General features: G+C 53.1%; 45 protein-coding genes, 1 tRNA gene, 1 other RNA gene and 3 pseudogenes (1 of these 50 only partly in view). 13 read left to right on the forward strand and 37 right to left on the reverse strand.

Annotation, left to right across the window (positions count from 1 at the left end; genetic code table 11):
- Positions 1-5: 5 nt before the first annotated feature.
- Entirely contained in the window at positions 6-1946 is a 1941-nt protein-coding gene (locus BQ7483_RS01785) for a heavy metal translocating P-type ATPase (RefSeq protein WP_072544624.1), read from the forward strand.
- 14 nt (positions 1947-1960) lie between these two features.
- On the forward strand, positions 1961-2404 hold the full coding sequence (locus tag BQ7483_RS01790) for a Fur family transcriptional regulator (RefSeq protein WP_072544625.1): 444 nt from the start codon (positions 1961-1963) through the stop codon (positions 2402-2404).
- A gap of 42 nt (positions 2405-2446) precedes the next feature.
- On the opposite strand, the gene fucP is transcribed toward BQ7483_RS01790, so the two are convergent.
- The 6 genes from fucP to ssrA form a co-directional block, all read right to left on the reverse strand.
- Positions 2447-3757 carry an L-fucose:H+ symporter permease gene (gene fucP, locus BQ7483_RS01795; RefSeq protein WP_022021224.1) on the reverse strand — a complete coding sequence of 437 codons (1311 nt, stop codon included), beginning with the start codon at positions 3755-3757 and terminating at the stop codon, positions 2447-2449.
- A 126-nt stretch (positions 3758-3883) separates the two neighbouring features.
- Positions 3884-5320: a rhamnulokinase gene (locus tag BQ7483_RS01800; protein ID WP_072544626.1), complete on the reverse strand. Its 1437-nt coding sequence runs from the start codon at positions 5318-5320 to the stop codon at positions 3884-3886.
- Positions 5321-5338: 18 nt separating this feature from the next.
- Positions 5339-5977 carry a class II aldolase/adducin family protein gene (locus BQ7483_RS01805; protein ID WP_072544627.1) on the reverse strand — a complete coding sequence of 213 codons (639 nt, stop codon included), beginning with the start codon at positions 5975-5977 and terminating at the stop codon, positions 5339-5341.
- Positions 5978-5994: 17 nt separating this feature from the next.
- A complete protein-coding gene (fucI, locus tag BQ7483_RS01810) occupies positions 5995-7770 on the reverse strand; it encodes an L-fucose isomerase (RefSeq protein ID WP_072544628.1) in 1776 nt (591 codons plus the stop codon).
- An 89-nt stretch (positions 7771-7859) separates the two neighbouring features.
- Positions 7860-8843, reverse strand: coding sequence for a GntR family transcriptional regulator (locus BQ7483_RS01815; RefSeq protein WP_072544629.1), 984 nt, complete (start codon positions 8841-8843; stop codon positions 7860-7862).
- A gap of 187 nt (positions 8844-9030) precedes the next feature.
- Positions 9031-9428: a transfer-messenger RNA gene (ssrA, locus tag BQ7483_RS01820) on the reverse strand.
- Between the two features lie 768 nt (positions 9429-10196).
- On the opposite strand from ssrA, the gene BQ7483_RS01830 reads away from it, so the two are divergent.
- Together BQ7483_RS01830 and BQ7483_RS01835 are read left to right on the forward strand one after the other, a co-directional pair.
- Positions 10197-13052 (forward strand): beta-glucosidase, encoded by a 2856-nt coding sequence (locus BQ7483_RS01830; RefSeq protein ID WP_072544631.1) that lies wholly within the window; start codon positions 10197-10199, stop codon positions 13050-13052.
- Positions 13053-13219: 167 nt separating this feature from the next.
- Positions 13220-14272 carry a DUF4831 family protein gene (locus tag BQ7483_RS01835; protein ID WP_022021232.1) on the forward strand — a complete coding sequence of 351 codons (1053 nt, stop codon included), beginning with the start codon at positions 13220-13222 and terminating at the stop codon, positions 14270-14272.
- Here the strand turns inward: BQ7483_RS01835 and BQ7483_RS01840 are convergent.
- From BQ7483_RS01840 to BQ7483_RS01910, 15 genes are all read right to left on the reverse strand, one after another.
- Entirely contained in the window at positions 14269-14625 is a 357-nt protein-coding gene (locus tag BQ7483_RS01840) for a PqqD family protein (protein WP_072544632.1), read from the reverse strand. The genes BQ7483_RS01835 and BQ7483_RS01840 overlap by 4 nt on opposite strands.
- Positions 14626-14637: 12 nt before the next feature.
- Positions 14638-16302 carry an MFS transporter gene (locus tag BQ7483_RS01845; RefSeq protein ID WP_022021234.1) on the reverse strand — a complete coding sequence of 555 codons (1665 nt, stop codon included), beginning with the start codon at positions 16300-16302 and terminating at the stop codon, positions 14638-14640.
- 100 nt (positions 16303-16402) lie between these two features.
- Positions 16403-16765 (reverse strand): preprotein translocase subunit SecG, encoded by a 363-nt coding sequence (gene secG, locus BQ7483_RS01850; RefSeq protein WP_022021235.1) that lies wholly within the window; start codon positions 16763-16765, stop codon positions 16403-16405.
- A 7-nt stretch (positions 16766-16772) separates the two neighbouring features.
- Entirely contained in the window at positions 16773-17639 is an 867-nt protein-coding gene (locus tag BQ7483_RS01855; RefSeq protein ID WP_022021236.1) for a hypothetical protein, read from the reverse strand.
- 3 nt (positions 17640-17642) lie between these two features.
- A complete protein-coding gene (locus BQ7483_RS01860; RefSeq protein WP_022021237.1) occupies positions 17643-18167 on the reverse strand; it encodes an LptE family protein in 525 nt (174 codons plus the stop codon).
- Positions 18154-19425 carry a sigma-54 interaction domain-containing protein gene (locus BQ7483_RS01865; RefSeq protein ID WP_072544678.1) on the reverse strand — a complete coding sequence of 424 codons (1272 nt, stop codon included), beginning with the start codon at positions 19423-19425 and terminating at the stop codon, positions 18154-18156. Before BQ7483_RS01865 ends, BQ7483_RS01860 begins: the two co-directional genes overlap by 14 nt.
- Before the next feature lie 4 nt (positions 19426-19429).
- Positions 19430-20527 carry a 4-hydroxythreonine-4-phosphate dehydrogenase PdxA gene (gene pdxA, locus BQ7483_RS01870; RefSeq protein WP_022021239.1) on the reverse strand — a complete coding sequence of 366 codons (1098 nt, stop codon included), beginning with the start codon at positions 20525-20527 and terminating at the stop codon, positions 19430-19432.
- Complete coding sequence (locus tag BQ7483_RS01875; RefSeq protein WP_022021240.1) at positions 20517-21596, reverse strand: DUF4837 family protein; 1080 nt, start codon at positions 21594-21596, stop codon at positions 20517-20519. Before BQ7483_RS01875 ends, pdxA begins: the two co-directional genes overlap by 11 nt.
- A gap of 75 nt (positions 21597-21671) precedes the next feature.
- Positions 21672-22706 (reverse strand): dual-specificity RNA methyltransferase RlmN, encoded by a 1035-nt coding sequence (gene rlmN, locus BQ7483_RS01880; protein WP_072544633.1) that lies wholly within the window; start codon positions 22704-22706, stop codon positions 21672-21674.
- A 167-nt stretch (positions 22707-22873) separates the two neighbouring features.
- Positions 22874-25015: a peptidylprolyl isomerase gene (locus BQ7483_RS01885; RefSeq protein WP_072544634.1), complete on the reverse strand. Its 2142-nt coding sequence runs from the start codon at positions 25013-25015 to the stop codon at positions 22874-22876.
- A gap of 124 nt (positions 25016-25139) precedes the next feature.
- A complete protein-coding gene (locus BQ7483_RS01890) occupies positions 25140-26396 on the reverse strand; it encodes a hemolysin family protein (protein ID WP_072544635.1) in 1257 nt (418 codons plus the stop codon).
- A 9-nt stretch (positions 26397-26405) separates the two neighbouring features.
- Positions 26406-27002, reverse strand: a complete 597-nt coding sequence (lptC, locus tag BQ7483_RS01895; RefSeq protein WP_262493907.1) for an LPS export ABC transporter periplasmic protein LptC — start codon at positions 27000-27002, stop codon at positions 26406-26408.
- Positions 27003-27042: 40 nt separating this feature from the next.
- Positions 27043-28365 carry a hypothetical protein gene (locus BQ7483_RS01900; RefSeq protein ID WP_072544636.1) on the reverse strand — a complete coding sequence of 441 codons (1323 nt, stop codon included), beginning with the start codon at positions 28363-28365 and terminating at the stop codon, positions 27043-27045.
- A 61-nt stretch (positions 28366-28426) separates the two neighbouring features.
- Positions 28427-29689, reverse strand: coding sequence for a BamG family beta-barrel-assembly machinery protein (locus BQ7483_RS01905; RefSeq protein ID WP_072544637.1), 1263 nt, complete (start codon positions 29687-29689; stop codon positions 28427-28429).
- Positions 29676-30407, reverse strand: coding sequence for a type III pantothenate kinase (locus BQ7483_RS01910; protein WP_072544638.1), 732 nt, complete (start codon positions 30405-30407; stop codon positions 29676-29678). Before BQ7483_RS01910 ends, BQ7483_RS01905 begins: the two co-directional genes overlap by 14 nt.
- 391 nt (positions 30408-30798) lie before the next feature.
- Here BQ7483_RS01910 and sppA point away from each other — a divergent pair, with 391 nt between their 5' ends.
- From sppA to BQ7483_RS01940, 5 genes are all read left to right on the forward strand, one after another.
- Complete coding sequence (gene sppA / locus BQ7483_RS01920; RefSeq protein WP_072544640.1) at positions 30799-32571, forward strand: signal peptide peptidase SppA; 1773 nt, start codon at positions 30799-30801, stop codon at positions 32569-32571.
- Positions 32572-32589: 18 nt separating this feature from the next.
- Positions 32590-33702, forward strand: a complete 1113-nt coding sequence (lpxK, locus tag BQ7483_RS01925) for a tetraacyldisaccharide 4'-kinase (protein ID WP_072544641.1) — start codon at positions 32590-32592, stop codon at positions 33700-33702.
- On the forward strand, positions 33659-34468 hold the full coding sequence (locus BQ7483_RS01930) for a purine-nucleoside phosphorylase (protein WP_022021250.1): 810 nt from the start codon (positions 33659-33661) through the stop codon (positions 34466-34468). Before lpxK ends, BQ7483_RS01930 begins: the two co-directional genes overlap by 44 nt.
- 32 nt (positions 34469-34500) lie before the next feature.
- Positions 34501-35586, forward strand: coding sequence for a thiamine-phosphate kinase (gene thiL / locus BQ7483_RS01935; protein ID WP_072544642.1), 1086 nt, complete (start codon positions 34501-34503; stop codon positions 35584-35586).
- A 131-nt stretch (positions 35587-35717) separates the two neighbouring features.
- Positions 35718-35790, forward strand: a tRNA-Phe gene (locus BQ7483_RS01940).
- Between the two features lie 67 nt (positions 35791-35857).
- Here the strand turns inward: BQ7483_RS01940 and BQ7483_RS01945 are convergent.
- From BQ7483_RS01945 to BQ7483_RS01970, 6 genes and pseudogenes are all read right to left on the reverse strand, one after another.
- Positions 35858-36274, reverse strand: coding sequence for an EamA family transporter (locus tag BQ7483_RS01945; RefSeq protein ID WP_072544643.1), 417 nt, complete (start codon positions 36272-36274; stop codon positions 35858-35860).
- A 123-nt stretch (positions 36275-36397) separates the two neighbouring features.
- Entirely contained in the window at positions 36398-40597 is a 4200-nt protein-coding gene (locus BQ7483_RS01950; protein ID WP_072544644.1) for an acyl-CoA dehydratase activase, read from the reverse strand.
- Between the two features lie 117 nt (positions 40598-40714).
- A pseudogene (locus tag BQ7483_RS01955) lies at positions 40715-41347 on the reverse strand (HAD-IA family hydrolase); the annotation flags it as partial.
- 17 nt (positions 41348-41364) lie between these two features.
- Positions 41365-42534 (reverse strand): MalY/PatB family protein, encoded by a 1170-nt coding sequence (locus BQ7483_RS01960; RefSeq protein WP_072544645.1) that lies wholly within the window; start codon positions 42532-42534, stop codon positions 41365-41367.
- Between the two features lie 242 nt (positions 42535-42776).
- On the reverse strand, positions 42777-43391 hold the full coding sequence (locus BQ7483_RS01965) for a CPBP family intramembrane glutamic endopeptidase (protein WP_072544646.1): 615 nt from the start codon (positions 43389-43391) through the stop codon (positions 42777-42779).
- Positions 43388-44281 (reverse strand): prenyltransferase, encoded by an 894-nt coding sequence (locus BQ7483_RS01970; protein ID WP_072544647.1) that lies wholly within the window; start codon positions 44279-44281, stop codon positions 43388-43390. The genes BQ7483_RS01965 and BQ7483_RS01970 overlap by 4 nt, the downstream gene beginning before the upstream one ends.
- Positions 44282-44415: 134 nt before the next feature.
- Between BQ7483_RS01970 and BQ7483_RS18295 the strand changes: the two are divergent.
- The 4 genes and pseudogenes from BQ7483_RS18295 to BQ7483_RS01990 form a co-directional block, all read left to right on the forward strand.
- Positions 44416-44529, forward strand: a pseudogene (locus tag BQ7483_RS18295) (HAD hydrolase family protein); the annotation flags it as partial.
- A 223-nt stretch (positions 44530-44752) separates the two neighbouring features.
- Positions 44753-45433: pseudogene (locus BQ7483_RS01980) on the forward strand (Cof-type HAD-IIB family hydrolase); the annotation flags it as partial.
- 60 nt (positions 45434-45493) lie between these two features.
- Positions 45494-47242 carry an ATP-dependent DNA helicase gene (locus tag BQ7483_RS01985; RefSeq protein ID WP_072544649.1) on the forward strand — a complete coding sequence of 583 codons (1749 nt, stop codon included), beginning with the start codon at positions 45494-45496 and terminating at the stop codon, positions 47240-47242.
- Between the two features lie 55 nt (positions 47243-47297).
- Complete coding sequence (locus BQ7483_RS01990; RefSeq protein WP_072544650.1) at positions 47298-47912, forward strand: L-threonylcarbamoyladenylate synthase; 615 nt, start codon at positions 47298-47300, stop codon at positions 47910-47912.
- A gap of 104 nt (positions 47913-48016) precedes the next feature.
- On the opposite strand, the gene nagB is transcribed toward BQ7483_RS01990, so the two are convergent.
- From nagB to BQ7483_RS02045, 10 genes are all read right to left on the reverse strand, one after another.
- A complete protein-coding gene (nagB, locus tag BQ7483_RS01995) occupies positions 48017-48829 on the reverse strand; it encodes a glucosamine-6-phosphate deaminase (protein WP_022021261.1) in 813 nt (270 codons plus the stop codon).
- 110 nt (positions 48830-48939) lie between these two features.
- Entirely contained in the window at positions 48940-50139 is a 1200-nt protein-coding gene (locus BQ7483_RS02000; RefSeq protein WP_072544651.1) for an FprA family A-type flavoprotein, read from the reverse strand.
- Between the two features lie 62 nt (positions 50140-50201).
- On the reverse strand, positions 50202-51131 hold the full coding sequence (locus tag BQ7483_RS02005) for a tRNA modification radical SAM protein MnmL/YtqA (protein ID WP_072544652.1): 930 nt from the start codon (positions 51129-51131) through the stop codon (positions 50202-50204).
- 93 nt (positions 51132-51224) lie between these two features.
- Complete coding sequence (locus BQ7483_RS02010; RefSeq protein WP_139247501.1) at positions 51225-52229, reverse strand: TolB-like 6-bladed beta-propeller domain-containing protein; 1005 nt, start codon at positions 52227-52229, stop codon at positions 51225-51227.
- Between the two features lie 124 nt (positions 52230-52353).
- Complete coding sequence (locus BQ7483_RS02015; protein ID WP_022021265.1) at positions 52354-52641, reverse strand: NVEALA domain-containing protein; 288 nt, start codon at positions 52639-52641, stop codon at positions 52354-52356.
- Between the two features lie 126 nt (positions 52642-52767).
- Positions 52768-54021 carry a 6-bladed beta-propeller gene (locus BQ7483_RS02020; RefSeq protein ID WP_083535622.1) on the reverse strand — a complete coding sequence of 418 codons (1254 nt, stop codon included), beginning with the start codon at positions 54019-54021 and terminating at the stop codon, positions 52768-52770.
- Between the two features lie 52 nt (positions 54022-54073).
- A complete protein-coding gene (locus tag BQ7483_RS02025; protein ID WP_072544654.1) occupies positions 54074-54979 on the reverse strand; it encodes an IS982 family transposase in 906 nt (301 codons plus the stop codon).
- Positions 54980-55370: 391 nt separating this feature from the next.
- Positions 55371-56519, reverse strand: a complete 1149-nt coding sequence (locus BQ7483_RS02035; protein ID WP_139247502.1) for a 6-bladed beta-propeller — start codon at positions 56517-56519, stop codon at positions 55371-55373.
- 157 nt (positions 56520-56676) lie between these two features.
- Positions 56677-56901, reverse strand: a complete 225-nt coding sequence (locus BQ7483_RS02040) for an NVEALA domain-containing protein (protein ID WP_022020511.1) — start codon at positions 56899-56901, stop codon at positions 56677-56679.
- Positions 56902-57036: 135 nt separating this feature from the next.
- A protein-coding gene (locus BQ7483_RS02045; protein ID WP_022020512.1) for a helix-turn-helix domain-containing protein crosses the window boundary here: on the reverse strand, positions 57037-57671 show its 3' portion. 430 nt of this gene lie beyond the right edge of the window; the window shows 635 of its 1065 coding nt (coding positions 431-1065); the start codon falls outside the window, past its right edge — the gene reads right to left on this strand; it ends in the stop codon at positions 57037-57039.

Consider the following 57671-nt stretch of genomic DNA (forward strand, 5'->3'; position numbering starts at 1 on the left):
CGAATATGAGTTGCCACTGTTGTTCACACGAGTCTGCACACGCCGCCTGCTGCAGACAGAAAAGTTTCATGGAAGAGTATGGACGGATGCTGCTGTCGGCCTTGCTGCTGGCCGCCGGCATGACGCTCCACGCCACGGACGCCGCCTTCTTCGGCCATCGGGGCGTGGCCGCCCTGTGGTACCTGGCCGCCTACCTGCCCGTGGCCCTGCCCGTGCTGAAGGAGGCTTGGGAGGGACTGGCCCGGCGGGAATACTTCAACGAGTTCACGCTGATGTTTATCGCCACCGTCGGCGCCTTTGCCATCGGCGAATATCCCGAAGGCGTGGCGGTGATGCTGTTCTACTCGCTGGGAGAGCACTTCCAGGACAAGGCGGTGAGCAAAGCCCGACGGAACATCAGCGCCCTGCTCGACATCCGGCCCGAAAGGGCAGCCGTGGTCCGCAACGGACAGGTCGTGGAGGTGCCGCCGCAGGACGTCCATCCGGGCGAGGTCATCGAAGTGAAGGCCGGCGGACGGGTGCCGCTCGACGGAACGCTGTGCAACGAAAGCGCTACCTTCAACACGGCAGCCCTGACGGGCGAAAGCCTGCCCCGCGACATCAACAAGGACGGCGAAGTGCTGGCAGGCATGATTTCGACAGGACGGACGGTACAGATCCGCGTCACCCGCCCCTTTACCGACAGTGCCCTGTCGCGCATCCTGCGCATGGTACAGGACGCTTCGGAACGGAAAGCGCCCGCCGAGCTCTTCATCCGCAAGTTTGCCCGCATCTATACGCCCGCCGTCACCGGACTGGCCGTCCTCATCGTGCTGCTGCCCTGGCTCTGGTCGCTGTACAGCGCGACGTTCACCTACCTCTTCAGCGACTGGCTCTACCGCGCACTGGTCTTTCTGGTGGTGTCGTGTCCCTGTGCGCTGGTCATCAGCATCCCGCTGAGCTACTTCGGCGGCATCGGAGCGGCCTCCCGGCGGGGCATCCTGTTCAAGGGAAGCAACTACCTGGACGCCATCACCCGGGTCAACACGGTCGTCTTCGACAAGACCGGCACCCTGACCCGCGGCGAATTTGACGTACAGGCCTGCGTGCCCCAACCGGGCATTGACGAAGAGCGCCTCATCCGCCTGGCCGCCTCGGCCGAGCAGAACAGCACCCACCCGCTGGCGGCAGGCCTGAAACGCTATGCACAGGCCCGGCACATAGCACTGCAACCGGTATCGGACGTCGAAGAGCTGGCCGGATGCGGCGTGCAGGCCACCGTCGACGGACAGACGGTACTAGTGGGCAACACCCGCCTGCTGGACCGCAAGGGCATCGCCTACCCGGCAGACCTGCACCAGGCTGCGGGCACAACGGTAGCCTGCGCCGTGGAAGGGAAGTACATCGGCCATCTGCTGCTGGCCGACACCCTGAAAGCGGATGCCCGGCAGGCCATCGACAACCTGAAAGCCTTAAATATCAAAAATATTCAGATACTTTCGGGCGACAAACAGACGATTGTCACTAACTTTGCAAAGCAGCTGGGCATCGACCAAGCCTACGGAGACCTGCTGCCCGAAGGAAAGGTGCAGCACATGGAGCAGTTGCGGAAGGACGACACCTGCCGGACGGCCTTTGCCGGCGACGGCATCAACGACGCCCCCGCCCTGGCCCTGAGCCACGTGGGCATCGCCATGGGACAATGGGGAAGCGACGCCGCCATCGAGACGGCCGACGTCGTGATACAGAACGACCAGCCCTCGCGCATCGCCACCGCCATCCGGGCCGGAAGGCTGACCAGACGCATCGTCTGGCAGAACATCACCCTGGCTCTGGGCGTGAAGGCAGTGGTACTGGTACTGGGAGCCCTGGGAGCGGCCACGCTGTGGGAAGCCGTGTTTGCCGACGTAGGCGTAGCCCTGCTGGCCGTGCTGAACGCCATGCGGATACAAAAACTGATGAAATGAAAAAACAAACCGATATGGAAGACTCCACTTGTCTGGACCTGCTGGCCCAGCGTGAAATACAACCGACAGCCATCCGGCTGCTGGTACTGAAAGCCATGATGCAGGCCAAGCAGTCGGTTTCGCTGGCCGACCTGGAAGACCGACTCGACACGGTAGACCGGTCGAGCATCTTCCGCACCCTCACCCTCTTTCTGTCGCACCACCTCATCCACAGCATCGACGACGGGACGGGGTCGTTCAAGTATGCCGTATGCAGCTCGTCGTGCTCGTGCGAGGTGAACGACCTGCACACCCACTTCCACTGCGAGAAGTGCAACCGCACCTTCTGCTTCACCAACATACCCACCCCGATGGTGACGCTGCCCGAAGGATTCAGCCTGCACAGCATCAACTATGTGCTGAAAGGCATCTGTCCGGACTGTGCAGCCCGGGAGAAGGCCCGCAAGGACCGCTCCTGAAAACGGCGCACGTCCAGACAGACGAACCAGCCACCCCGCCGCTTACCAACGGTTCTTCACCGTACGGCGGCCGTAATACACAATCACTACAAAGCAGATGAAAGGCAGGATGAAGGACAGGTTGACCGCTGGGAAACCGGCCACTTCCTTCATGTCGATAATCAGGGCCTGCAAGGGAGGCAGCACGGAACCGCCCAGAATGGCCATAATCAGACCGGCAGCTCCGAACTTAGCATCTTCGCCCAGCCCCTTCAGCGCGATGCCGTAGATGGTGGGGAACATCAGGGACATGCAGGCCGAAACAGCTACCAGCGAATACAGGCCGTAGATGTTCTGCAGGAAGATGGTGCCCAACGTGAAGAGGCCGCCCAGCACCGCCAGAATCATCAGCAAACGCCCGGCATTGAGATAGCGGAGCATGAAGGTGCAGACAAAGCGGCTGATGCAGAAGATAACCATCGCCACAATGTTGTACTGCTGGGAAAGGACTTCCGCCGCCTTCTCCTCCATGCCCTGCGACATGAAGAGGCGCGTACCATACTGGATGATGAACGTCCAGCACATGATTTGCGCGCCCACGTAGAAGAACTGGGCAATGACTCCCTCGCGGTAACGGGGCTTGGTAAAGATGCGCTTCAAGGTTGGGATGAAGTTGATGTAATGGTTCTCTTCACCGTTCTTGGGCATCCTGACCAGACGGATGACAATCAGCATGAGCAGGATGACCAGGCCAATGGCCAGATAAGGGGCTATCAGCACACTGAGGTCGGCCTCCTTGATGGCCTCAAACTCCTGCTCGTTGAGCAGGGCGCGGTCGGCCGTATCCAGGGGATGGAGACGCGCCTGAATGAAATTCATGGCCACGAACATGCCCAGCAGGGAGCCCATCGGGTTGAACGACTGGGCCAGGTTCAGACGACGCGTGGCCGTCTCCTCGGTACCCATGGAGAGAATGTAGGGGTTACAACTGGTTTCCAGGAAGGAAAGGCCGCAGGTCAGAATGAAATAGGCTATCAGGAAGGGATAATACTCGCCCGTCATCTTGGCCGGAAAGAAGAGGAAGGCACCGAACGCATACAGTCCCAGCCCCAACAGGACACCGGCCTTGTAGGAAAAGCGGCGGATAAACATGGCCGCCGGGAAAGCCATGGCGAAATAACCGCCGTAAAAGGCTACCTGCACCAACGCCCCGTCGGTGGCGCTCATACGGAAAATCTTGGAAAATGCCTTGACCATCGGATTGGTAATGTCGTTGGCAAACCCCCAAAGGGCAAAACAGGAGGTTATCAGAATAAAAGGAATCAAATAGTTGACTCCGTCCTTCGACAAGATGGACTCTTTACTGTGTTTCATGGTTGCATATTGATATAAACTTCACTTCATAATTGGGTCAGACGATGCTGCCGCCCTTCATTTTGCAGGTACAAATATAGGACAAAAGCAATAGCATCCGTACAGACATCCGTTATTTTTTTCGATTTATTTCCGGGGATAATACAACTGCGAGGCGAAACTCCGCGCAACGATGCCGCGCAATTCGTCGAGCCCGGCAACCTCTCCCTTGGCCATGGCCTGCGTCAGGATGTTGCCGATGGCAGTCGCCTCCACCGGTCCGGCCTGGACGGGGATGCCCAGGGCATCGGCCGTCAGCTGGTTGAGCAGGCGGTTCTGCGAGCCGCCGCCGATGATGTTCAGCCGACTGACAGGAGCCGGAAGCAGTCGGTTCAGACGGCTGACAGCGTCCTTGTATTTGAGGGCCAACGACTGCAACACGCACTTCATCATTTCCGCCTTGCCCTGCGGCTGCGGCAACCCATGCTCGCGGCAGTAGCCGAGAATGGCCGCTTCCATATTCCCGGGATTCATGAAGCAGGCATCGTCCACCGGAATGCAGGCAGTGACAACGGCAGATTCGGCCTGCGGAATCAGTTCGTCGTAGGTCTGTTCCTCCCCGCGCTGTTTCCACTCGGCCATCAGGCGCTGTACAATCCACAAGCCTGTAATGTTCTGGAGGAAACAGATGCGGCCTCCTACTCCACCTTCGTTGGTGAACGGGGCCAACCGTGCCTCTTCGGTCAGAATGGGTTCGTCGAGCTCCACTCCCAGCAGCGACCAGGTACCCGAACTCAGGAAAGCCACCGTATCGTCGGTTACCGGAACGGCTGCCACCGCACTGGCCGTATCGTGCGAGCCGACCGCAATGACATCGACCGCGCCCAGTCCCGTCTCGCGGGCCACTTCGTCCGTCAGCCTGCCCCGCACGGTGCCGGGCATCACCAGCCGCCCGAACAGATGCTCGGGAAGTCCCAACGCACGGGCTGTATCTACCGACCAGCAGCGTCCGCGGGCATCCAGCAGTTCGGAAGTGGAAGCAATGCTGTACTCCGTATCGGCGACACCGGTCAGAAAGTAGCTGAACAGGTCGGGCATGAAGAGCAGCTTGTCGGCCACGGCCAGTTGCGGGTCGCCGGCTTCCTTCATGCTGTAGAGCTGGAACAGGGTATTGATGGGCATCACCTGGATACCGGTAGTCCGGTAATGGTCGCGAGGATCGAGCTGCCGGAAAACCTTGTCGGGCACTCCGTCCGTACGGCTGTCGCGGTAACACACCGGATTGCCCAGCAGGTTGCCGTTCTTGTCTATCAGCCCGAAATCAACACCCCAGGTATCTATTCCTATGCCTTTTACGGCATATCCCCTGCGGGCCGCCTCTTTCAACCCGTTCATCATCTCGGCAAACAGCGCCGGGAAATCCCAGTAAAGATGTTTCCCCAGCTTCACCTGACGGTTGGGAAAACGGTACACTTCCTCCAGCTCCAGTTTCCCCTGGAAGAGGGAACCGGCCATAACACGGCCACTCCCCCCTCCAAAGTCCACTGCCAGATAAGTGTTCTTGACAACGGTGTTATTTTTCATGGTATCGGTTTCTTGAACTTATTTGGTCTTTTTGCCCAGTACATACACTTCCAGGTCGTCTATCTCGGCAGGCGACAGCACCTCATAGGCACCGCCCGACTGAATGATGATACGGCAGGCCATTTCAAAGAACATGGCCCGTTCGAAGACTTCATCGAAGTCCTTGCCGCAGACCACCTGGCCATGCTTGGCCAGCAGGATGGAATTATGGTCGCGCATGGCGGCCACCACAGCGGCGGCCAGTTCCTTGGAACCGGGACGATAGTAAGGGATCAACGGGATTTCGGAACCTACGTGACAAGGTATTTCGGCCGTTACGTTGAAGTTGGTCGGCCGGTTCTTCATGCAGGACACCACCGTGGCATATTCCGACTGGAAGTGGAACACCACATTCACATCGGGACGCTCCCGAAGGATGCCCAGATGGAAACCGCTCTCCATCGAGGGTTTCACGCCGTTGACCGATGTTCCGTCGGCAATATTGCAGACGGCCACATTCTCCCGCTTCAAGGACGGTACCCACGAACCGGTACCGGAAACCAGGGCCTGGTCGCCGATGCGCCACGACAGGTTGCCACTGCTGCAAATGGTCAGCCGGGCATCGCCACAGCGATGGGCCTGGGCTATAAACTGTTGGATTTGTTCTTCTGTTATCATAGCTGTTGACGGTTGAATTATTTGTAAATGGGACCATAGGTAGCGCAGGCACGGTAATCGGCACCTTCCTTGTCCATGCCGAAGGCGTTCCAGGCAGCCGGACGGAAAATCTTCTCATCGTCCACATTGTGCATGCAGACCGGAATGCGGAGGATGGAAGCCATCGTTATCAGATCCTGACCGATGTGGCCGTAACTGATGGCACCGTGGTTGGCTCCCCAGTTGTTCATCACGGAATAGACGTCCTTGAAAGCCGGCTTGTCGCACAGACGGGGCACGAACCAGGTAGTGGGCCAAGTGGGATCGGTACGCATGTTCAGCTTTTCGTGGATTTCGGGATCGATGGTCACGGTCCAGCCTTCGGCTATCTGAAGCACGGGGCCGAGGCCTTTCACCAGGTTCAGACGCATCATCGTGACAGGCATGCCGCCTTTGGAAAGGAAGTTGGACGAGAAGCCGCCTCCACGGAAGTAGTCGCGGTCGGCCGGATACCAGGTCGTAGCCTTCAGGCAGTTGTCCACGTCGGCCTGGGTCAGGTTCCAAGGCTCCTTCATCACGGGGTTTCCGGCTTCGTCGACCGACTGGCCCGAACCGTCGAGCGTCGTGGCGCCGGAGTTGATGAGGTGGATGATGCCGTTGGCAGCCAGGCCGGTCAGCTCCTTGCCTGTGACACGCTTCACGGCTTCGGGACTCCAATAGGTACGCACGTCGGAGAAAATCTGGGCACGATTGGTCAACAGATGGCCGAAGAGCATGGCCACGCCGTTGCAGGCATCGTTCTCGGTAGCCACCACATAGGCTTCACGGATGCCGTTCCAGTCGAAAGAGGTATTGAGCAGCGCTTCGGGATAGTCGCCGTTGGGATAGAAGTCGGTCCACTGGCGCTGTCCCTGGAAGCCGGCGGCAATGGCATTGTGTCCCAGCGCCTCTTCCTTGAAGCCCATCTCACGCAGCTTGGGGTTGCCCTGCATCAGGTCGCGCATGATGATCATCATCTTCACGATGAACTCCCAGTCGGCATCCTTCTGTTCGCGGGTCTTGCGCTTCTCGGGACGGTTCTTGAAGTCCTCGCCTTCGTTCACCTTGCAATATTTCTCGGTCCAGGCCATTGCCTTGGCATATTCTTCCTTGTCGTAGATGCCCTCCGTCATGCGGCGTATGATTTCGGTCAGGTCGACCGACTCGTTGCGCATGCCCAGGTATTCCTGGAAGAAGTCGGGATTGACAATGGAGCCGGCAATACCCATCGACACGCTGCCCATCGACAGGTAGGACTTGCCGCGCATGGTGGCTACGGCCTGGGCGGCACGGGCAAAGCGGAGAATCTTCTCGGCCACGTCGGCGGGAATGCTGTTGTCGTCCAGGTCCTGCACGTCATGGCCATAGATGCCGAAAGCGGGCAACCCCTTCTGGGCATGTCCGGCCAAGACGGCGGCCAGATAAACGGCGCCCGGACGCTCCGTACCGTTAAAACCCCAGACGGCCTTCGGATAATACGGGTTCATGTCCATGGTCTCGGCACCATAGCACCAGCAGGAGGTCACGGTAATGGTGGAACCTACACCCTCGCGCTCGAACTTCTCGGCACAGGCCGCGCTCTCGGCCACACGGCCGATGGTGCCGTCGGCTATCACACACTCTACCGGACTGCCGTCGCCGTTCTTCAGGTTGGTGGAAATCAGCTCGGCCACTGCCTTGGCCAGATTCATGGTCTTTTCTTCCAGACTCTCGCGAACACCGCCCTGACGACCGTCAATGGTGGGGCGGATTCCAATTTTGGGATACTTTTTCATAATCACAAATTAATGGGTCTAACAAATTAACTTATCCTTTTACTTTTATCTATCTTTATACTGACCTGTGCTGAATATAGAAAAAAAAATCAGAGTGAACTGCGCATCCTCACTTCCGTAGGCAGATATTCCTGCACAGACGTGCCGTTCAGAACGAAACCGGCCACCTCGTCGCCCATCCTCTGCCAGTCGATGGTCAGAGCGGTAATGCCTTCATCAATCACTTCGTAGGACGGTATGTCATTGTAAGCCAGGAGGCCGTAGTCCTTGCCACACTTCAGTCCCTCCAGACGTCCCTGCTTCACCACCTTGACCACATCCTGCTGCTTGATGGCCAGATAGGCAGTCCCCGCTTCGACCTTCAGATTTTCCACGTCCGATTCGACCGCCCATTCCAAGCCTTTTTCCTTACAATAACGAATAAAATAGTCCTGGCTGCTCTTGGGATGCTTCAAGCTGCGGGGAAAGAGAAAGACAAACTTGCGATAGGCCGACATGCGGTCGTCCAAAGACACCAAGGCACGGTAGAAAGACTCATCAAAATCCTGGCAGACATACGAATAGCGGTCCTTGTCGAACTTGCCGAAATCGAGCAGCAACAACCGGGCCGGATTGATCTTGTTCAAGGCCGGGCTGAACTTCTCGTTGTCGAAATTCATCACCACATACTTGCTGTACTTGCCCACCGACTCGCGGACCAGCGTATTGAACAAGCGTTCGTTGTACTGGTGGAACAGAAGGTCTACCTTATAATGAAGGGGAAGATGTTTCACGAAGCTGTTGTACAGCGTTTCCTTGAAAGGCGTATACTGGTCGAGCAGCAGAAGGACGTTGGTCACCTGTCCCGTTACGAAATAACCCTTGCGTGGCGTGGAGTCTATCAAGCCGCGTTCCCGCAGGTCGCGGAAAGCCTTGAAGACCGTGTCTCGGGACACTCCATAACGTCGGCTCAGCTCGTTGATGGAAGGAAGAGAATCTCCTTCCAGAAACTCCCGCATGGAGATGGCCTGTCCAAGACGGTCTGCCAACTGCGTCACCTTGCTTGCCTGTTGTCCGAATGTATCGTTTCTCATGGTGTTTCCAAGTTTGTCAGTACAGAAGGAATGCTGTGCTGAACTATGCTGGTACAAAGAAACGGTTTTTAGAAATAAAAAGCACTATCCGAAGCGATGTTTTACAACACATATTGCAGGAAAACGGGAGAAAGGACAGAATAAAGAAACAGAAAAGCCGCTGACATCAGCGGCTTCTAACTCATATCCGTGGAGCTGGAGGGAATCGAACCCTCGTCCAAACGAGGAAATCATAAGCTTTCTACATGCTTATCTCTGCCTTCGGTTTTCGAGCACAGGCAAGACCAGAGCCACCAACCTGCACCTTATCCCCTAAAATTTCGCAAAGGCCGCGGAGAAAGACCCAAGCTATTCCCGATTTTGCTGTGCCACTTTACCAAACGCTTCGGAACAAGAGCTTTTGAGTGACATCCCGTTTCCACCACTGTGGCGGAAATAAAGCTAATCTACTGTACTTCGATTAAGCAGCGAGAGCATAATTTTCGTTGCCAGATAATTGTTTGATAACTGAGATTAAAGTGGAAATTACCGACCCACTGCATGCTTACCTACCATTTCTGCCCGCTGTCAAATCCAGTCAACCCCGGAATTTTGATGCACGGTTCATGGAAATCGTGGCTACAAAGATACGAACTTATTTTCAATTGCACGCCTTCCGGCCCGATTTTTTTGCGCCTGCACCTATCTAAGCTCACTTGCCCTCTAACAGAATGTCAGTCGCTGACACTTTGATTTTCCAAACGCCGGAGAATCGCTTCTTTCGGACCGCAGGCAGAGGCGGACGGAAACGGCAAAGGCGGAAACAGCTTATCCGTTCACCATCAACAAAATAGCGAAATGTTTACAAACAAACCAGAAAGAAAAAGGAGGGAAAAAGACACGATGAGGGGTGAAAAACGGCACAACTGAGCAGCGGGAAGGCCTCGCCCGGCAGAAAACATTGCTTTTTCCGACAGAAAGCATACGTTTTCCCGACTCAAAACATACCATCTGACGACAGAAAACCTACGACCAGCCGCACGAAAACCTGCATTTTTATGCCCAATCTGCTCGTTTTATGCATCTATCAGCGTATATTCTTCACTTTCCGTCCTCTATTTCCATGTTTTCAAGAAAAACGGTTGTCAGCTGCAAGCGGCTTTTCCATCCATTGTGTCAGCCATCTGCCTTGACAAAGGTCAGGATGTCAAAAATCGCCGACAAGACTCCGGACGCCTCCAAGAAGACCGCCAGACAGACGGAAAACGGACAAAACCATACGTTTTGGAAAATATTGACCAACGAAACGGACGATATTACCTTCCCGTTCAAGGAAATCTGCGTATTTTTGCAAAAAACAAAATCTGATTATTCATGAAGAAACTGACCGCTACCCTCCTGCTGGCCTGCGGGTGCCTGTCCACCTTCAGCGCCACGACCGACCGGAAAACACCGAAAACGTACAAACCCGTCCGCACGGACATGTACCACAAAGACTGGATTGACTTCAACAAGAACGGCGTGAAGGACGTCTACGAAGACCCCAACGCTCCCATCGACGCACGCATCGAGGACCTGCTCGGGCAGATGACACTCGACGAGAAGACCTGTCAGATGGTGACCCTCTACGGCTACCAGCGCGTGCTGAAGGACGACCTGCCCACCCCCGAATGGAAGCAGGCGTTGTGGAAAGACGGCATCGGCGCCATCGACGAGCACCTGAACGGCTTCCGCCAGTGGGGTCTGCCGCCCTCGGATAACGAGAACGTGTGGCCGGCCTCGCGCCACGCCTGGGCCTTGAACGAAGTGCAGCGCTTCTTTGTCGAAGAGACGCGTCTGGGCATCCCCGTGGACTTCACCAACGAAGGCATCCGCGGCGTGGAGAGCTACCGCGCCACCAACTTCCCCACCCAGCTGGGCATCGGGCACACCTGGAACCGGAGCCTCGTACGCCGCATCGGCGAGATAACGGGGCGCGAAGCCCGCATGCTGGGCTATACCAATGTCTATGCCCCCATCCTCGACGTGGGACGCGACCAGCGCTGGGGACGCTATGAAGAGGTGTACGGCGAGTCGCCCTACCTTGTGGCCGAACTGGGCATCGAGATGGTACATGGCTTGCAGAAGGACCACCAGGTGGCCGCCACGGCCAAGCACTTCGTGGCTTACAGTAACAACAAGGGCGCCCGCGAAGGCATGGCGCGCGTCGATCCGCAGATGTCGCCGCGCGAAGTGGAGATGATACACGTCTATCCCTTCAAGCGCGTCATTCAGGAAACGGGTCTGCTGGGTGTGATGAGCTCGTACAACGACTACGACGGCATCCCCATCCAGGGCAGTTTCTACTGGCTCACCACCCGCCTGCGCGGCGAGATGGGCTTCAAGGGATATGTCGTGTCGGACAGCGACGCCGTCGAATACCTCTACACCAAGCACGGCACGGCCAAGGACATGAAGGAAGCCGTACGCCAGAGCGTGGAGGCAGGGTTGAACGTGCGCTGCACCTTCCGTTCGCCCGAATCGTTCGTGGAGCCGCTCCGCGAACTGGTAAAGGAGGGCGGCCTGAGTGAAGAACTGATAAACGACCGCGTGCGCGACATCCTGCGCGTGAAGCTCCTCGTCGGCCTCTTTGACGCTCCCTACCAGACCGATCTGGCCGGAGCCGACGAAGAGGTGGAGAATCCTGCGAACGAAGACGTGGCCCTGCAGGCTTCGCGCGAAAGCATCGTCCTGCTGAAGAACGACAAGCAGACTTTGCCCCTCGACATCGACCGCATCAAGACCATCGCTGTTTGCGGCCCCAATGCCGACGAAAAAGGTTATGCGCTGACCCACTACGGCCCGCTGGCCGTCGACGTGACGACGGTGCTCGAAGGCATCCAGGCCAAAGTGGAAGGCAAGGCCGAAGTGCTCTACACCAAGGGTTGCGACCTGGTGGATGCCCACTGGCCCGAAAGCGAACTGATAGAATACCCGCTGACCGATGACGAACAGGCCGAGATAGACCGTGCCGTGGCCAATGCCCGCCGTGCCGACGTGGCCGTCGTAGTGCTGGGAGGCGGCCAGCGCACCTGCGGCGAGAACAAGTCGCGCAGCAGCCTCGACCTGCCCGGCCGCCAGCAGAAACTGCTCCAGGCCGTACAGGCCACGGGCAAACCCGTCGTGCTGGTACTTATCAACGGCCGTCCGCTCTCCATCAACTGGGCCGACAAGTTCGTACCTGCTATCGTCGAGGCCTGGTATCCCGGCTCCAAGGGTGGCACGGCCGTGGCCGACGTCCTCTTCGGCGACTACAACCCCGGCGGCAAGCTCACCGTCACCTTCCCCAAGAGCGTGGGACAAATACCGTTCAACTTCCCCTGCAAGCCTTCGTCGCAAGTGGACGGCGGCAAGAATCCAGGGCCGAAAGGCAACATGTCGCGCGTCAACGGCGCCCTCTACCCCTTCGGCTACGGCCTCAGCTATACCACCTTCGAGTACTCCGACCTCACGGTCAGCCCCGCCGTCATCACTCCGAACCAGACGGCCACCGTCACCCTGAACGTGACCAATACCGGCAGCCGTGAAGGCGACGAGGTAGTGCAGCTCTACACACGCGACGTGGTGAGCAGCGTCACCACCTACGAAAAGAATCTCGCCGGCTTCGAACGCGTCCACCTCGCACCGGGCGAAACGAAGCAAGTCACCTTCCACCTCGACCGCAAGCAGCTGGAACTGCTCAACACCAACATGAAATGGGTGGTAGAGCCGGGTGAATTCGTCGTCATGGCTGCCGCCTCGTCCGAGGATATCCGCCAGACCGCCGTGCTTCGTGTGGAAGACTATGCCACACGCAACGCCCGCCTGGAGGCACAGAAGGAAGAAAGCCCCGTCACAGCCAGCACCAATCCCGAAAGCGTACTGAACGTGCTCGACGGAAAGCCCGAAACCTGCTGGCAGGGCAACAAGGGCGACTACCTGACCGTCGCCCTGAAAGGCAATCCGAAGGTAGACGAAGTGGCCCTGACCTTCAGCCGCGACAACCAGCTGCCCGCCAACTTCGAGATTCAGCTCTCGGGCGGCGGAGGCCAGTTCCTGACTGTCTACTCAGGCACCGTCAGCGAGTATGGCAAGCCGCACACCTACACCTTCCGCGGTACGACGGCCAGTGACCTGCGCATCCTGCTCAACGACGACCGCGTAGGCATCGCCGAAATCGGGCTGAAGCTGCCGCAAAGTACAGGCAAATAACACCACGGGCACGGACGATACAGGCTGCAACGGGTCACCCCGCCGCACAAGCCCGCATCGTCCGTGCCCGCTTCTTTTGTTAATTATGTCAAAATCCGCTATCTGCACCGATAACTTCCTTATCTTTGCTTAATTAAAGAAGTTACGAACCAAAACCTAACAGAAGCATGAAGAAAAATATATTCTTATTGTCGTCTGCACTTACCCTGAGCCTACTGGCCTCGGCACAGACGGAAGTGACCGTCGGCGTAACACAGGGCAAAGATTATGGAGTGACCTATATGCTCCCCAAGACCCAGATTGAAATCAAGGTATATGCCACCAAGCACACCTATACCCCCGGCGAATTCTGCCGCTATGCCGACCGCTATCTGCGCCTTTCGGGCGTATCGGACGAGCCGGCCGTCTACTGGACACTCGACCGGATAGAAACAGGCTTAGTAGGAGTACCGGACAAGGAACACATCTACTTCGTCAAGATGAAAGACAAAACGGTGGCCCCGCTCATGGAGCTGACCGAAGACGGCATTGTTCGCTCCATCAACCTGCCTTTCAGCGGAGGTGACAAAAAGGAAACTCCCCAAGCCGGGAAGCCCGAAAAGGATCTGGACCCGCGCAGTTTCCTGACCGAAGAAATCCTGATGACCAGCTCCAACGCCAAGATGGCCGAACTGGTAGCCAAGGAAATATACAGCATCCGTGAAAGCAAGAATGCCCTGATACGCGGCGAAGCCGACAACATGCCCACCGACGGCAATCAACTGAAAATCATGCTCGACAACATGAGCCTTCAGGAAAAGGCGCTGATGCAGATGTTTACGGGCAAAGAGAAGAAGGATACACAAATATTCACCGTCCGCATGGAGCCTGAAGAAAAAGAAAGTGCAGTGGTCCTCCGCTTCTCCAGCAAGCAGGGAATGGTCGACAAAGACGATTTGTCCGGCGATCCTGTCTACATCAGTATCCAAAACAAAAAACTGATAACTGCCCCCACCGAAGAAAAGAAGAAATTGGACGGCATCATCTACAATGTACCCGGACAGGCCGGCATCAAACTGACCTACCTGGGAAAGGAAATATACAACAACGAACTGCCGGTCACCCAGTTCGGCACGCAGGAATCGCTGGCTCCGGTACTGTTCAACAAGAAATCGACCACCACAGTCCTCTTCGACACCACGACCGGCGGACTGCTGAAAGTGGACAGAGCGGAGAACTAAACGTTCTCTCCCTCTTTACGGGCCAACAGGCGAATGAATCCATCCCGTTGTAGCTGCACGATATAGGCCGCTACGCGGGATGCATAGTTTTTATCCGCCCCGAAGTGCGGCTCCAGCAGGCCGATGATTTCGCCTACCGTACGACGGCCGTCCACCAGCCGCCACACCGCAGAGCCATGCTCCTCCAACGGGATGTGCACTTCACGCGACAAGGTCTTGGGCACCAGCCAACGCTGCATCCAGGCCTTCCGGAAACGAGGAAGGATGAGCACTGCGCACTCATCCTCCCATTCCGTCCGGACAATCTCCGCGCACACAGGCACGGTATCCAGTAAGTTAAATTGCTTTTTCATCCGCTGTCGGCATCAGTCCTTGATATTGGGTTCTTCCAAGCCCAGTCCCTTCTTGCGGTCTACCACTTTCAATACAAAGCCCAGAATCAAAGCAGCCACACCCAGACAGGCCAGCATGACCAGCGGCGCCGTATAGTCGTAGGACACGGCGGCTTCCTCGGGGGTAATCACACCGTTCTGCAAGTCGGCCACCAACTGGGGGTTGGTCTTATCGAGCACCTTACCGATGAGGAGCGGGAACAGCCAGAGGCCGATGTTCTGAATCCAGAAAATCAGCGCATAGGCACTACCGATAATCTTGGCATCCACCAGCTTGGGGACGCTCGGCCAGAGCGAAGCAGGTACCAGGGAGAAGCTGGCTCCCAGAACCAGAATCGTGAGATAAGCCACGATAATGCCTCCCACCGCATTTTCTTTCAGTCCAGGCAACACAAATGCAAACGTCAGGTGACAGAAAATCAGCAGCAACGAACCGACAACCAGCATACTGGCCGCCTTACCCTTGTGGTCCACATAGTTACCCAAAATCGGAGTAATGCCTACGGCCAGCAGCGGGAATACGGCGAACACCGTTTCTGCACTCTGACGCATATAGCCCATGTAGCAGAATACAACCAGCGCCACACCGGCCACCACCAACAAGCCGTACTTCATGGCCGCACGTTTCGAGAAGTTGCTGGCAAAAGCGGCAACCGCCACTACCAACATAATGACGTACTGGATAATGGTCACCGTATTGGTAGCCCAAAAGGAATCGGAAGGCACCTCCGTAAACACCAGATTGCACTGCAACATATTGACCGCATACTTCTGGAAGGGGAAGATGGCCGAATAGTACAACACGCACAGCAGGGCCACCAGCCAGAAACCACCGCTTGAAAGGATGCTTCCCAAGTCGCTGATTTTAAAGGGGTCGTCCTTCTCCTCGGCCTCACCTGTCTGCGCATCCAGCTTCTTGTCCATAAAGAAGTAGACGATAAACATAATCAGAGCTATCATCAGCAGTACCACGCCGAAAGCGACCGAACGGGAAACGTCGATCACTCCACCCAGCTTGGCAAAAACAGGCGAGAAAATCATGCAGGTAGCCACTCCCAGACGGGCAAGCGCCATTTCAGACCCCATAGCCAATGCCATTTCACGACCTTTGAACCACTTGACGATACCGCGCGACACGGTGATACCCGCCATCTCGACTCCACAACCGAAAATCATAAAGCCCACTGCCGCAAACTTGGCCGATGCCGGCATTCCCTCATAGAAAGGCGAGATACCCAATTCATCAAAACCCGGGATGTAGTTCAGGTTGTTGTTAAACCAGGTTTCCAGACTGCTTCCCTGAAAAGCCTCCGTAACGGCATACCAGTTGATGGTAGCACCCACCAACATCACAGCTCCCGAAAGGACAGCCGTGAAACGTACACCCATCTTGTCCAAAATGATACCGGCAAAGATGAGGAAAAAGACAAATACATTCAAGAAGGTCTCGGAACCCTGCATGGTGCCGAAGGCGGTCGAATCCCATCCGCGTGTGGATTGCATCAAGTCCTTGATGGGAGAAAGAATGTCCATAAAGATGTATGAACAGAACATGGCAAAGGCCAGAAACATCAATACCATCCAGCGAATGGCCGCCGAATCGCGCAAAGTCTGATGAATTGGAGTTGTAGGAGTCATTGTATCAACAATTTATAAAGGAATAAACGAAAAACGGGATTGCCATACGATGGTATGCAGCAATCCCGTCCTTTCAGAAATTTATAAAATCAGTGCAATATCAGTTTACAGAATCTGCAGGAGCATTTGCTGCAGGTGCTTCGGTCTGCGGAGCAGCTGTACCTGTAGGCATGTTATAGGGGTTGGTAGCTTCCTGCTGCTGTGCCTGCTCCATGATGACGTCACCGCTCTTCGAAGAAACGGTAGGCAACACATAAGCGGTAGCTATACTGAATACGACCATGGCAGCAGCCAAAGTCCATGTGGCCTTCTCCAGGAAGTCAGTAGTTTTGCGCACACCCATAATTTGATTGGATGAAGAAAATCCGGAAGCCAGACCGCCTCCTTTGGAATTCTGAATCAAGACAATGAAGCACATCAGCACAGATGCCAGCAACATTAAGATAACTAATAATAAATACATTTTCTAATTATTTTGATTTAGCGTTAATAATCAATTTCTCCAAAAATCGGATTTGGTCTGCAAAGTAAGCATTTTTTTTTGGATAATTCAAGCTTAACTTTTTAATAATTTCAAGGGCCTTCTCATATCGGTGCTGTTTTATGTAAATTTTGGCCAAAGTTTCGGTCAAACAGCTGTCGTCCCACTCTTCGGACGACAACGGCAGATTTTCGGCCGCCTCTTCGTCCTGCGCCGATGCGGTTTCCTTTTTCTCAACATCCGATGCCGGTTCTTCTACCGCAAGCGTCTTCCCGCTTTCTTCACCAGACTCTAACGGCATCGCCTCGTGCTCTTGGACTTCCGGCGCCGCCGTCTCTTCCTGAGCAGTTACTTTACCAGCGTTTTCCACCTTGTCCAAAAAGCCGTCAATCAACTCCTGCCCGCGCAACTGGGGAACATTCTCATCCAACGAACCAGAGTTTTCTTCCTTCAGCAAGTAGGCCGTATAGTCCATCGTATAATCCAAGCCGGTACTTTGCGAATGGTCTTCGGGCATAGAAGACAAGAAGGCATCTATCAGGAACAGCGTACGGTCAACACCCGGTTCCCCACTTCCTTCCGAAAGGACAGCCGGCTGTTCCTCCTCCCGATGCAATGTGTAGCGGTCTCCTTCTATCAGATAGAACAACGAACGGCGGTCGGCCACATACAGCACCGCCTTACGCAATTCTACTCCGAAATTGATGTCGTGCAACAAAAAAAGATTTTTCAGATAAAGCAGACGCAACGACTGAAAATAAGGATAACGGGCTACCAATGTACGGAGCTCGTACAAAGATTCCCGATTCAACGACTCGGGATGCAGAATCCATTGTTGCAGTTGGAAGGATGTCATATCTTACCAGTTGGCTACCGTAGCGTTGAAAATCTGTTCCGTAATGTCCTTTACCATCAACGTAATCAGCTGGTCCTGTACATCGGTCAGCAACTGATTGGAATCGTAAGTCTGGAAAGCCGAGAACTGCTGTTCAAAGTCCTCCTCATGATTGGTATTGTTGGTATAGCGCACGTTGACCGTCAGCGTCACCTTTACCTTGGAAGCATAACCACTGGCATCGACAGACTCATTGTATTGGTTATAGCCTGTAATTTCACCGTCGATATCCAAATCGCCACCCGAATCAATCACCTGCAAACGTGTCTGCTGAATGAACATATCCCTCAGTTTCGTATTGAACTCAATGGCCAAAGGCGCATAGACATATTCCGCCCGATTCTGAAAATCGGCAATGGAAATGGTCTTTACCTTCGAATAGTCTATCGAACTGATGGGAGCCAATCCAAAAGACATACGGCACGAATATACAATGACCACCAGTGCGACACAGGCAAATGCGATTCCTAACTTCTTAATCCAATCCATATTCCTTAATCTTTCTGTAAAGCGTCCGCTCTGAAATATTCAAATCTTGTGCAGCACTTTTCCGTTTTCCATGATTCTTTTCCAATGCCTTCCGAATCATCTCCTTTTCTACATCATCCAACGCCAGAGATTCTTCCACATACTCTTCCGTATCCTGAATGTCATCATCGGCAGGAGCAGTGGCAGGCTTCACAGGCTGGACTGCCGGACGAATGATGGTCGGCACATTGGACTCAACAGTCACAGGAGGCACCAATGGAGTCGTCGGAGCATAATACGTGGAGTCGGGTATCGGAGAAGGGGCTCCATGACCGCCCGAAGCACGTTCGGACATGATCTCATGAACCAGTTTCTTCAATTCGGTCACATCCTGACGCATGTCGAACAATACCTGATACAGAATTTCCCGCTCACTGCCAAATCCCTTGCTTTCTTTGACACCCAGCAGGGCCGGCAAGCGCTGGACGTTGTTGGCCGGCAAATAACCTTTCAGAATTGCCGCAGTAATTTCCCGATTAGGTTCTATAATGGATATCTGCTCCGTTATATTTTTCAATTGGCGGACATTGCCCGGCCAGGAATATGCCATCAGCATCTGACGGGCATCGTCAGTGAGCTGAAGAGCCGGCATGTGGTATTTCTCGGCAAAGTCCGAAGCAAACTTACGGAACAGCAGCACCACGTCCTCACCCCGCTCACGCAAAGGGGGAACCTGGATAGGCACCGTGTTCAGTCGGTAATACAAGTCTTCACGGAAACGCCCGTCGGCAATGGCCTGCGTCAGATTGACATTGGTCGCAGCCACAATGCGGACATCGGTCTTTTCCACCTTCGACGACCCCACCTTGATAAATTCCCCGCTTTCCAGCACACGAAGCAAACGGGCCTGCGTCGGCAAAGGCAACTCGCCCACTTCATCCAGAAAGATGGTTCCTCCGTCTGCCTCACCAAAGTAACCCTTACGGTCGCTGATGGCTCCTGTAAAAGCGCCTTTTTCATGGCCGAACAGTTCAGAGTCGATGGTTCCTTCAGGAATGGCACCGCAGTTCACCGCTATATATTGCCCATGCTTGCGGCGGCTATATTGGTGTATGATTTGCGGAAAACTTTCCTTTCCCACACCGCTTTCACCCGTTATCAGTACGGACAAGTCGGTAGGAGCCACCTGCATGGCTACATCGATTCCACGCAACAATGCTTCATTATTGCCGATAATGCCAAAACGCAATTTGACCTGTTGTATTTCCGCCTTTGTCATCATTTTACAAATCCTCTTCTACACTATCCAACTTCAGTTTGTCACTGTCGTCTTTCTTGTCATAATATTGTTTCCGAAGCGGATTGGCATTGGCCAACATCTCACTTTGACGATTGCGGAAAACATCGATGGCCACATAAACTGCCTGCCGGAAAGAGTCTTCCGAAGCAATTCCTTTACCCGCAATATCATAGGCGGTACCATGAGCCGGCGATGTACGAACCACCGGCAAACCAGCAGTGAAGTTCACCCCTTCGTCCATAGCCAAGGCCTTGAACGGTGCCAGACCCTGATCGTGATACATTGCCAACACACCGTCGAAATGAGTGAAGCTGCCCGAACCCATAAATCCGTCTGCAGGGAAAGGACCGAAGCACAGCACTCCTTCTTCCGTCATTTCCTTCATGGCAGGAATGATGATTTCTTCTTCTTCCGTGCCCAGCAAGCCGTTGTCACCCGCGTGAGGATTGAGAGAAAGGACCGCTATACGAGGTGCCCCGATACCGAAATCCTGCTTCAAAGAGCGATGGAAAATGCGCATTTTCTCCTTAATCAGATCTTTAGTCAGCGTAGACGCAATCTGGCCCACAGGGATATGACCGGTAACCAATGCTACCCGCAAATCATTTTTCATCAGAATCATCAACGCTTTCTTTCCTTCGCCCAGCTGCTGCTCGATATATTCAGTATGCCCTGGGAACTTGAATTCCTCCGACTGAATGGTATGCTTGTTGATAGGAGCTGTCACAATGACGTCTATCAGTCCTTCCCGATATTCATCAAAAGCCTTCTCCAAGGCGACGAGAGCCGCATGTCCGGCTTCGGCATCCGGCTTGGAAAATTCAACCTTCACCTCGTCGTCCATACAGTTTACGATACTCAGACGGTCGTGAGCAGCCTCTCTGGCCGATTCTATGATACTGAAGTTCGTCGGCAAATCGAGGGATTTGCGATGGTAAGCCGCCACCTTGGGCGAGCCATAAATAACAGGAGTACACAACTCCAGCATAGCAGGCTCTGCAAAAGTTTTCAAAATGACTTCGTAACCTACACCATTGATATCGCCTTGCGTAATGCCGACTCTCACTTTCTTATTTTCCATTGTCTTGTTTCTTAGTTGCAACATCTGTATTCTTCGCGTCTTTTGCAGCCTCTTCCTGAGCATCCTTCTGTTCACCCGGCAAACGCAAAGTATAGAGGGAAGCCTCCATCTGACGAATCAGATTGCGTTTCAACTTGTCGGGGGAATATACAAACACTTCGGCTACAATGATCCGCTGGTTCTTTTCATCCAAACGCATGTGGGAAACATACGGGCCTCCCATAAAATCGCCATGAACGCGCCACAAGCCACGTGCCTCGAGTGCGTAAGCATGCTGAACGGTAATGGGACGTACATCGGTCAGCAAAGTATCGGTTGCCATATACATGCCCTCACGCGCACCGGGGATGTTCACCTTCATCACAGAGTCACGCTTCTGCATATAATATTCTTTGGTAAACGTATTCTTGTCACGATAGGGGAATGAATAGATGACAAAATTCTGGTCACCGGTAGCCGCGTTGGTACCTGCCCAGAAGAAGTTTTCACCAATCTTGTGGGAAGAAAGTGCACCCGGCACCCATACTTCGCAATCGAACATCTTCTTGACTTCCTTATAGACAAAATCATTATGGTCAGTCTCCAATACGGCAATCTGACGATTCATCTCCGCACGGGTAAAGAAATCAATGATATCTTGTTTATGCTGGGTCACATATTCTCCGAAAGACTCTTCATCGGGAGCCTGTATGGTCAAGATGGCCTGCGGATAAGAATACACATCCTTGCTGTATTTCATCTTGGGCTGGGTATAGATATTCTGCACATCAGCCACAATAATGTTGCGGATGAGCTTCAAGGTAGCATCATAATTGGTAGGATCGGTATACATGATTCTGAACGAACGTTCCGACTGGGGAAGTCCAGGCACATCCGTATCCAACACATTGAAAAGCGCACGACCGGCCGGACGCTCCCACATGTCCTGGTCGATAACCACCAGAATTTCATAAGCACGGCCGCTGGAAGTCGGCGTAAACACGCTTTTCCCCTTTTTCTTGCCACTACAAGAAACCATCAGAAGCGACAGTACAAAAAACAAACTGAAATAAAACAAGTGTTTTTTCATATTACTTCTCCATTTAAATTTTCACAAAGCTACAAAGAATGCGTTTATTCACCATATCCGAGTTAATAATTTATATTAATTCTTGTCTACAGCCTCCTGTTTGGCAGTAGACAACATGCCACACGCGGCAAAAATATCTTCTCCACGTGACGCACGGATTGTAGTGAACAGGCCATGCGAGGTCAGATAATCACGGAAACGGACCATCGTATCCATATCCACCCCTTCGAGGTCGACATTGGGAATGGCATGGAAACGGATCAAGTTCACACGGCAATCCAATCCGCGAAGGAGCTTCAACAGTTCTTTCGCGTAAGGCAAACTGTCATTTACACCCTTGAAAACAATGTATTCGAAAGACAAACGGCGCTGTTTGCTGAAATCATACTGACGCAACACATCCACAATCTCTGTAATGGAGAAAGCCTTCTCGGCCGGCATCAGCTCCCTGCGCTGCAACGGCAGAGAGGAATGGAGGCTAACAGCCAAATGGCAATCGCACTCTTCGATAAACCGCTTCAGGCCCTTACGCAAACCTACAGTAGAAAGAGTCACCCGCTTCGGGCTCCAGGCATAGCCATAGGAAGCCGTCATCACTTCCAGCGCCTTCAACACTTCGTCCAGATTGTCCAACGGTTCACCCATACCCATCATGACAACATTGGTCAGTTTGTCACGCTCGGGCAAGGAATGTATCTGGTTCAGGATTTGTGCAGCCGTCAGATTGGCCGAGAAGCCCTGCTTGCCAGTCATACAAAACTCACAGTTCATTTTGCAACCCACCTGTGAAGACACGCATAGAGTGGCCCTATCGTCATCTGGGATATAAACAGATTCTACAAAATGAGTTTCGCCAACCTGATAGAGATACTTGATGGTCCCGTCGACCGAGCGCATGGCTTCGACAGGAGCATAGGCCCCGACTTCATACAGTTCTTTCAGCAAATCGCGATGTTTCAACGACAGATTGGTCATCTCGTCAATAGACTTCACCTTCTTGTCGTACAACCAAGAAGCTATCTGCTTGGCCGAAAAGGCTGGCATATCCAACTGTTTCACCAAAGACTGAAGCTCGGCCAGTGTCATTCCCAAAAGAGGTTGTTTCTGCATATTTATGGAATCTATATATTTCTCTTTGCAAAGATATTAAAAGGTAAGGGCAGTAGCAAATGAAAAGCAAGTTTTCGATTCGGCCATACCGAACAGAGGACTCTATAAAAAGACAGGAGCCGCCCGAGACTATCAGGCAGCTCCTGCATATTATTACAGAATACTTATCAGAAGAAGAGGTAACGATCGTCCTTCACGTTGGCCTTCAGATAAAGGTCGTTGACAAACTGTCTTACAACCAAGTTGGTATACATACCCTGCAACTTGTCCACTTCAGCTTTCTCATCGTAAGTTTCGTTCAGCTTTTCTTCAGCATAGGGCTGGAGGACAAATACACCTGCATTACCCTTAATCGGAGCACTCAGCTGATTCATGGCACCAACAGAAGCATAAGCACTTACCAGCGGCTCACTGCTACGCAGAACTGATACAAACGCCGGAGCATCAAAAGTTACATGCTTTACAGAATCGGTTACAGCATTGGCCAGTCCCTTATACTGGTCGAAAGTAGAAGCGTTGGCAGCCTTCATGTCGGCCATAATCTTTTCAGCCTTCTTGTCGCGAACCAACTGCAGTCTCAAGTCATTCTGCACAGCAGCCAGCGAACGATAGCCTTCGGGAGCCACCGAAACCAGGCCAACTACCATCATGTGGTCGCTTTCACCGCATTCATACAAGCCAGATACTTCACCCGGTTTGGCGGAGAATACCCATCTGAGAGCTTCCTTCGTGCCACGTACACCGCCGATGCTATGCTCTGCGCTGTAAAGGTCGGTACGGTCGAGCAGACGATAACCGGCATCTTCGGCATTGGCTACCAGCTTGTCCAGTGTATTGTTGGCAGCGATGAACTGGCTGAAATCGTTGTATGCCTTGCTATATGTGTCCTTACTGAACTCTACAGCACGCTTTACAACAGCCACTTTATATTTGTCCTTGTAGGCCTTCTTTCCTGTAACCTGCAGGATGACATTGCCCTGGGCCAGTGAAAGATTTTGCAGGTCATTGGTTTCACCCATAGTAACAGCGGTAATGTACTTCAAGTTGTCGCCGTCCACCTGCGCTCCTTCATAGTTGGCGGAAGTAATCCATATGGATTCACCCGTCTGACCATACTTCTTGGCAACCTCAGCGAAATCGGCCCCACCCTTGATGGCGTTGTAAATGCTGTCGGCCAAAGTCTTGGTCTTCTCAGGAGTTTCGGCAACGACCTGTATCTGACGATACTGAATAGAATCGGGCATAGAGGCCTTGGCCAGTTTCTTGAACGAGTTCATCGTATTGTCAAGTGCATTGTAATAAGGACCGTATACATCGCCCATAGCAACTGAATCCAGACGAGCTACCACATCACTCGGCAAAGCCCGAGTCGTATAATACAGGTCTACATAAGGCTGCTCGGAACCGGTCGAACGAACCAGCGTCGAATAATCGGAAGTGGCACCAGCCAACTGAGCCGTGTATTCGTCCATCTCCTTACGCAGTTCGGCTTTGTCTTCGTCACTGGCAGTAACCTGTACGTCAATGTACTTGATGTTACGGGTTTCCACATACTGACGGTATTGCTCCTTCTTCTCGTCGTAAGCAGCCTTCAGCTCGGCGTCAGTCACTGTAATGGTAGAATCCACGATAGAAGAATAAGGAACGGCAGCCAGCAGCATATCCTTCTGGTCGATACGGCCGTCGAACGTCATCTGTGCCTCTACGGGATTGGAGAGCAGAGACTTCGCGATGAGGTTGCTATACTTTTCCTGCAAGCGAGTCTGAACAAGAGTCTTCTCGATAAACGACCATACCTTATACAAAGAGTTATAGTAATCGGCATATTGCGCAGGCATCTGTCCCTGGTTCATCTTGGCATAATCGGCCAGGAACTTCATCAGCATATCCTTGTCGAACGCACCTGTCTGCGGATTGTGGAACGGTGTCTGGGCCAACAGCGGATGAGTGCCTTCATTGATGATGGACTTTATTTCTTCCTTGGAAACGGTCAGGCCCAGCTTCTCGGCCTCAGCCTCAATCAACTGGTTGTTGACATACGTTCTCCAAACTTCATCTCTCAACTGGTTGAGCTGATCGTCGCTCAATGCGTTTGTACCGCTCGTAAACTTCACGACTTCCGCATATTCATCTACCATTGACTGATAATCCTGAGCGGAAAGCACATCTCCGTTCACCTCACCTACATCTTGTGACTGATGCGGCTGGAGCACACGCCACGCATCACCTGCGATGAAGGCGAACAGAGCCAAACCCACAGCAATCACCAATAAAGGTCCTTTGGACCGAATGTTTTGTAATGTTGCCATTTTTATTAATTGTTTTTTATTTGTTTATTATTCTTTTTCTGCCACTGTTCATTTTAGCGCACGAAGATACAAAAAATGCAAATACACTTCTATTTATTCCAAGAAAAATTACGTTTTCAGGCATTTATTCAGTCACTTTCATGCGGACAAGCTCAATTTTGGTCGCCGTAACCTTGATAATTTTGAAATGATATTTGCCGATAGCCACTTCTGCATTCGGTTTCGGAAAGCTCTGATAAGTGTTCAGAATCAAGCCGCCAATCGTCAGATAATCGTCCGACTCAGGCAAATCCAAGTCGAATGTCTCGTTCACTTTCTCAATCTCCAGACGACCCGACAACAGATAATCATGGTCGGCTATCTGCCGGCAGACGTACGAAGTATTGTCGTGCTCATCCTCTATATCGCCAAAAATTTCTTCCACCAGATCTTCCAAAGAAACGATGCCCGAGGTACCGCCAAATTCATCGACCACTACGGCCAGCGTCTTCTTCTGCTGCATGAACAATTTCATCAGCTTATGGGCCGGCATTGTTTCGGGCACAATGGGAACTTCCTTGACGTGGTTGTGCCAGTCGGCCGGATTGCGGAACATCTCCGAGGAATGGATGTATCCGATAATGTTGTCAATGTTCCCTTTATAAATCAATATCTTCGACAATCCCGACTCGATAAACAGATTTTTCAACTCTTCGAGCGAAGCGGATGTGTCGACCGCCACAATCTCCGTACGGGGCACGATGCAATCGCGTATCTTGACATTCGAGAAATCGAGCGCATTCTGGAAAATCTTCACCTCCGTATCCAGCTCTTCTTCGTTGGAAGCATTCTCGATGCCCGACTGGACGAAGTAATCCAAATCGACTTTGCCAAAAGCCCTGTCAGAGGCTTCCTTATTGATACGCATCCCACCCAAACGCAAGAAAAGGCAGGATAGACCCGAAGCCAACTTGGATATCGGGAAAAGGACCACGTAGCAAACCAACAGAGGAAAGGCAAATATCCTCAGCATCAGATTCGGATTGATCTTGAAGAGGTTCTTGGGCAAGAACTCACCCGTCACCAGAATAATCAACGTAGAGATGACTGTCTGAATCAATACCAGAAGAAAGTGATTGTCGATGACACCCGCCAACAGGTATCCTTCAATGATCTGAGCCATCAGGATACCATAAATGACCAAGGCGATGTTGTTACCCACGAGCATCGTGGATATGAAGTTATTGGGATTCTTGAAGAAATAGGACAGGACGTTCGAGGTCCACCCTTCCTTCTTCTCCATCTCAAAGCGAAGTTTGTCCACCGACACAAAAGCAATCTCCATCCCCGAAAAGAAAGCCGAGAAAGCCATGGTCACCAACAAAGAAACAATTATTCCCATAACAAAAAGCTACTTGACGGTATCGGCCTGCAAAGTATCGGCAGGTGCGGTTCCTGTGTCTTCATCAATATAAAAGATTCCGTTGGTCTTGAAGAATGTGTATTTCGTCAGCTGCTCATTCGATTCAAAGCCTACAGCGTAAATGATCTGGTCAGGCTGCTCGATGCGAACCTCCTTGTCCGAATAGACTTTCTGCTTGTTCTGGTCCCAGAAAAGCAGTTCGGTATCGAACTTCTCGCCTTTCAGGTTCTGGATGTGCACATTGCTTATCAGCTTCCACAACTTCTGTTTGTCGTAATAGTAGGCCGTATCAGCCTTGATGCTGGCCTCTACCTGAAAGAGAGAGTCGAACTTCTCGACATAGACACCTTTCTCGAACGACCAATAGGAGGGCGACTTACGGTCGTAGACCTTCCATTCCTCCGCATTGACACGGTAACGGATGACACCCGAATCGGACACCAGCGTCACAACTCCCCGCGTATCCATCACAGGCAGCGAGTCGCGTTCAGTAATGGCAGCGCCCAACTCCTTCTTGCGGCCCGAGCAGGAAGAGAATAAAACAAGCATAACCATCACCCCGCAGGCAATGGTTATGCTCGTCATTTTATGTCTAATCCATCGATAAATGTCGGAGGACATACGATTATCTGATGGTTGTAGTCTCACCAATCCAGCCTTCAACCGTGATGCGGTCACCGGTCTTGTAGCCCAGCATGAAGAGGTCCTTGGCCTCGGGCAGGTGAGCGGAGTAAGTTCCAATCAGCTTGTTGGCCTGTTCGGCAACAGAGGGATCAACAGACTTGGCTCTCTGAAGCTTGTCGAGCACTACGTAATAAGTACACTTGTTCAGAGCAGGTTCATCGTTCCAATGAGGATTGGAGCCGTATGCCTGAGCCAGCAGGATGTAAGCGTTACCGAAGTTCTCGTTGAAGCCGATAGCCTTGTAGCAGTAACTGCGTACCTGCGACCACTTCTTGGCACCAAACATGGCGGCAGCAGCTGCATAAGCCATTTCAGCCTTCTTGGCATTGTCTGTTTCCAAACTCAAAGCCTCATCGAAATACTTCACAGCCGTATCATAGTCACCCTTCTTATATGCCTGAAAACCGCAACCTACAGCAGCATCGGCCGTCGGGTTGATCTTATACATATAATAAGAAGCCTGGAAGTAAGCATCGCTCTCGGTGCATTTCATCATCTTCAGCACGTTGATGGCCTTCTTCAGGAAAACAGAATCCGTCTGATTGGCTTCTACCTGAGGACCATAAATTTTCTGAAGAGATTCGCAATCGGCTACGCCACTGTTGATGAAGATAGCGACTATACTTTCTTTAATCTTCTCAAGCGTATTCTTCGTAGACGGTTTTGTTTCTGCAGCAATAGCAGCATCTGTATATTTTGTTGCATCCAAATAGTCTTGGAAGAATTGCTCAGTGTGAGCTGCATCAGCCTTAACCTTCTGCATAGAGGTATTCATAAAATAAAAGAGTATGGTAGGATTGGCTTCCTGCTTATCCGCATCTACAGACTCTTTCAGCCAAGCATAAGCTTGATTCAAGTCTGGCTTTGGAGCGTAAGTCAAATAGTCAATAGCCTTACGGCCTTTTGCACCTTCCACACCATAATTCAATTTTGTACCCTTTGCCAAGAACTCAGGAATATATTTCATTTCCTGATCATAAACAGACATCAGTTCATTAAAATATTTTTGGTAGTCGGCGGAATTACGGTCTTTAATACCCTTCAAAAAGCTCTGCAAAATATCTTTTGCATCACCATATGTATAGAATCTCAGTGTCGGACAATCTTTCAAGACCTCCATACAGGGGGCATAAGCATCCTTAAAGTTTCCTGCCTTGACAGCTTCGTGAGAGATACTGCTGTTGGCATTACAGTCGTTTTGTGCGTAAGCTCCGGCTGCTCCACCCGAAAGGAGCAAGGCCGCTACAAGCGTCTTAATTTTCATTGTATTTAAAATTTTTAGTTGTTATATTTTTGTCTATTCCATCTATCTCTTTGTCTCTGCATCAGTCAACCTTGCGCTTGAAGAACCAGCGTTCGTTGAACGTGACTCCAATGACCAGCCGCAACGTGTTTTCATCCACAAACGTCACTTTCGAGCCTTTGGTTCTTGCATATTGGGCCGTGACGCTCAAGAATGAGCCTGTGCGCGGTATAGGAAGACCGAAACCGGCCGACACTCCGAACTCCTTGGCCGCCCGTTGCCCGTCTATCTTGTAATAGGGCAAGGAATAATAGGCTCCCACCCGATACTTGATGTGGCTCAGGTAACTGCGTCCCAACAAGTTGGGAATGTATTCCGCTCCCACGCCTACCCGCATGCGCGAGCAGAAGGCGTTGTCGTCGTTCAGATAGGAAACCTTGTCCCACTGCTGCATCATGAAGTCGGCACCCACGGTCAGACGCTTGTCGTACACATAGGCCAGACCTACACCTACCGTCATCGGAAGTCCGAAGGTAGCCACGGAGTCGCGCGAGCTATACGTGCTTCCCGTCGTCGTATTCCCCACCATTTCGCCGATAACCGTCGTGTTGTTCAGGTCACGCTTCGGAGAAAAGACAGCTCCCAGTGTCAATGCGTTCTTCTTTCCCCACTGCTGCGTATACTGAATGCCGAAATCCAACTTATAGTCCTTAATATCAGTACTTAGTGTACGCGTAAAAGGGAATTTGGTTGCATCAGCAGGAAACTTCAGTTCAGACGTCCTCGTGATGTCACCCCAAAGATACGAAATATTTGCACCAACAGAAAAATTTTTAAATATTTTAAAGCCTAATCCTACATAAGCCTGATGCAAACCACCTTCGCCCGAGTAGGTGACAGTGCTTGAATTGGCCGAATTCCCCGTATCTTCACGTGTCTCGCCCATGCTGTAGCCCACATTGGAGAAAGGGAATACGCCGACACTCATGCCGCACCATTTGGCCAGACGGAACTGCATGGTGATGTAGTCGAAGCTGGAGTTCTTGGCATTCTGCTTCAAGGTTCCATTACTGAAGTTGGTATTCTGCAGGGAGACGGCTCCATCGAAGATGAACGTCAGCGAATCGACCGCCGTATAAGAAGCCGGATTGGCGAAATTCACCTGACTGCCGTCGCGCAGGCCATAAGCCACACCGCCCATCGCCTTGCTGTTGCTCGAACCCTGATCCGACAAGTGGCCGTATCCATACCGCGTATAAGGTGAATTCGTATTGTTTTGGGCCATTACCATCCCGCACCACATGCCGAGTAAAAGCACCAACAGTGTCAGTCTATATCCTGTCATTATTATAAATCAATATTCGGTTTAATCCTTTCAACACTAAAAATTTGTCTGCAAAGATGATACTTTTTACGTTTGTATCAAAAGAAAATTCGTCGCCCCCCGTTAAAAAAACCAAAAGTTCAGGATATTTAGTTTTCATATCCTGAATATAACCTTGCATTTCATAACGGATGCCGCGAAGCACTCCGGCACGGATGGCCGTCTCCGTATCCTTGCCCATGGGCAGGCAGCGGCCTTCCGATGCCACCAGCGGCAGACGCCCTGTGAAGCTGTGCAGTGCCTTGAAACGCATCTGAAGGCCGGGAGAGATGTTGCCGCCATGATAACGGCCGGCCGCATCGATAAACTCGTACGTGATGCAGGTACCCGCATCTATCACCAGGATGTCGCGGCCGGGAAAGCGGTCGGAGGCTCCCACAACCGCCGCCATGCGGTCGTAGCCCAACGTGCGGGGTGTCTCATACAAGTTTTCTACAGGCAGGGGAGTGTCGGGCCCCAACCTCAGCAAGGGGCAGGGCAAGGCAGCCAGCCGGGCCTCGACTTCGGCCGTGAGGTCGATGACCGTGGCCACAATGGCACGTTCGACGGGACGGCGGCGGCAAATGTCGGGCAACTGCTCCAGTGTCTGGTTGGAATCATAGAAGACATCGACCAATGAAGCGCCTTCGAACAACGCAATTTTTGCGACCGTATTTCCTATATCAATTATCAGATTCACTGCTATCTTAGCTTTTTTCGGGGGCAAAGATAGTGCAAAGCGGGGGAAGTACAAAGCATCGGAAGCCGTTTTCGGCCTTCCTCCGACGCAAAGCTTTACACCGGCTTTTGCAAAGCTTTACATCCGCCCTTGCAAAGCTTTGCATCTGCCTTCGCAAAGCATTGCCTTTCTCCTCGCAAAGCACTGCTTTCCGCCTGGCAAAACGATGCTTTCCTCCGGCCGGCCTTTCACGCCCCTCCAGACGGAGGTTTTCTTTCCACAAAATCACCCGCCTTTTATCGGCCGCATGTGACAAAACAAAAAAGATGGCGACAGATAGGGTAAATATCAACCTAATTGTATATCTTTGTTAACTTAAAAAGTTAGCATGCATCAAAAGTAAAGAACCGATATGAAAGATTTCTTCAAATTCACTTTTGCGACCGTCACAGGTATCATCCTGTCGACCGTCATCTTGTTTTTTGTGGGCATCCTGCTCTTCTTCAGCGCCATAGCCTCGTCGGACGTGGAGACGCAGGTGAGCGACAACTCCGTGATGATGCTCGAACTGAAAGGCGAGCTGAGGGAGCGCAGCCAGTCAGTTCCCTACCAGGCCCTGCTCAGCGAGGACTACCAGACGTATGGGCTGGACGACATCCTCTCCTCCATCCGCAAGGCCAAAGAAAACGAAAAGATCAAAGGCATCTACCTGCAGCTCCACTACCTGACCGCCGGCTATGCCGCTATCGAGGAGATACGCGACGCACTGCTCGACTTCAAGGAAAGCGGCAAGTTTGTCGTGGCCTATGCCGACAACTACCAGCAAAGCCTGTACTACCTGGCCAGCGCGGCCGACAAGGTGCTGATGAACCCCAAAGGCTCGTTGGAGTGGAGGGGCATCGCTTCGAACCCCATCTTCTACAAGGACCTGCTCGACAAGATAGGAGTCGAGATGCAGATATTCAAGGTGGGCACCTACAAGTCGGCCGTCGAGCCCTTCATCGCCACCGAGATGAGCCCTGCCAACCGCGAGCAGGTGACGGCCTACATCAACTCCGTCTGGAGCACAGTGACACAAGCCGTATCCGAGTCGCGCCACATCAGCGTAGACAAGCTCAACCAGTATGCCGACAACATGATCATGTTCGACCCCTCGGAGGAAGCCGTGAAATGCGGCCTGGTCGATACCTTAATATATAAGAACGACGTACGCGACTACCTGAAACCCCTGGCCGGCCTCGACAAAGACGACAACCTGCCTGTGCTGGGCCTGCAGGACATGGTGAACGTGCGCAAGAACCAGCCGAAGGACAAGAGCGGCAACATCGTGGCCGTCTACTACGCCAGCGGCGAAATCATCGATTATGAGACCTCGTCGTTCAGCGACCAGCCCACCATCATCTCCTCCCAGGTTATCCGCGACCTGCGCCGCCTGCAGGAGAACGACGACGTGAAGGCCGTCGTGCTTCGCGTCAACTCCCCCGGCGGCAGCGCCTACGGCTCCGAGCAGCTGTGGTATGCCGTCAGCCAGCTGAAGAAAGAGAAACCTGTCATCGTCTCCATGGGCGAATATGCCGCTTCGGGCGGATACTACCTGTCGTGCAACGCCGATACCATCGTGGCTGAACCCACCACGCTGACGGGCTCCATCGGCATCTTCGGCATGTTCCCCAACGTGAAAGGGCTGACCGACAAGATAGGCCTTGACTTCGACGTAGTGAAGACCAACGCATACGCCGACTTCGGCGCCACGGGCCGCCCCATGAACGAAGGCGAGAAGGCCCTGATGCAGAAGATGGTGAACCAGGGCTATGACCTCTTCCTGACCCGCTGCTCCGAAGGCCGCGGCATCGCCAAGGAAGAGCTGGACAAGATTGCCCAAGGCCGCGTATGGACAGGCAGCACCGCCAAGGAGCTGGGCCTGGTCGACGAGCTGGGTGGACTGAACCGTGCCTTGGAGATTGCCTGCCAGAAGGCCGGCATCGACGCCTATACCGTTGTATCCTATCCGGCCAAGCAGACATTCCTCGAAATGCTGATGAGCACCAATCCGGGCACCTACATCAAGTCGCACCTGCTGGGCGGAAAGGCTGGTGAACTCTATCGCCAGTTCAGCATCCTGGACAACTTCGACAAGCGCGACCGCATCCAGGCACGCCTGCCTTTCGAGCTGAACATACAATAACGCTGAAGACAAAGACAGATGACAGAGACATCCGTACAGATACACCGCTGGCTTCTCCCCCTGTCGTGGATATATGGGGGAGTGGTCTGGCTGCGCAACAAGTTTTTCGACTGGAGCATCCTCCCGTCGGAGAGCTTCCAGGCGCCTGTCATCTGCATCGGCAACCTGGCCGTGGGCGGCACGGGCAAGACGCCCCATACCGAATACCTGATACGCCTCCTCCAGCAGGCAGGCATGCAGGTATCCGTACTGAGCCGCGGCTACAAGCGCAAGACCCACGGTTATCTGTTGGCAGACGCTTCCAGCACAGCCTCGCAGATAGGCGACGAGCCCTGCCAGATGAAGCAGAAATTTCCCCAGGCACGCATCGCCGTCGATGCCGACCGTCGTGAAGGCATCGCCAGACTTCTGCAACTCGACCACCCGCCGACCGATGTCATCCTGCTGGACGATGCCTTCCAGCACCGCTACGTCAAGGCTGGCCTGAACATCCTGCTGACCGACTACAGACGCCTGTTCACCGAAGACTGTCTGTTGCCGGCCGGCCGCCTGCGCGAAAGCGTTTCTGGCAAAGACCGTGCCCAGATAGTCATCGTGACCAAGTGTCCGCAGGACATGAAGCCCATCGACTTCAACATCACGGAAAAGCAGCTGGACCTGTACCCCTACCAGCAGCTGTACTTCACACGTATACACTATGGTATGCCCGTCCCCCTGTTTCCGCAGGAAGCGGAGGGGCAACCCATATCCAGCGTACTGAGCGGAGAAGAATGCGTCCTGCTCGTCACCGGCATTGCTTCACCCCAGCCTTTGGTGGAAGAGGTGCAGCTCTATGCCCGCCAAGTCAAGCTGCTCCCCTTTGCCGACCACCACGACTTCAGCGACAAAGACCTGCAACTCATCGAGGAAGAATTCTCACAGATGGAAGGATGCAAGCGCCTCATCATCACGACCGAGAAAGACGGTGCCAGACTCAAGTCCCATCCCTCGCTCAGCGAAGACTTGAAGCCCTACATCCATGTCATCCCCATCGAAGTAGAATTTCTGCTCAACCAACAAGAATCCTTTAACCAAAACATTATTGGCTATGTTAGAAAAAATTCAAGAAACGGCAGCTTACCTCAAGAGTAAGATGCACACACATCCCGAAACCGCCATCATCCTTGGCACCGGCTTGGGAAGCCTGGCCGGCGAAATCACCGAAAAGTATGAAATAAAGTACCAGGACATCCCCAACTTCCCCCTCTCGACCGTCGAGGGACACAGCGGCAAGCTCATCTTCGGCAAGCTGGGCGGCAAGGACATCATGGCCATGCAAGGCCGTTTCCACTACTACGAGGGCTATTCGATGAAGGAAGTGACCTTCCCCGTCCGCGTCATGCGCGAACTGGGCATCAAGACCCTGTTTGTATCCAACGCCAGCGGGGGCACCAACCCTGCCTTCGAAATCGGCGACCTGATGATCATTACCGACCACATCAACTACTTCCCCGAACATCCCTTGCGCGGCAAAAACATCCCCTACGGTCCACGCTTTCCGGACATGAGCGAAGCGTATGACAAAGAGCTCATCCGCAAGGCCGACGCCATTGCCGCCGAAAAAGGCATCAAGGTGCAGCACGGCGTCTATCTGGGTACACAAGGCCCGACGTTTGAAACGCCTGCCGAATACAAGCTCTTCCACATCTTGGGAGCCGATGCCGTCGGCATGTCTACCGTGCCCGAAGTCATCGTGGCCAACCATTGCGGCATCAAGGTCTTCGGCGTATCAGTCATCACCGACTTGGGAGTGGAAGGCAAGATTGTAGAAGTGTCGCACGAAGAGGTGCAGAAGGCAGCCGACGCCGCCCAGCCCCGCATGACGGAAATCATGCGCGAACTCATCAACCGTGCCTGAGACGAACTATACTTATATATAAACAAGTAAAAATGAGAACAGAAATAGCAACCCTCGGCGAGTTTGGCCTCATAAACCATCTGACCGAGGGCATCCAACCCCGAAACGAATCGACCCGCTACGGTATCGGCGACGATGCCGCCGTACTCTCCTATCCTGCCGACAAGGAAGTGCTGGTCACCACCGACCTCCTGCTCGAAGGCGTACACTTCGACCTGACCTACGTGCCTCTGAAACACCTGGGCTACAAGGCCGCCGTGGTCAACTTCTCCGACATCTACGCCATGAACGGCACTCCCAAACAGATTACCGTCTCGCTGGGTCTGTCCAAACGCTTCTGTGTGGAAGACATGGAGGAACTGTATGCCGGCATCCGCTTGGCTTGCGAATCCTACAACGTCGACATCGTAGGCGGCGACACCTGCTCGTCCTACACAGGTCTCACCATCAGCATCACCTGCATCGGTGAAGGAGAGAAGGGCAAAATCGTCTATCGCAACGGCGCCAAGGAGACCGACCTGATATGCGTCAGTGGCGACCTGGGTGCCGCCTACATGGGCCTCCAGCTGCTGGAGCGCGAGAAAGCCGTACTGAAAGGTACCGACAAAGACGTACAGCCCGACTTTGCCGGCAAGGAATATCTGCTGGAACGCCAGCTCAAGCCCGAAGCCCGCAAGGACATCATCGAGCGGCTACGTGAAGCCGGCGTACAGCCCACAGCCATGATGGATATCTCCGACGGCCTCTCCTCCGAACTGATGCACATCTGCTCGCAGAGCAAGGTAGGTTGCCGCGTCTACGAAGAGCACATCCCCATCGACTATCAGACAGCTGTTATGGCCGAAGAGTTCAACATGAACCTCACGACCTGTGCCCTGAACGGTGGCGAAGACTACGAACTGCTGTTCACCGTCCCCATTGCCGACCATGAAAAGGTTTCAGAAATGGAAGGTGTCAAGCTGATTGGCCATATCATCAAGCCCGAGCTGGGCTGCGCCCTCATTACCCGAGACGGCCAGGAATTCGAACTGAAGGCCCAGGGATGGAACCCTTTGAAAGACGGCGGCAACCTGACGTATTCGTCTGCCACCGAAGCAACAGCAGAAGAAGAAAAATAAAATTCATTTTTTTCATCGTACAAAAGCACTGATAGTAAGACAAGTAGCCTTCTATCCGTGCTTTTTTATTTTCAAAGCCCTTGCACAGTCCAAAACTTTCACTACCTTTGCAACCGCAAACTAACAGCGATGGTGTCATAGCTCAGTTGGTAGAGCAAAGGACTGAAAATCCTTGTGTCCCCGGTTCGATTCCTGGTGACACCACTTAAATGAACAAACCCATTGGGACACAAAATCCAATGGGCTTCTTTTTTCCCCAAGCCCTCATCATTTATTTTAAAAGCATAAGAATGCTTCCACAAGTAATGAATAGCGCTCCAATGATGACCCGAGGAGTGGCAGGCTCTTTCAGAAACAGAAAGGAGAGGCAAATGGTCATCACTACACTCAACTTGTCAACAGGAGCTACACGCGAAACATCACCCGTCTGCAAAGCCTTGAAATAGAAAAGCCAAGACAGGCCAGTAGCCGCTCCCGACAATACAAGGAATAACCACGTATGGGTACTCACTTCCCTGATACTGGCTATCTGACGTTCACAACAGACAATACCCCACGTTATTATCAAAATGACAGTCGTTCGGATGGCCGTAGCCAAATCGGAATTGATATCCTTTACACCAATCTTGGCAAAGACTGCCGTCAAAGCCGCAAAGAAAGCCGACAACAAAGCATAATATTTCCACATTTCTTTACTCCTTTATTTCATTCCATCTCTTCCAACTCCAACAAATGAATCCTCTGACTGACAACATCCGAATTCCACTCTGCCAGTAATACATTTCTCAGAGACTTAACAGAGATGAGGCTTCTATTTTAAATGGTCTATGAACAACAACAGACGGTTGGTGATGTTCACGTCACTGACTCCGCTGTCAAAGTCCAAAGAGAGCATATTCAGTTCGGGAATAACAGACTTGATCCGTTTTTCGATGCCCTTGGACACAATATGGTTGGCAATGCACCCGAAAGGCTGCAAACTGACGACATTGTATATCCCCTGACGGGCATACGACAGGATTTCGGCCGGAAGCAGCCAACCTTCGCCAAACTGGGCATTCAAAGAGATAACCTTCTTGGCCTCGTCAGCCTCCTCAAAAATATCCTTGAACGGATTGAAATAGCGGAACTCGCTTCCCACTTTGTTGAACTTTTCAATCTGGCGGCCCACCATCTTATAGGCGAGCTTATAGACAAAATCGGGCAGGAACTGTTGCTGGATGCACGACTCCACCCGGACCTTCCTGTTCACAAAGTTTTGCATGAAGAAGTCGGCAAGCACCGAAGGAACGACCTCTATCCCCTGCTCCGTCAGCCACTCGATGACATTCTTTTGGGCAAAGGGATTGAACTTCAAGAATATCTCTCCCACAACGCCCACTTTCGGGCAATCCAAGTCCCGGCAAATGTCGTTGAACTGGCGGGCAGCCCCTGACAAGCGGCCCAACAGGTCCTTCGTCTGATACTTCAATATCAGTTCCTCCCCTTCCTGCAAGTAACGGTCGCGCAAACGGGCAGCCTGCCCCGCTTCCTTTTCACGGACAACGGCAGCATAATAGAACTTCGAAATGCAGTCGCTGTACAGAACGGCACGCAACGCAACCGGCAGCATCTTCAGCCAATTGACACGGAAACTCGGCTGACGGCTGTCCAACGAACTGCCGAAGGTAAGCGAGATAACAGGAACCGACGGATAGCCGGCCTCTTCCAGCGCCTTCTTGATCAGCGAGATATAATTGCTGGCCCTACATTGGCCTCCGGTCTGCGTCATGGCTACAATCGTCTGTGCTGGATCATATTTGCCACTCTTGAAAGCCTTGACAACGTCGCCCACAATCAGCGTGGCCGGATAGCACACTTCGTTGTTGGCATACTTCAGCCCCCATTCACAGGACTCCATATTGCTGAGGGGCAGATTGTCGACATCATACCCCGCCAAACGCATGAAGGCAGGAATCAGCGGTGAAATGAATGGAGTGAAGTATGGTACCAGTATTTTCTTGGTACGCAGGTCATGGTAGCTGACCGACGCACCCACCCCGCCTTCCTCCTTCTTCCGAGGGAGAACCTGACGTTCTCCGGACAGCTTCATGCTCTCTATGAGCGAACGGACCCTCAGCTTCATCGAACCGATGTTGTTGATGTCGTCCAGCTTGAGCAGGGTGAACGGCTTTCCGCTGCGTATCAGGATATCACGAACCTCGTCGACCAGAAATGCATCGGGACCACAGCCGAAGGAAGTCATTTCCACAAACTGGACATCACTGCCCTGGACAGCACACCACTGGGCAGCCTTCAGAATGCGGTTCGGATAGGACCATTGCGGCAGGAAATGCACATCACCTTCCACCTGCGTGGCCTGATCGCGAACGATATCATCGGTAATCACATCAATGCCCATCTCCGCAAGGATATCCGATATCTTGTGCTGGATCAGCATGTCCGCATGATAAGGACGACCGGCCAGCAGTACCGTCCGACGGCCCTTCCGGCGGCTCTCTTCCAACAAATGCCCGTCATGTTCGGCCAGCGAATGGCCGAAAGCCTCCTGCTCGTCCATTGCTTTGGCGAAAGCCTCCTTGACGGCTGCCTCCCCTACTCCCAACCCTTTCAGATAGTTGAGGCATTGCCTGTACAGCAGCTTGGAATCCTTGAACGAGATGGCGGGCGAATCGATGGGGATACCCGTACCTTGCACACTCTTGATGACTTCCGAATAGCCGGTCACTACCGGGCAGTTGTAGCTGTTCTGCTCGTTCCCTTTCCGTTCAAAGATGACGAAAGGAAGGAAGATACGGTCTACCCCGCGATCCATCAGGTTCTGCACATGGGCATGTACCAGCTTGGCCGGGAAACAGATGTTGTCGGACATCACCATGCGCGCACTCCGTTCATAGGCCTTGAAGTCCGAATCGTCGGACAAGCATACCTGTATGCCGCAAGCGGTGAACAGCGTGTGCCAGAAGGGGAAGTTTTCGTACATGTTCAGGCTGCGCGGGATGCCGAGGGTCAGCACAGGATACTCCACCTGCCGGGCCGCACGGCCGAAAAGCAAATCGTTCTTGAAGTGATAGGCATTCGCGCCCGGCTCTTCCTTGGCTCCATTGGTAAACACCTTCTCGCACCGGTTGCCCGAATAATAGTCCTTGCCGTTGGCAAAGCGGTAACGGAACACCTGACACTGATTGTTGCACCCCCGGCAATGCAGTTCGTGCGTCGAATAGTCGGCCTGCGACAGGATATCGTCCAGCGACATTTCCCGCTTCCCATACCGGCGGGCATACAGGGCGCAACCGAAGGCCCCCATCAGCTCGGGGATGTCGCACCGAATGACCTCCGCACCTGTCAGCAGCTCGAGCGCACGGACCACCGCGTCGTTGCGCATGGTTCCACCCTGCACCACGATGTGCCGTCCCAACTCCGAAACGTCCTTCAGTTTCAGTACTTTGTAGAGACAGTTCTTCACGACCGAATAGGCCAGACCGGCAGCGATGTCGTCTACCGTCGCCCCTTCGCGGAGCACCTGCTTCACCTTGGAGTTCATGAACACGGTACACCGCGAACCCAGGTCGCAAGGACGGGCGGAACGGCAGGCCGCCGAAGCGAAGTCGTGCGCCGTATAGCCCAGGGTATTGGCAAACGTCTCGATGAACGAGCCGCACCCCGACGAACAGGCTTCGTTAATTTCGATGCGGTTGATGATGCCGTTGTCCACAAAGATGGCCTTCATGTCCTGGCCGCCAATGTCGAGGATGAAGGAAACATCCCGGTCCAGGTAGTGGGCAGCCACGTAATGGGCAATGGTCTCCACGATGCCGGCATCCAGCTGGAAAGCGGCCTTTATTAGGTCTTCACCATAGCCGGTGGAGCAACTGCCCTTGATATGCAAGACGGCACCCAGCTCACGGCACCGGTCCTTGAGCAAGGTCAAACCATCGGCTACCGTCTCGATGGCATGCCCGCCATTAGGTTTATAATAGGAAAACAGGATATTGCCATCCGAATCAATCACAACAATCTTCGTAGTCGTCGAACCTGAATCAATGCCCAGAAACACATCCTGGACACCCTCACGCAAGGAAGCCCGACCGATGCGATGGGAAGAGATGCGCTTCTCCCAGCCGGCATAGTCACCAGCACCGGAGAATACGGGCTTCAGGCCGCAAGGATGGTCTGCCGCCGCAGACGCTTCGGACAGACGGGCTATCAGGGCCGACAATTTGAAGGTTTCGTTTTCCTCTCCCCGCGACAAGGCAGCCCCCGTAGCAGGCAGCAAGGTACCGTTGGCCGGAAGCACCATTTCGTCCTCGCGCAGATGGAGGTATTCGGCAAAAGCCTTGCGAAGCGCAGGGATGAAGGTCAGCGGACCACCGCAGAACAGGACCGGCGCCTTGATGTCCCATCCATGGGCCAGCGTCATCACCGTCTGGACGGCCACGGCATGGAAGATGGAGGCCGCGATGTCTTCACGGCTGACGTTCCTGGCCACCAGATTCTGGATATCGGTCTTGCAAAAGACTCCACAACGCGAAGCGATCGGATAGATACGCCCGGCCTTCAAGGCCAGCCGGTTGAGTTCGTCGACATCGGTACCCAGAATGACGGCCATCTGGTCGATGAACGCCCCTGTCCCTCCGGCACAGTTGCCGTTCATGCGCAGATCGGCCGCTTCGCCGTGTTCGAAGAAGACAATCTTGGCATCCTCTCCTCCGATGTCGATCATGGACGCTACCTGCGGATAATCCTGCTGGATAGCCTTCGTGGCGGCCACCACTTCCTGAATGAAAGGGATTGAGTGACGCTCGGACATACCCATGCCTACCGAACCGGTAATGCACGCACAGGCCTCCACATCGCCCTGCTCCTGCAACAGCTCGCCAAGCATATCTGCAACAACCTCACGGGCTCTGGCATGGTGTCTTTTATACCTTGAAAAACATACACTTCCCTGCTCGTCCAACGCGACGACCTTCACCGTCGTCGAACCTACATCAATACCTATCTTACGCATACTCTCCTTCGTGTTTTACACTCTTGTCGGATGCAAAAGTAAAGAAGATGTACGAGACCGGACGGGCAGCGAAACGTCTCTTAACATTATTTATTTTTCCGCCGTCCCGGCATCGGGCAGCAGAGACTCCAGGCTGTCCATGACCAGCCGGTGGGGATAGGCGGACAGCTCTTCGGCCGTGGTCACGCCGTGGGTCACGCCAGCGAAGCTGACGCCTGCCGCCCGGGCCGTCTCGGCATCGACCGCACTGTCGCCCACATAGAGCACCTCTTCGCGGGAGACCTGCAGGCGGTCCAACGCCATCAGCACTCCCTCGGGCGAAGGCTTGGCGGCCGACACGTCCTCGCCGCCCACGATGATGTCGAACACATCGTCCAGTCCCCGGGCCACGAGCAGTTCGCGGATGCGGTAGCGGTACTTGGTGGAGATGATACCCACCCTCGCCCCGGCGGCCTTCAGGCGGCGGAGCACACCGGCCGTCTCAGGGAAGAGCACCGTGTTGGCCGTCATGCAGCCGTCGGCTTCCTTCACATACTGACGGCGGAACTCGGCCAGGCGGCCGGCATCGGTCACACCCGTCAGCAGGGCAAAGGAGTCTTCCAGCGTCTTGCCGATGGTGCGCCTGATGTCGTCGTCCGTCGGCGAGGTATAGCCATGGCGGTCCAGCACACGGCGATAGCACATGACGATGCCCCGCGACGAGTCGGCCAGCGTATAGTCGAAGTCAAACAGATAAACCTTGTATTCCATCTTTCCTTCCAGTCAGGTTAGCGCATGTTCACCGCCATCTCCAGCTGTTGCAGGGCCTTGCGGAGCTGCTGGCGCGGGCAGCCCACGTTGAGCCTCATGAAGCCTCGTCCGGGCTCGCCGAACATGGTGCCCGAGTTCAGGGCCAGGCGGGCCTTGTCGGCAAATAGATGCTCCAGCTCCTCCTGGCCGAGTCCTAGGGCACGGCAGTCGAGGAAGATGAGGTAGGAAGCCTGCGGGCGTATCATGCCGATGAAGGGGATGTGTTCCTTCAGATAGGTCTCGGTAAAGTCGATGTTGCCCTGGATATAGGCCAGCACCTGCTCCAGCCACTCCTCGCCATGCTCGAAGGCGGCCTTGCAGCCGATGTAGGCAAAGAGATGCCCCTCGCTGAACTCGCCCGCCTCCATGAAGGCCTGGAAGCGTTCGCGCAGGCCGTCGTCGGGCACGATGGCAAAGGAGCTCTGCACACCGGGCATGTTGAACGTCTTGCTGGGTGCCATGAAGGTAACGGAGTTCGATGCGGCGGCCTCGCTCACCGTGGCAAAGGGATGATGCTTGTAGGGCGGCAAGGTGAGGTCGGCATGGATTTCGTCGGAGATGACCAGCGTACCGCTTTCCCGGCAGATGTCGGCTATCCGGCGCAGCTCGTCCACCGTCCACACGCGTCCGCCGGGATTGTGGGGATTGCAAAGGATGAGCGCCTTGCAGCCCTGCACATCACGGCGCAGACGGTCGAAGTCGATGTGATAATGCCCGTCGCGCAGGTCGAGCGGCGAACGCACCGCTTCACGCTTCAGGCGTTCGGTGACGAGGAAGAAGGGATGATAGACAGGAGTCATCACCAGCACCTTGTCGTCCGGCTGCGTGAAGCACAGCAGGGCAAAGGCCTGTCCGCGCACGATGCCCGGCACGAACGTCAGCCACTCGGGTCGCACGTCCCACTGGTGACGCTTCTGCACCCAGCGGCAGATGGTGGTGTCCCAGCCCTCGCAGGCCGACGTATAGCCCAGCACCTCGTGGTCCAGCCTGCGGCGCAGGGCCTCCATCACAAAAGGCGGCGTGCGGAAGTCCATGTCGGCCACCCACATGGCCGTCAGGTCGTCGCGTCCCCATACACTCTTCATGCCGTCCCACTTCACCGAATCGGTGCCGCGACGGTCAATCACTTCGTCAAAATTGTAAATCATTTTCCAACTCTTTTTATCGGGTGCCGCACAAGCAGTACCTTCTGTTCATATTTATATTAATAACCTGATAATCAGCACTCATTTTTTCAGGTCACATTTCCCGAAAACCTGAAAGGTCTTCAGGCCTGACCTGAAAGGTCTTCAGGTATGGACTGAAGGGTCTTCAGGCAGGGACTGAAAGGTCTTCAGGTAGTACCTGAAAAACGCCTGAAAACATTTATAAAACTTTCTGCCACACTTCATCAGATGGGAAACCAGATGAACACCGCCGCATCCCACACGGCATGGGACACGATGATGGCCCACATGCGCCGCGGACAGAGACGGTAAAGGCCGCCCCACACCACGCCGGCTACCAGCGCAGCCATCACCAGCATGAAGTTGCACGAAGCGGCATGCACCAGCGCATAGATCAAGGTCGTCACCACGAAGCCCGCATCGGGACTCCAACGGCGGGAGAGCGCGCGCTGGACGTAGCCCCGCCAGAAGATTTCCTCGGCCGGACCGATCAGTACCAGCATCAGGACGGCAAGCAGCCAGGGCGACTCGCCCGCCTTCATGCCATAAATCAGATTGACCTGCGGACGGGCAAAGTCGAAAAGCCACGACGACACCTTGTCGCCCGTCCAGAAGACACCCCACAGCACGGCAGCGATGCCCACACCCAGCAGCAGGTCCTTCCAGCCGCCGTCCGCCTCGCGCCGCCACCCGGCATCCAGTCGGAGCGACAGCACGGAGAGGGTCAGGGCCGAGAGGGTCATCATCAGCCAGAAGTTGACATGCGGCGCCGTCAGGGGCGAGAACATCACCGCCCACAGCACGGCGGCCAACAGGATGGGAAACACCAGCTTCTTCATGACAACACACGGGCCAACACGAACGACAATACCAAAAGCAGGCTGAACAGCAGCTGTAGCTTGGCCGTCAGCTCGTCGAGGCGCGAGATGCCCTCCATGCCCGCCACGGAGTATTGGCCCATCAGCCGCACATTGCCCAGCGCCGGCACCAGGGACAGCCACACCAGCATCGTCCACCAGGGGAACACACCGCCTGCGGCACATCCGGCCACCCAGCCGAAGGGAAAGAGTACCTCGGCACAATAGAGGAGCATCGAAGCGCGTCCGCCCAGCGTCATGGCCAGGGTGTGGATGCCGGCCCGCACGTCGGTCTCCATGTCGCGCGTATTGTTGGCATGCAGGATGGCCACCGTGATGAGCCCCACAGGGACGCCCACCCACATTGTCGACCAGTCTACCCAGCCCGTAGCCACATAGGCCGTACCCAGCATGGGCAGCAGGGCATAGGCCACGAAGATGACCACATCACCCAGCGCGCGGTACTTCAGCGCCGGATAGAGCAGCGTGCAGGCCGCTCCGCCTATACCTATATATAATAAAGGAAGGCCCGTGCGCACCAGCAGTCCGATGCCTGCCGCCAGCGCCACCACAAGCAGCGAGAGCGACAGGCGGAAGATCTCCTGCGGGCGGAAGAGGCCGCTCGTCAGCGTACACACGCCGTGGGTATCTTCGCGGTCCACGTGGTGCTTGTAGTCGAAGTAGTCGCTCCACGTATTGCCTGCGGCATGAAACACAATGATGTTGAGCAGTGCCCACACACCGTTCGTCCAGTTCACGTCTTGCTGCATCCAGTACAGGTAGGCCAGCGTCACCGCCACAGGCATCGCCGAAGCGGGAAACGACCAGGGGCGCACGGCCACCAGCCAGTCTTTCAAAGAATGTTTGTCCATAAGAAAAGAATAGTTATTGGTTAGGGGCGACAAATGTACAAAATATCTTTGCCATTTCCCGAAAAAGGGACAAGAATGCAACCGAATATTCCACCTAAAATCTTTAATTTTGTCCCCCGTAAAGAAATGAACGTATGACCAAAGCTCTGTTTTTCGACATCGACGGAACGCTCGTCAGCTTCCGTACCCACGAAATACCCGCCTCGGCCGTCGAGGCACTGGCTGCCGCCAAGGCCCGGGGCCACCGCCTCTTCATCGCCACCGGCCGCCCGCGCGTCGTCATCACCAACCTCGGCGCCCTGCAGAATCTGGGGCTGATAGACGGCTACGTCACCATGAACGGAGCCTACTGCTTTGTAGGCGATGAGGTGATTTACAAAAGCGCCATACCGACCGACGACGTCCGCACGCTTACCGGCTACTGTGCCCATCGCCACATTCCCTGTATCGTGGTGGGCGAACACGACATCNTTCATCGCCACCGGCCGCCCGCGCGTCATCATCACCAACCTCGGCGCCCTGCAGAATCTGGGGCTGATAGACGGCTACGTCACCATGAACGGAGCCTACTGCTTTGTAGGCGATGAGGTGATTTACAAAAGCGCCATACCGACCGACGACGTCCGCACGCTTACCGGCTACTGTGCCCATCGCCACATTCCCTGTATCGTGGTGGGCGAACACGACATCTGCGTCTGCCAGCCCGACGACCGCGTGCGCCAGATCTTCTACGAGCACCTCAAGGTGACCGTCCCCATCCCCGACACGCCCCTCCACGAAGCCATCGACGGCAAGGAAATCTTTCAGCTGACACCCTTCCTCGACGAAGCGCAGGAGGCGGAAGTGCTGCCATCGCTCTCCTGTTGCGAGATGGGCCGCTGGCATCCGGCCTTTGTCGACGTCACCGCCCGCGGCAATACCAAGCAGCGCGGCATGGACGAAATCATCCGTCACTTCGGCATCCGCCTCGAGGACACCCTTGCCTTCGGCGACGGAGGCAACGACATCCCCATGCTGCGCCACGCGGGCATCGGCATCGCCATGGGCAACGCCCGCGACGAAGTGAAGGCCGCCGCCCGCTACGTCACCGACACGGTGGACGAGGACGGAATTGCCAAAGGCATAATGAAGTGGTTAGCGGTTAGTGATTAACGATTAGTAACTAACCACTACATACTAACCACTAACCGCTAACCACTAACCGCTGACAACTTGCCCTCCTTCCTCCCCGACACCAGCAACCGTGAGTTTCAGGATGCCCTGAACCTCGTGAAGTACACCCGCCAGTCGCTCTTCCTGACGGGGAAGGCCGGCACGGGCAAATCGACCTTCCTGCGCTACGTCTGCGACAACGTGCGCAAGAAGCACGTCGTGCTGGCCCCCACAGGCATCGCCGCCATCAACGCGGGCGGAAGCACCCTGCACAGCTTCTTCAAGCTGCCCTTCCACCCCCTGTTGCCCGACGACCCCAACCTGAGCTTGCAAAAGGGACGCATCCATGAGTTCTTCAAATACACCAAGACCCACCGCAAGCTGCTCGAGGAGCTGGAGCTGGTCATCATCGACGAGATTTCGATGGTGCGGGCCGACATCATCGACGCCGTCGACCGCATCCTGCGCGTCTACAGCCACAACCTGCGCGAACCCTTCGGCGGCAAGCAACTGCTGCTCGTGGGCGATGTCTTCCAGCTGGAGCCTGTGGTGAAGGCCGACGAGCGCGACATTCTGAACCGCTTCTACCCCACGCCCTACTTCTTCTCGGCCCGTGTCTTCAGCCAGATAGAGCTGGTGTCGGTTGAATTGCAGAAGGTATACCGCCAGAGCGACCCGCAGTTCATCGGCGTGCTGGACCACATCCGCAACAACACCGCCGGTGCCGCCGACCTCCAACTGCTCAACACGCGCTACACCACGGCTGCCGAACCCGCCGATGCCGACGACCTCTACATCACCCTGGCCACCCGCCGCGACAACGTGGACTACATCAACGAGCGCCGCCTCAGGGAGCTGCCCGGCCAGCCCGAAAGCTTCCTCGGCGAAGTGCATGGCGACTTTCCCGAAAGCAGCCTGCCCACCTCGCAGGAACTGGTGCTGAAGCCCGGCGCACAGGTCATCTTCATCAAGAACGACTATGAACGCCGCTGGGTGAACGGCACCATCGGTGTGGTGAGCGGCTTCGACCTCGACGGCGAGACGCTCTACATCACCACCGACGACGGCCGTGCCTGCGACGTACGCCGCGAGACGTGGCGCAACATCCGCTACACCTACAACGAAGAGAAGAAGCAGATCGAGGAAGAAGAACTGGGCACGTTTACCCAGTTTCCCGTCCGTCTGGCGTGGGCCATCACCGTCCACAAGAGCCAGGGACTGACATTTAGCCGCGTGGTCATCGACTTCACGGGCGGTGTCTTTGCGGGCGGGCAGACCTACGTGGCCCTGAGCCGCTGCACCTCGCTCGAAGGCATCCGCCTGAGAAAGCCCGTCAGCCGTGCCGACGTCTTCGTCCGCCCCGAAATCGTACAGTTCGCCGAACGCTTCAACAACCGCCAGGCCATCGACCGCGCCCTGAAGCAGGCACAGGCCGACGTGCAATATGCCTCCGCGGCCAAGGCTTTTGACCAGGGCGACTTCGACACCTTCCTCACGGCCTTCTTTAAAGCCATCCACTCACGCTACGACATCGAGCGACCCGCCGCCCAGCGCCTCATCCGCCGCAAGCTGAACGTCATCAACCGCCTGCGCGAAGAGAACCGTGCCCTGCGTGCCGCCGCCCTCGAAAAGGAGAAGACTCTCGTGAAATATGCCCGCGAATACATCAACATGGGCGACGAGTGCCTGAAGCACGACATGAAGGAAGCCGCCCTGCGCAACTACGAGAAGGCCGTGGCCCTCTACCCCAAGTTCAAGGAGGCATGGAAGAAAATCAAGAAGCTGGACAAGGAAATGCGGAAGGAATAGGCACAGGCAAGGAAAAAAATCCGTATTTTTGCGGAAACCAAGCCCCTGAAATGCCATGCTTCTGAAACTTTACAACAAGAACAACAACCCCGCCGACCTGCAGCGCGTGGTCGACCTGCTGAACGACGGCGGCCTCATCATCTACCCCACCGACACGATGTATGCCATCGGGTGCCACGGGCTGAAGGAACGTGCCATCGAGCGCATCTGCCGCCTGAAGGGCATCGACCCCAAGAAGAACAACCTCTCCATCATCTGCTACGACCTGAGCAGCATCAGTGAGTATGCCAAGGTGGACAACGCCACCTTCAAGCTGATGAAGCGCAACCTGCCCGGCCCGTTCACCTTCATCCTGAACGGCACCACGCGCCTGCCCAAAATCTTCCGCAACCGCAAGGAGGTAGGTATCCGCATGCCCGACAATCCCATCATCCAGGAGATAGCCCGCCTGCTGGACGCTCCTATCATGACCACCACCCTGCCTCATGAGGAGCACGACGACATCGAGTACGTCACCGACCCCGAACTGATTGACGAGAAATGGGGCGACCAAGTGGACCTCGTCATCGACGGAGGCATCGGAGGCACGGAAGGTTCTACGGTAGTGGATTGCACGCAGAGCGAAGCGGAGATTGTACGCCAGGGAGCCGGATGGCTGGAGGAAGGATAAAAAAATGAAGAATGAAGAATGGAAGCTCTGCTTCCGAATGAAGAATTATTCCGTACGCTTGGAAATTCTTCATTCTTAATTCTTCATTCTCCATTTAAATAGTTTTACTTCAGCAGCGACTCGGGATCCAGATGGTCGGCCTCGATGTCCTTGAAGTAGCGGTACGTACCCACCTTCAGTTCGTCGGTAGCGGCATCGTCGCAGATGATGATGCCCTTCTCGTGCATCTGCAGAGCGCTGATGGTCCACATCTGCATCACAGGACCCTCTACGGCATGATACAGGGCGCGTGCCTTGTTGTGTCCGTTGACAATGATCATCACTTCACGTGCGCTGAGCACCGTACCTACGCCTACGGTCAGAGCCGTCTTGGGCACCTTGTTCACGTCGTTGTCGAAGAAACGGGAGTTGGCGATGATGGTGTCCGTCGTCAGCGTCTTCTGGCGGGTACGCGACGACAGGGAAGAACCCGGCTCGTTGAAGGCAATATGTCCGTCGGGGCCGATACCCCCCATGAAGAGGTCGATGCCGCCGTACGACTTGATCTTCTCTTCGTAGCGGGCGCATTCAGCGTCGAGGTCGGCAGCGTTGCCGTTCAGAATGTTGGTATTCTCCGGTTTGATGTCGATGTGGCTGAAGAAGTTGTTCCACATGAAGGAGTAGTAGCTTTCGGGATGCTCCTTCGGCAGACCGACATATTCGTCCATGTTGAAGGTAACGACATTCTGGAAGGATACCAGTCCTTTCTTGTTCAGGTCAATCAGTTCCTTGTACATCCCCAGGGGAGAAGAACCGGTGGGGCATCCCAGTACAAAGGGTTTTTCTGCTGTAGGATTGGCAGCCTTGATTTTTGCAGCTACATAGTGAGCTGCCCACTTCGATACGGATTGATAATCCGGCTGAATGATTAGTCTCATGTCTGATCAATTTATAAGGTTAGTAATAATAGTAATGGTGAATGATGAATGGTCAATGGTAAATGTCCGTCCGGATGGTTACTAACCGCTAACCACTAACCGTTAACCGCTTATTCCCGGTCCTTCTTCAGGCGGTCGGCCATGGCACGGGCCAGGTGCTCGCACTGCTCGTAGGTAATCTCCTTCATGGCCTGCTTCATCTCCACAGGGTCGCCCACGATTTCCAGCTTGCTCTTCTCGGCAAACTCGGCCATACGCTTCACGGCAGCTCCGGCCCAGGTGAACGAGCCGAACCATCCCAGATAGCGTCCCTTCACTTCGCGGAGCAGTATCTTGGAGAGAAGCGACTCCACTTCGGGATAAATCTGGTTGCAATACGTGGGGCTGCCCACGATAAGGCCACGATATTTGAAGATATCTTTCAGGATGTACGACGGATTGCTTTTGCTCACATTGTGCATCACGATGTTCTTGATGCCCTGTGCCGACAGCTCGGCGGCAATGGCTTCGGCCATCTGTTCCGTATGGCCGTACATGCTGCCATAGGCAATGACCACGCCTTCCTCGGCCTCGTAGCGGCTCAAGCGGTCGTAGACGCCCACCACGCGGGCGATGTTCTCCGTCCACACCGGTCCGTGGGTCGAGCAGACAGCCGTAATGGGCAGGTGTCCCAGCTTGGCCAGTGCCTTCTGCACGGGATTGCCGTATTTGCCCACGATATTGGCGTAGTAGCGCACCATCTCTTCCCAATACTTGTCCAGGTTGATGCGCGTATCGAGGAATCCTCCGTCCAGCGTGCCGAAGCATCCGAAGCCGTCACCGGAGAAGAGGATGCCGTCGGTCTCGTCGAAGGTCATCATCGTTTCGGGCCAGTGTACCATCGGTGTCAGGTAGAAGCGCAGCTTGTGGTGGCCCAGGTCAAGGAAGTCGCCGTCCTTCACCTCGTAGCGTTCGCCCGTCACGCCATAGTAGCCTTCGATCATGCCGAAAGTCTGCTTGTTGCCCACGATGACGATGTCGGGATAGTGTTGCTTGATGAGGCGGATGGATCCCGAATGGTCGGGTTCCATGTGGTTGATGATGAGGTATTGGATGGGGCGGTCGCCGATGATGCAGCGTATCTTGCGCAGATACGCCTCGAAGAAGCAGGCGTCCACGGTGTCGACCAGCGCCACGATGTCGTCATCTATCAGATACGAGTTGTAAGAAACACCGTAGGGCAGCGGCCACATGCCTTCGAAGAGGTGCTTGTTGCGGTCATTCACACCCACATAATGTACTTTTCCTTTAATCAATGTTTTTTGGTCCATATACTGATTGTCTTATTTGGATTCATTCCATTCTTGATACGTGGTGCAAAAGTACGACTATTTTATGGATTATACAACTTTCCCTGCCAGGCATCCTGTTCTTTCATTCTTTTTTGCAGACGATGGTTGAATTCGTAGTTTTTCAGTCCCCAGTCGGGTGCGAGGAGCAGTTCTTTGGGCGACTGGGACACGAAGCGTTCCAGCACCAGGTCGGGGCGCAGACGCTGGATGTAGTCCACCACCAGCGCGATGTACTCGTCCACGTCGTTGAACAGGTGAAAGTCTTCGGGCCGTTCTTCGTACTCGCGGGCCATGCGGGTGCCGCGTATCAGTTGCAGCTGGTGCAGCTTCAACGTGTCGAGAGGCAGACGCGAGATATCCGCGGCCTGCCCCAGCATGTCCTCGCGCGACTCGCCGGGCAGCCCCAGGATGACATGCCCGCCTACGGGCAACCCGCGGGCAGCCGTACGCTGCACGGCATCCACCGCCGTCTGCCACGTGTGTCCGCGGTTGATGCGGTGCAGGGTGCGGTCCAGCGTACTCTCGATGCCATACTCCACCAGCACGAACGTCCGCCGGGCCAACGCTTCCAGGTAGTCCAGCAGGGTGTCGGGCATGCAGTCGGGGCGCGTACCGATGACCAGCCCCACCACGTCGTCCACCGCCAGCGCCTCCTCGTACTTGCGCTTCAGCATCTCCAGCTCGCCATAGGTGTTGGTGTAGGCCTGGAAGTAGGCCAGATACTTCATTTCGGGATACTTGTGTGCAAAGAAGCGTTTCCCTTCCTCCAGCTGTACGGATACCGGTTTCTCCGTACGGCAGTATTCCGGGTTGAACGTCTGGTTGTTGCAGTACGTGCATCCGCCGTAGCCCACCGTCCCGTCGCGGTTGGGGCACGTGAATCCTGCATTGATTGAAATCTTCTGCACCTTGCCAGTGAAGAACCGCTTCAGAAAAGTCGGGAAATCGTTATAGCGTATTTTTGTTTCCATCCATTTTTGTTATAGACAGAGACCAAAGGTAGGCAAAAACAGACAAAGCGCCAAACATCCGACCCGGAATATAATACCGGAAATGCCATCCGTTCAATCATCGCCCCAGCCAAAAGTATATATTTCCGCCTCATTCTCGGCAAACACGCCATAGATGATCCGCCTGTCCTCATCCACCACAAACGAGCTGACAAAACGGTCCAGGAACCATTGCGCCAATGGTTTTCCTTCCCACGAAAATACTTGAATGGAAGGAAGGCTCTTCCGGCTATAGATTTCTTCGGGCTTCATATCCAAGTTCAATGTATAGATATGGTCCTGTGTTGCATAGACTGACAGCGTATGAATCCGCCGTTCATCAGATGCTACAGGAATCTGCGGGTCTCTGGGAGCAATGTCCAACAGGATGTCATGCAGAATATTTCCGGAGCGGTCGATGATGCGGAAACGACGGTCGGACACATAGAAAGAGGCGAAACACTCCCCTGAAGGACGGGCTGCAGCCAATCGTCCATACGCCTGATTACGGGCCAACACACTCCCGAAACGTTCTTCGGTTTCCGGATAATCGACTTTCAGCTCCTGACTTCCGTCCGGATGGATAAAAAGATATTCTTTGGAATCTTCGTGGTCGGCTTCACAGACGTACAGAGAATCGGCCAGCATCATCAAGCCGTTGTAATAGCTACGCTGCACAGGAAGCGGATGGACGGAAACGACTGGTTTTCCCGATTCAAAAGAGATGGACTTCAACTTGTCCATATCTGTCACAAAAGTTTTCCCCGCATGCTGGCCAGCAAATTGCCCTGCAGGCAACTGAAAATCGTCGGGCCCTTCACCCAATACACCAAAACTGTACAGATACCGGAAATCGTTACGGTCGAACACCTGAAAACAGGTATCCATCTTGTCATTGAAAACGACCAGACGAGGACCGTCCAGAAACACCCCCCTCGGATACAGCATGACAGGAGGGATGGAATGCACCTGGGCGACCAGCGTATCCGTTGTTTCAAAAGAAGTATACACATGGGTAGCGGTTTGACGGGAACAGGAACAAAGCCCGACGACACAAAAGAAAAGAATTAACTTTTTCATGATTCAACCATTTGTCAGATAACCCAAACTGGCATTCAACAAAATTATCTGCATGTAACACATGAACATAATCATGGAAGCCCCTTCAAGTTATGCAAGTTCTAATATTACAAAAATTATATCACTATCTATTGCATTCAGATCGGTCTCTCAAATCTCGTCCTTTATCCCGCATACAATTATCACAATTAATGAAATATTGATCCTCATGAAACCAATCAGCAGGAGTAAATGTTGTATAACAAATAAGAGTAATTCCACCTCCTTCAATACTTTCATCTGTCGCCAGTGCCTCCACATTCTCCAGCATCACGTCCGACATCATTTCCTTTGTCTGATGGGCATAAACGCCATAACCTGCCATTGCGGCAACGGCTGCTACAAGAGCAACTTTCATTATATTCTTTTTCATTGTAATTTTGTTTTAAATTGGTATTGATGGGATTTGTCTCGCAAGCGCACCCCAGCGGGTGCCGGAAAGATACAAATCTCCTGAAAATCTTTCCGGGACAGCGGCAAACGTATTGCCGCAAACAAATTAATTCGTATCTTCGCCAAGAACCTTCTTCTTTATAAGTGGGTTATGGAATGAGCGGGATGTCTCGCTTTCCTTCCAATACAGACAAACCACCGGATTCCCGACCTGGTCTGCCCACTCCATCAACCGTTTCGTCTGTTCCGACAGCTTCTGGTCCGGATTCAGCCGGAGATATTCGCTCAAATGGACCAGATTGTCCGTCGGAACATAACCAACCAAACAGGTATCGGTCGCTTCCACCGGATTCATCTGGCACTGAAGCAAATCGTTCTCAAGCCATCCGGCATAGAATTGGGAGGACCGCTTGTCATATAGCAAGTCCGTACATTCGCCACCGACAAATGCCTGAACATACAGATAACGGCTGTTTTCCCAACAACTGTTGAATCCGTATACAGGCCAATACTTCTTCACCACATCCGTCACTGGCATTTCCGGACGCACCCTGTCGGGCGTATCCTGAGGAGGATTGTCTTTCCCGAAGTCCAAGGTGTATTTGATCTCCACCGTATCGGCCGAAGCGAGGGAATAAATACGGTTGGACAACGGATGGGAAAACAAAATCCCCTTATCATCCGGCAAATGTGTAAAGACGCGTTTCTGCTGATAGGACGGGATGAGCTTCCCTTCCCAATGACTATACCCCTGCACAAAACTTTTCCGCCTGAGACCCTCCGCCCGATACGTATCCAGCAAAGCAGGTTTCTCCGTATCACCTCTCTTCACGTTATCCGCATAGACAGCCACCGAACGATCCGGCAAAAGTGCCATTTCAAATCCCCGGCTCTCCATCACGCATTCGCGTACAAACGTACCGTCCAACGAGAAATACATCAGCTTGGGAGGAAAAGTCAACAGGCAAACCGTGCTGTCCTCCTCCGAAACGTCAAATCCCCGGATGGACAGATATTCCTCCCGGCCCTGCCCGCGCCGGTCGATACGCGCCATTCCCTTTCCCCGACGGTCGAAGACAAGCAGTTCGTCCCCGCTGAGCACAAAGAAGCGGTTGAGCGCATAACGGAACTGACGGATGTCGGCCACCAGAAAATCGGCCACCGTGTCCAGCGGAACAATCTCCACCCGGGAGAACAGATCCGAATACTTCTGCCGCAACGGCAAAGCCTCTGCATACGACAAGACCTTGCCGACAGCCTCCTGTCCTTCTCCCTTCTTTTCAGGAAAAGAACAGGATACCACCAGCAGACTGCCCAAAAGTATGTACAAGCTTTTTCTCATCATCTTATTCTCAATCATATATACCCCTTTATAAATTTCAATATCTATTTAACGTGAGTTCGATATAAAATTAGAAAATAGCCAGTTGTCCGTCATTGACAAAGTTTACATCAATGGCGGGCTTTTTTTCAAAAAAACAATATGCTGCTATAGCCGACAAAGAGTTGGCTATAAAGTTATTGAACGAACGATGTCTGGAATGTTCTATCTGTGCAATGTTCTTCAGCTCGTCATTGACCGTTTCAATCAAGGCCCTTTTTCTGAGCAGGATCTTGTCGGCAATGCTCATCAGCGAGTTCTTCATATTGTTTTTAACTTTAGTGACAAGCTGAATGCCATTAAGGAAAAGGTTCTCGAAGAGAGCCTGGCCAATATATCCCTTGTCAGCACATAGTTTTCCTTTGATGTTTTCCAGAAACTTACCCTGCTTCAAAGGCTCCCGGTCATCCACGTTTCCAGGAGTAAACATAAAATTGAGGATTTCCCCTTTGTCATTGATTATCAGATGTAGTTTGAATCCGAAGAACCATCCCATAGAACATTTTCCACGCTCGGCAAGTCCTTCAAATGTCTTATGAATAAGGATTCTTTGGTTACGGCAGACACGTAAAGGAGTGGAGTCGACAAAACTGATGCCGGTACATGCCCCCAAAAGAATCTTTTTGATAAAAATGGTCAGAGGAAGCAGCACTTCCTTCTCCAGTTCTACGAAACGGTTATAGGATACCAAACGTGGGAAAAGGTGTTTCAGATGTTTACAGACATATTCCTTGTAGTAATGCTTGAAACAGCGAAAACCACCGGAGTGAAACAGGATTAGAATAACCATAATCTCAGCATCATTCATACGGTTAGGCTTGTTACGATGCCTGGTTTTCTTATCCTCAATCATATATTTTTCCTGTTGCAATGTAAATTCCTTGCAAAAATCATCGGCCATACAATAAATCTCTGTAACTTTAGACTCTGGAAACATAGTGGTAATCGTTTAAATCTTATAATTCAGCACTATAAATTTAATACTTTTATCGCTATGTTTCTAATTATCACTGAAATATATTTATTTTTATTTCGAACTCACGTTAATTTATACAACTAGTACATGATAAAGAAGAGTAATAACATATCAACGCTATCGAATCCTTTATTTCCGGTATGTCAACGGGCCGATTATTATTCAACAATGCCTCATGCATATTTTCTTCTATATATATACGTTCAAATGGCATCATCTCATTCTCCACTTTTTCATATTTTATATCCTCCACATAGAAACTCCAATAAATGGAAGAAAAGATAACTACACACAACATGATGCCAGTTAATACCATTTGCATATATAGTAACAACTTTATTTTCATCTCAAATCATTTCTTGAAAACATATTTAACAATAATCGGATTATTTTCCAACGTTATATATTTGTATCGTTCTGCATCCTTACCTGACAAAACCTGAGGAGAGACCGCTTTGTACAATTCCTTAGGATACAACAAGGAATACAATGCCTCTTCATCCATATAGAAAGGAAAACTTGAACAGTTTTCTTCGTAATACGAAAAAGAACAGACTTTACCTTCCCGCTTATCCACTATCAGATGCATAGGTCTATTCTGATAAGAAAAACTGCAAATGTAATAATGGGAATTTTCTCCGTATGTAATGAAACAAGTCGCCTTTTTGGTTCCCTCGGCATGCCTATGACGTATATAGTACTTTATATCTTTATCCGGCAGGTCGGAAAGGAGCAGATTTGCCTTCCCAAAATCAAAATGATATTTGGACGAAAAAGTCCCCAAACTGTCCGCTACAAAAACCTCACCGTTATAGCCTTGAACAAAATGAACCGTATCCCCATACAAATAGAAAGGAGAAAACGTGTGATGATAAGGTGTCTTGAAAAAAAGAAAACTCGGCAAATCATAATCCTCCTTATAAACCTGCTCTTTCAAAGCATCATACCATATCATTTTGTTTCCATTACGGGAAGAGGAAAATATCAGATATTTGGCGGGCGACAAGGATATGAATTCATGTACAGCAGATATCCCTTCTCCTCTTAAAGAAATTTTCTTTTTAAACGATGTGCCGGATTCATCATACACAAATATATCTCCAAAATCGGATAAAATCTCAAGATTACCAGTAAAATGGTTAAATTGCAAACAAGCCAATGTGCTATACTCCCCAGGGCCTGCACCATAATGATTGATTGACTTGATGAAATGCCCTTTTTCATCAAATTCCCACAACTGATTTTCCTTACCCACCAATAAATAGAACCTATTTTTAAATACAGCCATTTGACGTAAAGGAGCACCCATCAATATACTATCGGAAGTTTCCAAGGGTATCAATTCTATTGATGAAAAAAGATCGAACAACGAAATTTTACTCTTTTCGTCAAGATTCACCACCACAGCCTTCTCTTCATCAACTCTATTGATTGTGCTAACACATCCACTGCAAATAACAATCAGCGACATCAAAACGATATAAACAACTTTTCCACTCATAATCAAACTCAATATATTATAACCATCTGCTTACTCTTTTTTAATGAAGCGTGTTAAATGTTGGCATAAGTGGGTTATGGAATGAGCGGGGATGCCTCGCTTTCTTACACAGGGCATATCCCCCTCATTCCTCAACTTCAATTTCAATCACCGTCCGTCAATACTCCCCTGTTATCACTTTAACCTTGCGGTCATTCAAAGGACAATCAAGCGAACCGTAGCCCAAACAATAGATATTGTGGCCATACTCGTTATCGGCCAACGCCTCCACATTCTCGCGCAACAAATCGGCGGCCGGCTCCCCCTTTTCGGAGATTACTGATACCGTTACTGAAAACAGAATCAAAGCGGCCATACCTGAATAAATGACTTTATTTCTCATATGATATCAATTTATGTGCTATAAAGGTCTGATAAAAGATAGAGAAAAAAACAAAGGCCGTTACATTTGCTGTTACATTTGATTCCTGTCATTTGTAACAATGTGTAACGGCCGTTTTAAGACCTGATTATCAATTCATTTTCCTATTTCATCCGAAAGAAGGAGATGGTAATAATTTTCCTCGCTTACAATACCCACACCAAGCAATTTCAGTTTCTCACGCAAACGGGTCAGCGTTGTACGAAGATTGGAAGAAGCATTTTTGTCACTGATTTTCGGCCAAAACAGCTGTCTTAACACAGCCTTTTCCACCCGCAAACCTTCCGCTTCCAGGAAACAGGTCAACATCCGGATTTCCCGATCGGTCAGTTTTTCCGTTCCACCCGGTCCACACAAAAGTCCACTTTCAAGCTCCACGCTTCCAACGCCCAGGCGAATAACCATACAGTCCTTCCCTGATTCAGTATCCGCCACCGCACCTACCGGCGGAGCTGGAACGCACGCCTCGTCCGTTTCCGTCTTCCTGCAACTCCACCTATATCTGCACCAATGGCACAACCCGGCACAACCCAAACAACAAATTTCCCCCACAAGTAGCGCAAGCAACCAGTCTGTCCACCCCAACAACCTGCAACGACCAACAGAGGAGAAAGCAACAGCTTCCAGTTCACAATAAAGCCCAGCATACCGGACACAGATACTATCGGCATGCGCCACCGAAACAGAATCGGGCAGACAGACCACTTGCCTGCTCCCCGGCAATCTCAACC

The sequence above is a fragment of the Mediterranea massiliensis genome (assembly GCF_900128475.1).
GTDB lineage: Bacteria > Bacteroidota > Bacteroidia > Bacteroidales > Bacteroidaceae > Bacteroides > Bacteroides massiliensis_E.

Coding starts and splice junctions, on each gene's coding strand:
- BQ7483_RS01785 (WP_072544624.1), top strand. CDS start 6: ATGAGTTGCCACTGTTGTTCACACGAGTCTGCACACGCCGCCTGCTGC.
- BQ7483_RS01790 (WP_072544625.1), top strand. CDS start 1,961: ATGGAAGACTCCACTTGTCTGGACCTGCTGGCCCAGCGTGAAATACAA.
- fucP (WP_022021224.1), bottom strand. CDS start 3,757: ATGAAACACAGTAAAGAGTCCATCTTGTCGAAGGACGGAGTCAACTAT.
- BQ7483_RS01800 (WP_072544626.1), bottom strand. CDS start 5,320: ATGAAAAATAACACCGTTGTCAAGAACACTTATCTGGCAGTGGACTTT.
- BQ7483_RS01805 (WP_072544627.1), bottom strand. CDS start 5,977: ATGATAACAGAAGAACAAATCCAACAGTTTATAGCCCAGGCCCATCGC.
- fucI (WP_072544628.1), bottom strand. CDS start 7,770: ATGAAAAAGTATCCCAAAATTGGAATCCGCCCCACCATTGACGGTCGT.
- BQ7483_RS01815 (WP_072544629.1), bottom strand. CDS start 8,843: ATGAGAAACGATACATTCGGACAACAGGCAAGCAAGGTGACGCAGTTG.
- BQ7483_RS01830 (WP_072544631.1), top strand. CDS start 10,197: ATGAAGAAACTGACCGCTACCCTCCTGCTGGCCTGCGGGTGCCTGTCC.
- BQ7483_RS01835 (WP_022021232.1), top strand. CDS start 13,220: ATGAAGAAAAATATATTCTTATTGTCGTCTGCACTTACCCTGAGCCTA.
- BQ7483_RS01840 (WP_072544632.1), bottom strand. CDS start 14,625: ATGAAAAAGCAATTTAACTTACTGGATACCGTGCCTGTGTGCGCGGAG.
- BQ7483_RS01845 (WP_022021234.1), bottom strand. CDS start 16,302: ATGACTCCTACAACTCCAATTCATCAGACTTTGCGCGATTCGGCGGCC.
- secG (WP_022021235.1), bottom strand. CDS start 16,765: ATGTATTTATTATTAGTTATCTTAATGTTGCTGGCATCTGTGCTGATG.
- BQ7483_RS01855 (WP_022021236.1), bottom strand. CDS start 17,639: ATGACATCCTTCCAACTGCAACAATGGATTCTGCATCCCGAGTCGTTG.
- BQ7483_RS01860 (WP_022021237.1), bottom strand. CDS start 18,167: ATGGATTGGATTAAGAAGTTAGGAATCGCATTTGCCTGTGTCGCACTG.
- BQ7483_RS01865 (WP_072544678.1), bottom strand. CDS start 19,425: ATGACAAAGGCGGAAATACAACAGGTCAAATTGCGTTTTGGCATTATC.
- pdxA (WP_022021239.1), bottom strand. CDS start 20,527: ATGGAAAATAAGAAAGTGAGAGTCGGCATTACGCAAGGCGATATCAAT.
- BQ7483_RS01875 (WP_022021240.1), bottom strand. CDS start 21,596: ATGAAAAAACACTTGTTTTATTTCAGTTTGTTTTTTGTACTGTCGCTT.
- rlmN (WP_072544633.1), bottom strand. CDS start 22,706: ATGCAGAAACAACCTCTTTTGGGAATGACACTGGCCGAGCTTCAGTCT.
- BQ7483_RS01885 (WP_072544634.1), bottom strand. CDS start 25,015: ATGGCAACATTACAAAACATTCGGTCCAAAGGACCTTTATTGGTGATT.
- BQ7483_RS01890 (WP_072544635.1), bottom strand. CDS start 26,396: ATGGGAATAATTGTTTCTTTGTTGGTGACCATGGCTTTCTCGGCTTTC.
- lptC (WP_262493907.1), bottom strand. CDS start 27,002: ATGACGAGCATAACCATTGCCTGCGGGGTGATGGTTATGCTTGTTTTA.
- BQ7483_RS01900 (WP_072544636.1), bottom strand. CDS start 28,365: ATGAAAATTAAGACGCTTGTAGCGGCCTTGCTCCTTTCGGGTGGAGCA.
- BQ7483_RS01905 (WP_072544637.1), bottom strand. CDS start 29,689: ATGACAGGATATAGACTGACACTGTTGGTGCTTTTACTCGGCATGTGG.
- sppA (WP_072544640.1), top strand. CDS start 30,799: ATGAAAGATTTCTTCAAATTCACTTTTGCGACCGTCACAGGTATCATC.
- lpxK (WP_072544641.1), top strand. CDS start 32,590: ATGACAGAGACATCCGTACAGATACACCGCTGGCTTCTCCCCCTGTCG.
- BQ7483_RS01930 (WP_022021250.1), top strand. CDS start 33,659: ATGTTAGAAAAAATTCAAGAAACGGCAGCTTACCTCAAGAGTAAGATG.
- thiL (WP_072544642.1), top strand. CDS start 34,501: ATGAGAACAGAAATAGCAACCCTCGGCGAGTTTGGCCTCATAAACCAT.
- BQ7483_RS01945 (WP_072544643.1), bottom strand. CDS start 36,274: ATGTGGAAATATTATGCTTTGTTGTCGGCTTTCTTTGCGGCTTTGACG.
- BQ7483_RS01950 (WP_072544644.1), bottom strand. CDS start 40,597: ATGCGTAAGATAGGTATTGATGTAGGTTCGACGACGGTGAAGGTCGTC.
- BQ7483_RS01960 (WP_072544645.1), bottom strand. CDS start 42,534: ATGATTTACAATTTTGACGAAGTGATTGACCGTCGCGGCACCGATTCG.
- BQ7483_RS01965 (WP_072544646.1), bottom strand. CDS start 43,391: ATGAAGAAGCTGGTGTTTCCCATCCTGTTGGCCGCCGTGCTGTGGGCG.
- BQ7483_RS01970 (WP_072544647.1), bottom strand. CDS start 44,281: ATGGACAAACATTCTTTGAAAGACTGGCTGGTGGCCGTGCGCCCCTGG.
- BQ7483_RS01990 (WP_072544650.1), top strand. CDS start 47,298: ATGCTTCTGAAACTTTACAACAAGAACAACAACCCCGCCGACCTGCAG.
- nagB (WP_022021261.1), bottom strand. CDS start 48,829: ATGAGACTAATCATTCAGCCGGATTATCAATCCGTATCGAAGTGGGCA.
- BQ7483_RS02000 (WP_072544651.1), bottom strand. CDS start 50,139: ATGGACCAAAAAACATTGATTAAAGGAAAAGTACATTATGTGGGTGTG.
- BQ7483_RS02005 (WP_072544652.1), bottom strand. CDS start 51,131: ATGGAAACAAAAATACGCTATAACGATTTCCCGACTTTTCTGAAGCGG.
- BQ7483_RS02010 (WP_139247501.1), bottom strand. CDS start 52,229: ATGAAAAAGTTAATTCTTTTCTTTTGTGTCGTCGGGCTTTGTTCCTGT.
- BQ7483_RS02015 (WP_022021265.1), bottom strand. CDS start 52,641: ATGAAAAAGAATATAATGAAAGTTGCTCTTGTAGCAGCCGTTGCCGCA.
- BQ7483_RS02020 (WP_083535622.1), bottom strand. CDS start 54,021: ATGATTGAGAATAAGATGATGAGAAAAAGCTTGTACATACTTTTGGGC.
- BQ7483_RS02025 (WP_072544654.1), bottom strand. CDS start 54,979: ATGTTTCCAGAGTCTAAAGTTACAGAGATTTATTGTATGGCCGATGAT.
- BQ7483_RS02035 (WP_139247502.1), bottom strand. CDS start 56,519: ATGAGTGGAAAAGTTGTTTATATCGTTTTGATGTCGCTGATTGTTATT.
- BQ7483_RS02040 (WP_022020511.1), bottom strand. CDS start 56,901: ATGAGAAATAAAGTCATTTATTCAGGTATGGCCGCTTTGATTCTGTTT.